Raw genomic sequence first — 42632 nt, 5'->3', positions numbered from 1 at the left:
CGCGGAAAACTGTCGAAGGCGGGGTGGGTCCGGTTGCGGGGGTGTCCGCGGCATGGATGCCGCGGCCAAGCCTCCATGGATGGATTCACGGCGTCCCCCGTAACCGGGCCCACCCCGCCATCCCAGCAGGAAGCCAGCTGTTGCTGTTGCGGTTGCCGGCCAGCGGCCGGCACTACCGCGGGCGCCGGGCGCAGCCCGGCCGTATCATCCCCTCATGCCGCGTGAAAACCTCAACGACCTGCAAGCCTTCGTCCACGTTGCCCGCGAAGGCAGCTTCACCAAAGCCGCTGCCCAGCTGGGCGTCTCCCAGTCCGCCCTCAGCCACGCCATGCGCGGGCTGGAAGAGCGACTGGGCGTGCGCCTGTTGACCCGCACCACCCGCAGCGTCGCCACCACCGAGGCCGGTGCCCGCCTGCTGGAAACCCTGGCCCCGCGCCTGGCAGAGATCGAAGACGAACTGGCCGCGCTGGCCGAGTACCGCGAGCGCCCCGCAGGCACCATCCGCATCAACGCCACCGGCCACGCCGCCGAATACCTGGCCTGGCCCAGGCTGGCGCCGCTGCTGCAGCAGTACCCGGACCTGAAGGTCGAGCTGACCACCGATTACGGCCTGGCCGACATCGTCGCCGAGCGCTACGACATCGGCATCCGTCTCGGTGAGCGCCTGGCACGCGACATGGTGGCGCTGCCGATCAGTCCGCCGCTGCGCATGCGCGTGGTGGGGGCACCGTCGTACTTCCGCCAGCACGTGGCGCCGGTGCATCCGCACGATCTGGCCGCGCACAACTGCATCACCCTGCGCCTGCCCACCCATGGCGGCCTGATGCCGTGGGATTTCGGTCAGGATGGCCACGAACTGAGCATCCGCGTCTCCGGCCAATGGACCTTCAACACCATGGGCATGACGCGGGCTGCGGCGCTGGCCGGCAGCGGACTGGCCTGGCTGCCCGAAGACCAGGTGCAGGCGGCCCTGCTGGAAGGCCGCCTGCAATCAACACTGGATGACTGGTGCCCGCACTTCGATGGCTACTACGCGTATTACCCGTCACGCCGGCACGTCACCGTGGCGATGCGTACGGTGCTTGATGCGCTGCGCGGACCGATGGTGGGGTGAGGCGTGCGGACCAACGGTCCGCACCCACCACAGGACGAGAGTCCGCACCCACCACAGATCGAAAGTCCGCGCCCACCAAAGATCGAAAGACCACACCCAGCACAGGACGAAAGTCCGCACACACTGCGATCAGCCCTTGGCCTGCGCTGCGCGCTGCGCGTTGTAGCGCTCGCCGACGATGGCGATCTCCTGCAGCGTCTGCGCGATGCGCTCCAGCTCGGCGGGAGACAGCTGCAGGTCGGCGGCGGCAAGGTTCTCTTCCAGGCGATGGATCCTGGTCGTCCCCGGAATCGGCACGATCCACGGTGCCCGCGCCAGCAGCCAGGCCAGCGCGACCTGTGCCGGGGTGGCGCCCCGCGCCGCCGCGATCGTGGTGATGCGGTCAACCAGCGCTTGATTGGCGCGACGCGCTTCCACTTCGAAGCGTGGCACGGTGTTGCGGAAATCGTTGTCGGCGAAGGTGGTGTCGGCGTTGATCGCGCCAGTCAGGAAGCCGCGACCGAGCGGGCTGAACGGCACGAAGCCGATGCCGAGTTCCTGCAGCGCCGGCAGCAGTTCGCGTTCCGGTTCGCGCCACCACAGCGAGTACTCACTCTGCACTGCGGCCACCGGTTGCACGGCATGCGCGCGACGCACCGTGGCGGCGCTGGCTTCGGACAAGCCGAAGTGGCGCACCTTGCCCTCGGCGATCAGGTCACGCACGGTGCCGGCCACATCCTCGATCGGCACGTTCGGATCCACGCGGTGCTGGTAGAACAGGTCGATGTAGTCGGTGCGCAGGCGCTTGAGGCTGGCTTCGGCCACCGCACGGATGTTCTGCGGACGACTGTCCAGGCCGGTGTCGACCTGTGCGTCCTTGAAGCCGAACTTGGTAGCGATCACCAGCTTGTCGCGGTGCGGTGCCAGCGCCCTGCCGAGCAGGTCTTCGTTGGTATACGGTCCGTAGACTTCGGCGGTGTCGAAGAAGGTCACGCCGCGCTCGACCGCGGCGTGCAGCAGGGCGATGCCCTGGCTCTGCTCGACGGCGGGACCGTAGCCGTGGCTCAGGCCCATGCAGCCCAGGCCCAGGGCGGAGACTTTCAGGCCGCTGCGGCCGAGTTCACGTGTCTGCATCGTCGTGCTCCAGTAGGGGAGCGATGACGATACGCCTGCAGGGGCAGCGGATTGAACGACCTGGATGGCAGTCGGTCATGACTGGATTTCATGAATGCCGTCCTGCCGCCCGCACCAATTCTGCATCCGGTGGACGAGTTACCTACGCTACCTTGGACGGCAGCTGATAACGTACTTTGCTGCCCTCCAGTGTGATCCATTTCTTCTGCTGCAGTTGCTGGATGAGCGCAGTGACATCCTTTGCGGGAAGTGCCTTCTGAAACAGGCTGTTGATCGCGCAGGTGAGCGACTTCATTGAAGCCGGCCGCGCCTTGCCCTGCTTCACCAACACTGCATGTACGCGTTGCAGGCGCGCGTCGACACTCAACGCTGGCGGCTTGGCCTTCGATACGACCGGCGTCGGTGGCTTGGCCGGAGCCTGCTGCGTGCCACGGAGCATTGGCAGATCGGCAACGGATGCGCACCGCAGGACGTTGAGACGCCGCGATTGCAGGTGCGCCACCAGTGGATCGAAGCCGGTGTCCCTCGAAACGATCTGGAAGAATGCGCTGGGATCGACCGCAGCCATCTCGCCGATGTAAAAGGCGATATGGAAATCCAGCGCGTTCGACCCGCTACCATTGCAACGCACATAGCGTCCGTTGCCACCCAATGCCTGGACTGCCTCGGCAACATCCATGCTGATCCGCGATTGCGATGCGCCAACGAAGATCAGCACGGTGAAACCAGGGGCAACCAACTCCTTGAGAGACGGAGGCTGCACATTCTCGTAATCGATGAGCACGACGTTGCGAGCACGCGGCATATCCATATGCACCCCATTTACGATAGTCAGCCAGCGGCGGGCGGCGCCCTCACCGGACCTCTGAAATCTCCACGCCATCCAACCCCTGCGACAGGGTGCGGGCATCGCCGCCCTGGCTGAGCTTGATGCGCAGGCGCACTTCGTTCTGCGAATCGGCGTAGCGCAGTGCGTCCTCGTAGCTGATCTCACCGGCCTGGTACAGCTCGAACAGGCTCTGGTCGAAGGTCTTCATGCCCAGCTGGACCGATTCCTTCATCAGCTCCTTCAGCTTGTGGATCTCACCGTCGCGGATGTAGTCCTGCACCAGCGGCGTGCCCAGCAGGATCTCCATCGCCACCTTGCGCGAGCGGCCATCCGGCGAAGGAATCAACTGCTGCGCGACCACGCCCTTCAGGTTCAGTGACAGATCCATCAACAGCTGGTTGCGGCGATCTTCCGGGAAGAAGTTGACGATGCGGTCCATCGCCTGRTTGGCGTTGTTGGCGTGCAGCGTGCACAGCACCAGGTGACCGGTTTCAGCGAAGGCGATGGCGTGGTCCATGCCCTCGCGGGTACGCACCTCGCCGATCATGATCACRTCSGGCGCCTGGCGCAGSGTGTTCTTCAGCGCGKYKTCCCAGCTGTCGGTATCGATGCCGAGATCGCGCTGSGTGATGATGCAGCCCTCGTGCTTGTGCACGCATTCGATCGGATCTTCGATGGTGATGATGTGCCCGGTCGAATTCTGGTTGCGGTAACCGATCATCGCTGCCAGCGAGGTTGATTTACCGGTACCGGTAGCGCCGACGAACAGGATGATGCCGCGCTTGGTCATCGCCAGCGTCTTGATGATCGGCGGCAGGCTCAGCTCTTCCACGGTGGGAATGCGCGTCTCGATGCGACGCAGCACCATGCCGACCTGGTTGCGCTGGTAGAAGCAGCTCACGCGGAAGCGGCCGACGCCGGACAGGCCGATGGCGAAGTTGCATTCGTGGGTCTTTTCGAATTCCTCGCGCTGCGCCGGCGTCATCACGTTCAGCACCAGGTCGCGGCTCTGCTGCGGCGTCAGTGGCGTCTGGGTGATCGGCGAAATCTTGCCGTTGACCTTGATCGCCGGCGGCATGCCGGCAGTGATGAACAGGTCCGAGGCGCGCTGGTGCGCCATCAGCTTGAGGAACGAGGTGAAATCGATGGTGGTCGCGGTGGTGTTCACGGCGGGCTCCCAATGGGGCATGTACCAGGAATCGGTCGGTGGAGGAAACAGCGCGGGGCCGGCGACGTATTCGCGCGCCCTGCCCCGCCATTGCCTCGCCTTACTCGAACAGACGCTTGTCCTTGGCGTATTCGCGGGCCTGGTTGCGGGTGATCAGGCTGCGCTTGACCAGGTCCTGCAGGTGCTGGTCCAGGGTCATCATGCCGTACTGCTGGCCGGTCTGGATGGCCGAATACATCTGCGCCACCTTGTCCTCGCGGATCAGGTTGCGGATGGCCGGGGTACCCACCATGATTTCCCACGCAGCGGTACGACCGCCACCGACCTTCTTCAGCAGCGCCTGCGAAATGACCGCGCGCAGCGATTCGGACAGCATCGAGCGCACCATCGGCTTCTCGCCGGCCGGGAACACGTCGATGATGCGGTCGATGGTCTTGGCCGCCGAACTGGTGTGCAGGGTGCCGAACACCAGGTGGCCGGTTTCCGCGGCGGTCAGCGCCAGGCGGATGGTTTCCAGGTCACGCAGTTCGCCGACCAGGATGATGTCCGGGTCCTCACGCAGTGCCGAACGCAGCGCTTCGTTGAAGCCGTGCGTATCGCGGTGCACTTCGCGCTGGTTGATCAGGCACTTCTGCGAGGTGTGCACGAATTCGATCGGATCCTCGACGGTGAGGATATGGCCGTATTCGTTCTTGTTGATGTAGTCGATCATCGCCGCCAGCGTGGTGGACTTGCCCGAGCCGGTCGGGCCGGTCACCAGAATCAGGCCCTGCGGCTGCTGGATCACCTCGCGGAACAGCGGCGGGCAGGCCAGGTCTTCCAGGGTCAGCACTTCGGACGGAATGGTACGGAACACCGCACCGGCGCCACGGTTCTGGTTGAACGCATTGACACGGAAGCGCGCCAGCRACGGGATCTCGAAGGAGAAATCGACTTCGAGGAATTCCTCGTAATCGCGGCGCTGCTTGTCGGACATGATGTCGTACACCAGCGCGTGGACCTGCTTGTGGTCCAGGGCTGGAATGTTGATCCGGCGAACATCACCGTCCACGCGGATCATCGGCGGCAGACCTGCGGACAGATGCAGGTCGGACGCTTTGTTCTTTACGGAAAACGCCAACAGCTCGGCGATATCCATGAGCGGCTACTCCCCAATAACGGCTTCGACTGGAAGGATCTTTCCCCGGGCGGCAGTATAGCYTCCTGATTGAACGGAACGCGTTACGTGGCCACTCCCCTGCCCCAGATCCTGAGCAACCTGCACAACGCCGCCGCTGCCGCCGGGCGGCCACCGCCGCGCCTGCTGGCGGTGTCCAAGACCCAGCCGGCCGAGGCCGTGGCTGCGCTTGCCGCGCAGGGCCAGACCGCGTTCGGCGAAAACTACGTGCAGGAAGCGCTGGCCAAGATGCAGGAACTGCAGCCGCTGGGCCTGGAATGGCACCTGATCGGCCACCTGCAGTCGAACAAGGCCGAACCGGTGGCCACGCACTTCGACTGGGTGCAGAGCGTGGACCGGCCCAAGCTGGTCGCCGCGCTGGCCCGCTACCGCCCCGCTGAACGCGGCCCGCTGAACGTACTCATCCAGGTCAACATCGATGACGAGTCGAGCAAGCACGGCTGCGCGCCGGACGACGTGGACGCGCTGGCGGCAACCATCGCCGCCGAGCCGAACCTGCGCCTGCGCGGCCTGATGGCGATTCCTGCGCCGTGGCCCGACGCCGAGCGCCGGCGCGACGCGTTCGTGCGCATGCGCACACTTTTCGAGGCGCTGGCTGCCGCTCATGCCCAGGTGGACACCCTGTCGATGGGCATGAGCAGCGACTACGCTGAAGCGATCGCCGAAGGTGCCACCCTGGTGCGCATCGGTACCGCCCTGTTCGGCGCGCGTCCGCGCCCGGCCTGATTCCAAGGAGATTCCCATGGCAGCTGATTCCATCACCTTCATCGGCGGCGGCAACATGGCCCGCAGCCTGATTGCCGGCCTGATCCGGCAGGGCGTGCCGGCCGCGCACATCCACGTGGCCGAACCGGTGGCCGAACTGCGCGAAAAGCTGGCTGCCGATTTTGGCGTGCAGACCCACGACAACGCGGCCGCTGCGGCGGCGCAGGGCAACACGTGGCTGCTGGCGGTGAAACCGCAGGTGCTGCGCGAGGTCTGCCAGTCACTGCAGGTGTTGGCGCAGACACAGGAGCCGTTGGTGATCTCGATCGCCGCCGGCATCACCAGCCCGCAGCTGCAGCGCTGGTTGGGTGGCACGCTGCCGGTGGTGCGCGCGATGCCCAACACCCCGGCCCTGCTCGGCGCCGGGGTCACCGGCCTGTATGCCACGCCAGCGGTGGATGCGCAGCAGCATGCGCAGGCCGAACGCGTGCTGGCCAGCGCGGGACGCACGGTGTGGATCGACGACGAAGCGCAGATGGATTCGGTCACCCCCGTATCCGGCAGTGGCCCGGCCTATGTGTTCCTGCTGGCCGAAGCAATGGAAGCGGCCGGCATCGCACAAGGCCTGCCTGCAGAAGCGGCGCGCACGCTGGTGGTGCAGACACTGCTGGGCGCCTCGCGCATGCTGGACGAAGCCGGTGAAAGCCCAGCCGAACTGCGGCGCCGGGTGACCTCACCCAACGGCACAACCCAGGCGGCGATCGAAAGCTTCCAGGCAGGTGGGTTTGAAGCGTTGGTGGAAAAGGCACTGCGTGCCGCGCAGGTGCGTGGGCAGGAACTGTCTGCCGCCAATGATTGAAACAAGTGTGCCGACCAACGGTCGGCACCCACCGCCATCCACGCATGCGTGGATCTACGTGCCCAGCCTGGCCATGACGAAATCAACGAAACACTRCAGCCGCGGTCGGGGGCGACGGTCGGGCAGGTAGATCAGGTGCATCGGCCGTGGCTCGGGCAGATAGTCGCGCAGCAGTGGCTTCAATCGTCCCGCTGCGATTTCACCGGCAAGCAGCGCGGTCGGCTGCAGCACCAGGCCTGCGCCCGCCACGGCTGCTTCGCGGAGCGCGTAACCGTCATTGCTGGTCAACCGCGCTTCCCAATCGACCTGTTCGCCATTGGCCAGCTGCCAACCGTGACCGCCGCGCCAGGCCAGGTGGCTCAGGCAATCATGTCCTTCAAGATCGGCGGGCGTGCGCGGCGTACCACGGCGGCGCAGGTACGACGGTGATGCACACAGACTCATCGCATACGGCGGCAGCGGCCGCGCCACCAGTTCCTGCGACGGCAGCGGACCGACGCGGATGGCTGCATCGAAGCCATCCTCGATCAGGTCGATGCGGCGATTGCTCAGGTCCAGCTCGATGTTCAGCAGCGGCTGTGCCCGCAGCAGATCGCTCAACACGGGAGCCAGCACGCAGCTGCCCCAGGTGGTCGGCGCACTGACCCGCAACAGCCCGCGTGGCTGCACCTGCAGCCCGGCCACGTCCGCCTCGGCCTGCTGCACCTGTTCCAGCACCTGCCGGCAACCGGCCAGGTAGGCAGTGCCGGCTTCGGTCAGGCGTTGGCGACGGGTGTTCCGCTGCAGCAGCGCGGTGCCCAGGTGCGCTTCCAGCTGCTGGATGTACTTGCCGACCATCACCGCCGACACCTGCAGGTGGCTGGCGGCAGCGGAAAAACTACCGTGCTCGGCCACGGCGACGAAGGCCTGCATGCAGCGCAAGGTATCCATTGCAAATCCATGGTTAGGAATATGYGAATCATAAGCCACTTACCAAACCAACCGGTGACAGCGCAGACTGCATCCATCCCCTCTCGCAAGGAGCTGTCATGAAGATTCTTCTCGTCGGTGCCAGCGGCACCCTCGGCCAGGCGGTCGCCCGCCACCTGGGCCAGCAGCACGACATCCTCGCTGCCGGCCGCCACAGCGGTAGCCTGCGCGTGGACCTCACCGACGACGCCAGCGTGCGCGAACTGTTCGCGCAGACCGGCCCGGTCGATGCGGTGATATCCACCACCGGCAAGCTGCATTTCGGCCCGTTGCAGCAGATGACACCCGAACAGTTCAACGTCGGCCTGCAGGACAAGCTGCTCGGCCAGGTACGCCTTGCACTGGCCGCGCAGCACCATCTCAACGCTGGCGGCTCGATCACCCTGACCAGCGGCATCGTCAGCGCGCAGCCGATCCGCGATGGCGCCAACGCCACCGCCGTCAACCATGCGCTGGAAGGTTTCGTGCGGGCGGCGGCGCTGGAACTGCTGCCGCGCGGGCTGCGCATCAACGTGGTCAGCCCGAACGTGCTGGTGGAATCGATGGAAGCCTACGGCCCCTACTTCCCCGGCTTCGAAGCGGTGACCGCACAGCGCGCGGCGCTCGCCTTCCAGCGCGCGGTGGAAGGCATCCAGAGCGGCGAAACCATCACCGTCTGGTAACGAGCGTGCCGACCAGGGTCGGCACCCACCAGCACGGTCAGCCCCAGCGCATCGGGCCGTCGCCGCGCTCGCCGAGCACGTCATCCGGGTTGGCCAGGCGGCAACGCTTCAGTGACAGGCAACCGCAGCCGATGCAGCCGGTCAGCTCGTCGCGGAGCAGCTGCAGCATGTGGATGCGTTCCTCCAGTTCCACCTGCCAGCGTGCCGACAGCTTGGCCCAGTCGGCCTTGGTCGGCGCCCGCCCCTGCGGCAGGCTCTCGAACGCACGTGCCACCGCTTCCAGCGGCATGCCCACGCGTTGCGCCACGCGGATCACCGCCAGCCGGCGCAGCACGTCGCGGGCGTAGCGGCGCTGGTTACCCGACGTGCGCAGGCTGCTGATCAATCCCTTGCGCTCGTAAAAATGCAGCGCAGAGACGGCCACGCCGCTGCGACGGGCGACATCGCCGACGCTCATGTCCTGTGCCAGCATCGATTGACCTCAACTTTGGTTGAGGTGGCATGCTGCTACCATCGCCGCCAGATGACAAGCGCGGCCCGTCCGCCTCCGCAGGAACCCGATGCCCTCCCCCGCTGCCACGGCCGATCCGGTCGATTCCTCCATCCTGTCCGCGCGCTACCGCGCCACCACCCTGGGCATGGTCGCCCTGGTCTCCCTGCATGCCTTCGAGGCACTGGCGGTGGCCGCAGCAATGCCGACCGTGGCCGAGGCCCTGGACGGCCTGCGCCTGTATGCGTTGGCCTTCGGCGGCACCTTGGCCACCAGCGTGATCGGCATGACCCTGGCCGGCCGCTGGGCCGACCGCCACGGCCCCGCACGCCCGCTATGGTGGGGCCTGGCCTGCTTCGTGCTCGGCCTGCTGCTGGCGGGCTTCGCCCTGCGCATGGGCATGCTGGTGGCCGGACGCCTGCTGCAGGGCCTGGGCGCAGGCGCCATTTCGGTGTCGCTGTATGTGATGGTCGGCCGGACCTATCCCGAGCATCTGCGGCCGAAGGTCTTCGCCGCGTTCTCTGCCGGTTGGGTGGTTCCGTCGATGATCGGCCCGGCGCTGAGCGGTGTGATCGTGCAGCATCTTGGCTGGCGCTGGGTGTTCCTGGCGGTGCCGTTGCTGGCGATACCGGCCGGCCTGCTGCTGCGACCGGCGCTGGCGCGCATGCAGGCTGCAGCCACGGATGTTGCCGATGATGGCCGCGGCAACATCGTGCGCTGGGCCAGCGGCGCCTCCCTGGCTGCCCTGCTGCTGTATCTGGGCGGGCAACAACAGGGCGTACCGGCACTGCTGTGCATCGGCGTGGCGATGCTGGCGCTGCTGTTCTGCGTGCATCGCCTGTTGCCCGCCGGCACCCTGCGCCTGCGCCGTGGCCTGCCCAGTGTGATCGCATTGCGTGGTGTGGCCGCTGCCGCGTTCTTCGCCTGCGAGGCCTACCTGCCCCTGCTGCTGCAGCGCGAGCGTGGGCTGTCACCCAGCTGGGCCGGTGCCGTGCTGAGCCTGGGCGCGCTGGGCTGGTTCACCGGCTCGTGGCTGCAGGGTCACCAGCAGCGCGGCTGGTCGCGGCAGCAACTGCTGCGCGTGGGCACACCGCTGATGACCGTGGGCATCGCCGCGACGCTGGCGGTGCTGTTCACTGCGGTGCCACTGCCGGTCGCCCTGGTCGGCTGGACACTGACCGGCTTCGGCATGGGCATGATCTACGCCAGCCTTTCGGTGCTGACGCTGTCACTGTCACCACCACACGAACAGGGTGCGAACACCTCGGCCCTGCAGTTGAGCGAAGCACTGTCGGTGACCACCGCACTGGCGGTATCCGGCGCGCTGTTCGCACTGTTCGTGGAAAGCGCCCCGCATACCGGTTACATCCTGTGCCTGGCCATCACCCTGGGCCTGGCGGTGTTCGCCACGGTGATCGCACGTCGCGTGTAGACGCCCCGGAGAGCGTCCCGTTACGGCCTCGCCACCGTACCCACTTCATCGATGTCCTGGTGCAGGATGCGGCGCACTTCCAGCACTGCCTGCGGCGTCTCCTGCACGCTGTGGCCGGAGATGATCACCTTCTCCGACAACGCGCCCGGCAGGTGCGAGCTCCAGTAAGGCACCAGCCCATCGTCGGATTTCTCCACCGGCAGTTCCGGTTTGCGCTGGGCGATGATGGAGTGGTACTTCAGGCCCGGCGTGATCGGCAGCTGCGCAGCGGCTTTCACGAATGGGTCGCTGGCCTTGAGGTTGTCGATGCTGTTGGGAATCTTCGGCTTGGCCGTGCCATCCGCCTGCTGCTCGGCCTGTGCCAGTGCCAGGAACACATCCTCGAACTTGCCGAGGATGGTCAGCGGCAGGCGCACCAGGCGGCCGATCAGGCGGCCGACCTTGTTGCCGGCGATGTCCGTGCCCTGGTGCGGGGCGGCGATGAAGATCGCACGCTCCACGTTCGGTTCGGCCTTGAAGTGCAGCAACGGACCCAGCTTGGACTGCACCCGCTTCAGGCGTTCGCCCTTCAGGTTGTAGTTGGCCAGCAGATCATTCCACAGCACATCGCCGGAATCRCTGACCAGCAGGCGCGCCAGCACGCCACCCATGCTGTGGCCGATGTAGACCATGTCCTTCGAGGCGCGCGTGCTGCCGTTGGGGTCGAAGTGCTGCAACGTGTCGTTGAATGCGTTGGCGATCTCGTAGCGGTTCAGCGCGATCGGCGCATTGGTCGGGTAGTACACCTGCCACACCTGGAACTGCTGGCGCAGTTCGGGGTCACCCATGATCTCGTTGGCCAGGTTCACCCACGCTTCCGGGCTGCTGCCCAGGCCATGCAGCATGAAGATGATGCGGCGGTTCGGATCCCATGGCTGCATCAGGTAGATGTGCGGCTCGCCGATGCCCTCGCTCATGCCGAACAGGGTACGCAGCGACTGCGTGGCGAATCCGCTCTGCGCCAGCCACAGACCGTAGGCGGCGGTGAAGTTGCCCGCCAGCGGCACCTCTTCGCCATGCAGGGTGATGCGCTCGGTGGCCTCGGGCGAATAGCCATCCAGCAGCACCTGGCGGGTGCGCATCACGTCTTCCAGCGTGTTGCCTTCAAAACGCAGCAATGCCGTAACGTTGATCGAGGACATCTCGCTGTACTCGGGCACCGAATCATCGTGCTGGTGGCGGCGTCCGCGGCGGACGCCCTCCTCCTGCTCGTCCTTGGTGGCCTGCGCCTGTGCCGTTTCGGCCTTGGCCCCTTCCGCGGCGACGGCAGGCACCACCAGCTTCGGCGGGTCCATCACCATCACCAGCTCGGCGCCGAAACCATCGCGGCGATAGGTGCTGCGCATGCCGACGAAGCTGACGGTACCGGCCGGCACCAGCTGCTTGGGGATGCTCTTCAATGAAAGGCGCTGGAAATCGGAAGCCAGCGTCCAGCTGCCCGCCGACACCGGCTTGGTGTAGTCCTCGCCGGCCAATGCTGCGGCACGGGCACGCGCGAACAACACCACGGCGGCCTTCTCGGCAGCATAGTTGTAGTAATCGCGTACCTGCGTCTGCCGATCCTCGAACGCGCGATCGGAGGGCGAGCGCCCGCTGTAGAACAGATAGGCATAGCCATAGCGCGCCGCCTCCAGCCATGCATCCAGCGCTGCATCGCTCATCGGCGGTTCGTTGGCCGCCTGCTTCTTCGACGTCAATGCCAGAGCGGCCTTCACCCACAGCTCGGACAGCGTCGACAACCGCTGCTCGACGTTGAGGTCATCGGTCATCAACAGCGTGCTGCGGCAGACCAGGAAGTCCTTCTCGCACTGTGATTCGTCCAGCCCGGCCGCACTCAGTGTCTCGCGCGAGGCGGGGCTGAGCTTGCCGGTGTTGAGCACATCGGCGCGCTTGTTGACCAGGTAATCGCTGGACGCCACCTGCTTGACGGTGACCATCGCGCAGCCGCTGCCGCCCAGCAGCAGGAAAGCAGCCAACAACGCCGGCAGCGCGCGCTGCCAGCGGAACAGGATCATCGGGGTCATTGCTGCGGGTCCTGCTCGGTGCCAGGGATGCCCTGGCGGATCACGGTGGAGAAGTCATCGTCGGGTGCCATCTTCAGCGCGCGCTCGGTGATGCGGCCCTTGGCATGCAGTTCGGCGTACGGCACGCCAGGCGTGAGCGCGCCCACCTCCTGCGCGTACTCGGCCAGGTAGCCCGAGGCCAGCAACCGGTAGTCCAGCGGCAGGCGCGGGGCGATATGCCGCGCCAGGTCGAAGACAATCGTGGTGCAGTTGCTGGTCAGCGTGTTGTAGAAGCCGGGCGTGGCATCAAGCTGGCGTGCTTGGTCGATGTAGGCAGCAAACAGGGTCTTGAGCTGGTTGCGGTCCATGCCGTGCAGGCGGTACAGGTAGACATCCTCGCCGCGCGCGTTGGTGCGCGTGCGGATGATGTCGGTTTCTTCGGACGCGACCAGCGTCATCTCGAACTTGYGGAAGAAGCCGCCCAGTGCCGAGAACGATTCACCACGCTCCTTGCGGATTTCCAGCGAGAACACCAGGTGGCGCCCGTCCTCGAATCCGAACGAGACCAGGGTGTGGGCGATCGCCGGGCCCATCCAGTACGACAGCACCAGGTCGGCCGAACGCAGCTGGTCCAGGTCGTAGCTGCGGCGCACCCAGCGCGCGTCGTAGTCGGTCTCGGTGCGCCAGGTGAAATCGCGCACGTTATCCAGCACCACGTGGCGGCCATCGAAGGATTCCACGTGCAGGCGCTGCGCCACGTCATCGGCCCAGTCGCGGTCCTGGCGTGGGGTCAGCAGCAGCCACCACAGCCCCGCCAGCGCCAGAGCGCCGGCAAAGGCCGCCCACAACCGGCGCGTGCCACGGCCGCGCGCCACCTGCCAGGCCGCCCAGGCGGCGGCCAGCAGCCACAGCATCGCCGCGGTCACGCCCAGCCAGCCTGGCCCGGGCATCTGGTAGGTCAGCAGACCGGCCACCCACAGCGCCAGCAGCACCATCACACATCCTGTCATCCATCGTCCTGCGGCTTTCACTGGCATCCTGTCGGGGTCCCGGGGCGGCATAGTTAGCCACAAGCCGCCTCACGGCGACATCTACGACGGTTCAGGCTGGCGCCTGCGGGCGCATACTGGCGTCCACCAAGGTGTACAGGGAGCGAGGATGGGCATTACCACCGTGGCCGGCGTCGCCGTGCAGGCGCAGCACCGGGCCAGCTGTCATTGCGGCACCGTCGAGCTGCTGCTGGACCTGCCCGAGGGCATCGTCGACCCGCGCCGCTGCGACTGTTCGATGTGCCGGCGCCGCGGCGCCATCGCCGCCAGCGTGGCCGAAGACGGGCTGCATATCGTGCGTGGCCAGGCCCATCTGCGCCTGTACCAGTTCAATACGCACGTGGCCGAGCACTACTTCTGCGACGTCTGTGGCATCTACACGCACCACCGCCGCCGCTCCAACCCGGACCAGTACGGCTACAACGTGGCCTGCCTGGAAGGCATCGATCCGTTCGCGCTGGGAACGATTCCGGTCAATGACGGGGTGAACCACCCCGCCGACCGCACCGGTTAGTGGCGGCTGCGCCTGGGCGGCGGCGCGACCTTCTGCCACGGGGCCATGCTGGCCCGGCCGACGCGCAACGGACGCTTCAACGGCGTTCGACGCGTGGGCAGGTCCGCTGCAGGCGGCAGCGTCGCGGCGGGCAGCGCAGGGCGTGAGGGCCAGAGTCGGTCAAGCAACCACATGGCAGGTCTCCGTGGGGGACGGGGACGATCACCCTACCGATGCCCGGGCCAAGACCGGGTGATGGCGTTGCGGCAGGCCGATGACAACCGACGGCCCTGGCCTCCTCAGTGCACCGGCCGCGCCCTGCCCATCCGCCGTACCAGCACGAAGAACAGCGGCACCAGCACCACCGCCAGCACCGTTCCGGAGAGCATGCCGCCGATCACGCTCATGCCGATTTCACGCCGGCTGACCGCGCCGGCGCCGGTGGCCAACGCCAGCGGGATGACGCCTGCCACGAAGGCCAGCGAGGTCATCACGATCGGCCGCAGGCGCAGGCGCGCGCCCTGCAGTGCCGCTTCCACCGCTGAACTGCCGGCGCGGTAGCGTGCTTCGGCGAACTCCACGATCAGGATCGCGTTCTTTGCCGACAATCCAATCGTGGTCAGCAATCCCACCTGGAAGTAGATGTCATTGACGAAGCCCGCAGCCGTGGTCGCCAGCACCGTACCGATCACGCCCAGCGGAATCACCAGCACCACCGCTACCGGCACCGTCCAGCTCTCGTAGAGCGCGGCCAGGCACAGGAAGATGAAGGCAATCGAAGCGGCGTACAGGTACAGCGTCTGGTTGCTGGCCAGTTGCTCCTGATAGGACAGCCCGCTCCATTGCAGATCGAACCCGGGTTGATCGGCCACCAGTGCCTGCATGCGCTGCATCGCTTCACCCGAGCTGCGCCCCTCGGCCGCGCTGCCCTGGATCTGCATCGCCGGCAGGCCGTTGAAACGCTGCTGCAGCTGCGGCCCACGCGCCCAGTGGCTGCTGGCAAAGCTGGCGAACGAGGCCATCTGACCGTTGCCACCGCGCACGTACCACTGGCCGATGTCGTCGGGCACGCTGCGGTAAGGCTGGTCGCCCTGCATGTAGACACGCTTGACCCGGCCGCGATCCAGGAAATCATTGATGTAGCTGCCACCCCAGGCGGCAGACAGCGTGGAATTGATGTCGGCCTGTGCCAGGCCCAGCGCGCTGGCCTGGGCGTGGTCGATGTCCAGCCGCAGCTCGGCCTTGTCGCCCAGCCCGTTCAATCGCACCGAGGTCAGTCCGTCGTCTTCGCCGGCCGCGCGCACCACCTGCTCCTGCGCGGCCTGCAACGCCACGCGTCCGGCCGCGCTGGTGTCCTGCAGCCACAGCTCGAAACCGCTGGACTGCCCCAGGCCGCGCACTGCCGGCGGCGCCAGCACGTTGACCTTGGCATCGGGCAGCTTGCGGAAATAGGCATTGGCGCGCGCGATGATCGCCGCTGCGGTGTTGTCGCCCTTGCGCTCGTCCCAGGGCTTGAGTGCCAGGAAGCCCTGCCCCGCATTCTGGCCGGTACCGGCGTTGTTGCGACCGACCACCACGAACACCACGTCCAGGTTCTGCTTCTCGTGCTCCATGAAGTAACGGCTGATCTGCTCGCCCAGCGCCTCGGTGCGCGCCATCGGCGTGCCTTCAGGCGTGGAGAACTGGAAGGTCACCTGGCCCTGGTCCTCCACCGGCAGGAAGCCGGTGGGCATGCGCGCGTACAAGGCGATCATGGCGATCACCAGCAACAGGTAGAACGCCATCCAGCGCCGCGGACGTGACACCACGCCACCGAGCTTGCCCTGGTAGGCCGACTGGMTGCGTTCGACGCCACGGTTGAACGCGGCGAAGAAACGCCCCGGGGGGTTCTGCGCCGASGASGGCTTGAGCAGAGTGGCGCACAGCGCCGGKGTCAGGGTCAGCGCGACCAGCGCCGACAACGCCATGGCCGATGCAATCGTGATCGAGAACTGCCGGTAGATGATGCCCGTGGAACCGCCGAACAGCGCCATCGGCAGGAACACCGCACCGAGCACCACGGTGATGCCGATCAGCGCACCGGTGATCTCGCCCATCGACTTCTCGGTTGCCTCGCGTGGCGGCAGATGCTCTTCGTGGATGATGCGTTCCACGTTCTCCACCACCACGATCGCATCATCGACCAGCAGGCCGATGGCCAGCACCATCGCAAACAGCGTCAGGGTGTTGATGGTGAAACCGGCCAACGCGAGGACGCCGAAGGTACCCAGCAGCACCACCGGCACCGTGATCGCAGGAATCAGGGTGGCGCGCAGGTTCTGCAGGAACAGGAACATCACCACCACGACCAGTACGATCGCCTCGATCAGGGTGTGGATGACCCCTTCGATGGAGACCCGTACGAACGGCGTGCTGTCGCGTGGATAGGCCACCTGCAGCCCGGGCGGGAACGTAGGCCGCAGCCGTTCAAGCTCGGCGCGTACTGCATCGGCAGTGGCCAGCGCGTTGGCGCCGGAGGCCAGGGTCACCGAGAAACCCGCAGCCGGATAGCCGTTGAGGAAGCTGCTGGTCTGGTAATTCTCCGCGCCGATCTCGACCCGCGCCACGTCGCCCAGGTGCACCGCCGCGCCGCTGGGCAGCGTGCGCAGGATGATCGCGCGGAACTGTTCCGGAGTCTGCAGGCGCGACTGCGCGGTGACGGTGGCATTGAGGCTCTGCGTCGCACTGGACGGCAACGCCCCCAGCTCGCCGGCAGTGACCTGGGTGTTCTGTGCCTGGATCGCGCTGCGCACATCCGACGGCATCAGGTCGTAGGCACGCAGCTTGTGCGGATCCAGCCACACCCGCATCGCATAGGCCGAACCGAACACATTGATCTCGCCGACGCCAGCAATGCGGCTGATCGGATCCTGCACGTTGCTGACCAGGAAATCGGAAACGTCCACTCGCTCCATGCGCCGGCTGGTGTCGTACAGCGAAACCACCATCAGCGAGTCGCCCTGCGACTTGGCCACGGTCACGCCCTGCTGCTGCACTTCCTGCGGCAGGCGGTTGATGGCCTGGTTGACGCTGTTCTGCACCTGTACCTGGGCGATATCGGGGTTGGCGCTCTGGTCGAAGGTGACCGTGATCCGCGCCTGTCCCGAAGACGAACTGGTGGAGGAAAAATACAGCAGGTGGTCGATGCCCTTGATCTGCTGCTCGATCACCTGGGTGACGCTGTCTTCCACCGTCTGTGCAGACGCGCCGGTGTAGTTGGCGGTGATGTTGACCTGCGGCGGTGCGATGTCCGGGTACTGCTCGACCGGCAGCTGGGTCACCGCAATCGTGCCGAACGCCATGATGCAGATCGCCAGTACCCAGGCGAATACGGGGCGGTGGATGAAGAAGCGCGGCAGCATGCGCTCAGTCCTTTCCGGCCGGCGCAGCCACGGGCGCCGTCTTCATCCGCACCAGCATGCCGTCGGCAAGGCCCTGCGCCCCCGCCACCACCACCTGCTCGCCAGCACTGATGCCATCAAGCACCAGCCACTGGTTGCCGACCGCGCGGGCGGTGCGGAAGGTGCGCAGCCGCGCCTTGCCCTCCTTGTCGACCAGCCACGCCTGCGCCTCGCCCTTGGCACTGCGGTCCACCGCCGACTGCGGTACCAGCAACGCCTGCTGCTGCGTGCCCTGGCCTACCTGCGCGCGCACGTACATGCCCGGCAACAGCTGTCCCTCGGGGTTGGGGAACTGCGCGCGCAGGGTGATGCTGCCGGTCTCCTGCTGCACATCGATGTCGGCAAATTCCAGCGTGCCCGGCAGCGGGTAGTCGGTGCCATCTGACAGGCGCAGCCGCACCGGCGCGCTGTTGGCCTGCACGCCCCCCTCGGCAATGGCGCGACGCAGCGCCAGGTACTCGTTGCTGGACTGGGTGATGTCCACGTTCATCGGGTCGACCTGCTGGATCCGCGCCAGCGGATCGGCCTGGGCGGATGTCACCAGCGCCCCCGGGGTGAACAGCGCGCGCCCGATGCGACCGGCAATCGGTGCGGTGACCGTGGCAAAACCGAGCCGCGTACTGGCGGTATCGCGCGCTGCCTGCGCAGCCTGCACGGCCGCAGCCGCCTGCTGGCCACTGGCGATGGCATCGTCCACGTCCTGGCGCGCGGCCAGCTGGTCCTTGCCCAGCGCCTGCATCCGCTGCGCCCGCAGGCGAGCGGTCACGGCGGCCGCTTCGGCGGTCTTCAGATTGGCCTGCGCCTCGTTCAGGGCGGCCTGGTACAGCGCCGGCTCGATCTGGAACAGGGGCTGCCCGGCCTTCACCAGCTGCCCCTGCTCGAACAGGCGCTTCACCAGCACCCCGTCCACCTGCGGGCGTACATCCGATTCCTGCGAGGCAATGGTGCGTCCCGGCAGTTCCTGCTGCAGCGCCAGCGTCTGGTTCTGCAGCGTCAGCACGGTCACTTCCGGCGTCGCCTTGCCTGGTTTGGGTGCGTCCTTGCCGCAGCCGGCCAGCAGGGTAGCCAAGGCAAGCACCAGCAGCGGCCGGCGCCAGCCCGCGGCAGGCAGGGAGAAGTACGGAAGGGTCATCGGCAGCAGGTTCCACGCGCGGGGGGAGCGTTCGGCGCCGAATATAGAAGACAGCGCGCTGCRATCCAGCGAAAAACGCATGAAACATTTTTCATTTGCAGTGCACACCCGTGGTTGCGAGGATGCGCAGGTCCCAATCTGCAAAGTGGCCCATGCCGCGCGTACTCACCATCGAGGACGACCTTGTCACCGCGGAGGAAATCGCCACCGAGCTGCGCAGCCACGGCTTCGAGGTGGATCTGGCCAGCGACGGCAGCAGTGGCCTGGCGCTGGCACGTTCAGGCGACTACGCGGTGATCACCCTGGACCGCATGCTGCCCTGCATCGACGGGCTGGCCCTGGTCACCACGCTGCGCCATGAAGGCATCGCCACGCCGGTGTTGATGATCAGTGCGCTGTCGGACGTGGATGAACGCGTGCGTGGCCTGCGTGCAGGTGGCGACGACTACCTGACCAAGCCGTTCGCCTCCGATGAAATGGCCGCCCGCGTGGAAGTGCTGATCCGGCGCCAGGGCCAGGCCGCTGCCAGCGACAAGGTGCTGCGCGCCGGCGACCTGGAACTGGACCTGATGAGCCGCTCGGTACGCCGTGGCGGCCAGGAGATCAACCTGCTGCCGACCGAGTTCAAGCTGCTGGAATTCCTGGTCCGCAATGCCGGCCAGGTGGTCACCCGCACCATGTTGTTCCAGGAAGTCTGGGGCTACCACTTCGATCCGGGCACCAACCTGATCGACGTGCATATCGGCCGGGTGCGCAAACGCATCGAACAACCCGGCCGGCCGCAGCCGATCTTGACCGTACGTGGAACCGGTTATGTCTTCGACGCGCAGTCCTGACCATTGGCGCTCATCCAGCAGCCGCCTGCTGGGCCTGTACTGCATCCTGTTCGTGGCCTGGTCCAGCCTGCTGCTGGGCGTGATGTACTGGCGCATCTCGGACTACCTGAACGACCTGACCGAATCGGGCCTGCAGCAGCGCGCCCATCTGTTCATGAGTTTCGACGGCCCGGCGCTGGATGACGCGCTGCGCGACAGCCAGCGCTTCGACCTGCACCAGGTGTATACGTACGGGCTGTTCGACAAGGCCGGCGTGGCGATGGCGGGCCCGCTGACGGCCATCCCCGAAGGACTGCCGCTGGATGGCAACTCGCATCAGGTAGCGGGTTGGACGCTGGTCGATGGCCGCCACGAGAGCGGTGGCAGCGCGCTCGGCGTGGTGACCCGGGATGGCCGGACACTGGTGTTCGTGCGCCAGAACGGCAAGCTGATGGCGGTCAACAGCATCATCCTCGATGCACTGCTGTGGGGTGTGTCACTGACCGTCATCCCCGGGCTGGTGGGCTGGCATCTGCTGCGCCGGCGCCCATTGAAGCGGATCCAGCAGATCGAAGCGGCCACCAACCGCATCATTGCCGGCGACCTCGGGCAACGCCTGCCGGTATCCAACCGACGCGATGAGATCGATCGGCTGTCGAGCATCGTCAATGCCATGCTGGAACGCATCGAACAGCTGATGACCGAGGTCAAAGGCGTGTGCGACAGCATCGCGCATGACCTGCGCACACCGCTCACGCGCCTGCGTGCACACCTCTACCGCATGCGGGTTGGCCTGGGCGAGCACGACCCGCATGCGGACCCGCTGGACAAGGCGCTGGCGGAGACCGACATGCTGATGGCGCGCTTCRCCGCCCTGCTGCGCGTGTCCGAGCTGGAAAGCCACCAGCGCCGTTCGGCCTTCGACGAGGTCGACATCGCCGACCTGCTGCAGGAACTGCACCAGTTCTACCTGCCGTTGGCCGAAGAGAAGCAACAGGATCTGCAGCTGCAGGTGGCGCCGCAGATCGGCATGCTGCGCGGCGACCGCGAACTGCTGTTCGAAGCGGTGGCCAACCTGCTGTCCAACGCGCTGCAGTTCACGCCTGCGCACGGACGCATCCTGCTGCGCGCGATGGACGACCACGGCGCGCCCCGGATCGATGTGATCGACAACGGGCCGGGCATCCCGCCGCAGGACCGCACCTTGATCTACCAGCGCTTCTTCCGCGGCAGCAGCAGTGCCGGGCAAGGGCCCGGCTTTGGCTTGGGGCTGTCGATCGTGGCCGCCATTGCCGGGCTGCACGGCTTCCGTGTCCGCGCCGGCAGCGCGCCCGGCGGCGGCGCCTGGATGAGCATCCGCGGCGCCGCAGACGGCCTGCCCTGAAGCCGGGCTCATCACCGGCAAGTGCATTTGGGAATCATTTGTATTTGGAAGCGGGCATCCGGATAATCCGCCGTCACCGCCCTTCCCGGATTCCCCACGATGCCTGCCCTGCCGTCGCGCCGCCCGCTGCTGTACACGCTGTTCCTGCCCACCCTGCTGGCGTCGGCCATCGCCCAAGCCCAGGACGGCACTGCGGCCCGGACCCTGGACAAGGTGACCGTGGTGGCCGAGCGCGCCAGCACCGCGACCAAGACCGACACCGCCCTGACCGAGACGCCGCAGGCGATCAGCGTGGTCACCCAGCAGCTGTTCACCGATCGCGGCGCACACAACCTGCAGGAAGTGCTGCGCTACAGCGCCGGTGTCACCGCCGACGCCTGGGGCCTGGACACCCGCAATGACGCCAGTTCGGTACGTGGCCTGGACCCGGTGCAGTACCAGGATGGCCTGCGCCGCAGCTACGGCTTCAGCCCGCTGGCACGCCCGGAGGTATACGGCCTGGAACGGGTGGAAGTGCTGCGCGGCCCGTCATCGGTGCTGTACGGAGCGGGCGCCACCGGCGGCATCATCAACGCCATGAGCAAGCGCCCGAGCTTCGGCGCCGCCAGCGGTGAGGTCGGCCTGCAGCTGGGCAGCTTCGATCGTCGGCAGCTGCAGGGCGACATCGGTGGTGCGCTGAATGACGACGGCACGGTTGCCGGGCGTTTGGTCGGTCTGGTCCGCGAATCGAACATGCAGACCGATGTCCTCAAGGACGACCGCGTGTATCTGGCACCCTCGATCAGCTGGCGCGGTGAACGCAGTACGCTGACCCTGCTGGCCAGCTACCAGCACGACAAGACCGGCTCCAGCCAGCAGTTCCTGCCGCTGGCCGCCACCCTGCACGCAGCGCCCGGTCGCCGTCTGGATCCGACCACCTTCATCGGCGATGCCGGTTTCGACCGCATCGATTCGCGCGTATACAGCCTGACCGCCCTGTTCGATCATCGCTTCAACGATGCGGTCAGCCTGCGCTCGGCGGTGCGCTACATCGACGGCAAGACCACCCTGCAGCAGTTGTATGTGGACAGCTACAGCAACCCGGAAAACCCCTTCATCGATGCCGACCGGCGCGTGGTCAACCGCACCGCCTACGGCACGCAGCCGGACATCCAGGTGATCAGCGCCGACAACGCGGTGCAGTTCGACTTCGCCACGGGCGCCTTCCAGCACCTGCTGCTGGCCGGCGTGGACTACAGCCAGTACAAGGAGCAGCTGCAGCGGCTGGATGCCACCGGCACGCCCATCGACGTCTACGCACCGGTATCGACCGCCCCGACGGTACGTGGCTGGGAGCGCCAGCCGGACCAGGAGTCTTCCCAGCTGGGCGTATATGTGCAGGACCAGATCCGCTGGGCTGATCGCGTGTCGCTGGTGCTGGGTGCGCGTCGCGACCATGCTCGTTCGAAGACCGAAGGCCAGCCCAGCCAGACCGACGATGCCACTACCTACCGTGCCGGACTGATCGGCGACGTCGGCGGCGGCGTATCGCCTTACCTGAGCTACAGCGAATCGTTCCTGCCGGTGTCCGGCCAGGATCTGTTCGGCAATGCTTTCAAGCCGATGCGCGGACGCCAGGCCGAAGGTGGCATCAAGTGGCAACCGGCCCGCAACATGCTGTTGACCCTGGCCGCCTACCGCATCACCGAGACCAACCGCCAGACCAACGATCCGAACAACGTTCTGAACGTCGTCCAGACCGGCCAGATCCGTTCCAAGGGCGTGGAGCTGGAGGGCCAGTTCCAGTTCGCCAACGACCTTACGGTCACTGCGGCTTACGCGCGCAACGAAGCCGAAGTCAGCCGCAGCAACTTCGCACTGGAAGTGGGCGAACGCCTGAACGACACCCCGCAGGACCTGGCCTCGGCCTGGGTGTCCAAGGGCTTCCAGCTGGATGACGCCGCACGGATGAAACTCGGCCTGGGTGTCCGCCATGTCGGCAACACGGTGTCGCTGGGCAACGGCGGCCGCGTCATCACCCCCAGCTACACCCTGGCCGATGCGCTGGTGGAAGTGCAGGTGACCAACTGGACCTGGGCCTTGAACATCACCAACCTCACCGACAAGCGTTACTACGCGCCGTGCCGCACCTTCGGCGATTGTTTCGCCGGCTACCCGCGTGTGGTCACCGGCACCATCAGCTATCGGTTCTGAGCACGGCAACGGACGGCGACCGCCGCAGCAGCACATGCAGCAGCAGGGAGCTGCCGGCGGTCAGCGCCGACAACACGTGCAGCAGCTGCGCCAGCGCTTCGCCGCTGGCGCGCTGCAACTGCAGCGACGTTGACCCAGGCAGCAGCGGCTGGGCCGAATGCAGCGCACCGGTAGCCAGATAAACCGCGGCCTTGCCCACTGCCGGAGCGGATGCGCCCGGCAGGCGTTGACCGATGAGCGTCGCCAGCAATGCAGTCACCGCAGCAAGTGCGATGCCCTCGCCCGCTACCCGCACCGTGCCGAAGATTCCCGCCGCCATGCCCGCGCGTTGCACCGGCACTACGCTGACCGACAACCCGTCCATCAAGCCCCATGGCAATGCGGTGCCTGTACCGATCAGCACCAGCAGCGGGATCCATTGCGCCGGCAATGGATGTGCCGCCTGCCGCGACAGCAGATACAGCCCCAGCGCGCAGAGCAGCAACCCAGCCACACACAGGCGCGTGCTTCCCAGCCGGACGGCCCAGCGCGCAGCCAGCAGTGGCAGCACCAGCATCGGCGCGGACAGCGCCAGCATCTGCACGCCAACGGTGGCGACGCTCTGGCCATGCACGCCCAGCAACTGCAACGGCAGGACCACCAGCAGCACCACGTAGCCGAAGCAGGTTGCCACCGGCAGCAGCTGCACACCGACGAATGCCCGCTGTGCGAACAGCGAAAGATCGAGCAACGGCGCCGGATGCCTGCGCTCGATCAGCACGAACGATGCCGCCAGCAACACGGTCGCCAGCAATGCCCATCGCACCCGCGCTGCGTACAGGCCGAATTCGCCCAGCCACAACAGCGCCAATGTCAGCATGCTCAGTGTCAGGCTGAAAGCCAGCATGCCCGATACGTCCAGCTGCGCAGCCTGCCCGCGGCTCTCCGGCAGCACGCGGGCTGCCAGCGTGCACGCCAGCAGAGCCAGTACACCTCCGGCGGCAAACACGCTTCGCCAGCCCAGCGCCTCAAGCAGTACGCCTGCAAGTAGTGGCCCCAGCGCCAGGCCGGCACCGAAGGTCGTGCCCAGCAGGGCAAACACGCGCGTGCGGGCCTGGCCGTGCCACGCCTGCGCCAACGCGGCGCTGCCCGACGCCAATGCCGCCGCAGCGCCCACTCCTTGCAACCCGCGCGCCAGGTCCAGCCAGAACAGATCCGGCGCAAGGCAGACGAACATCGTCGCCAATGCGAAGCCGCCGCTGCCCAGCAGGAACAGGCGGCGCCGCCCATAGCGGTCCGCCAGCCCACCTGCCGCCAACAGCAGGCTGCCGAATCCGAGCATGAAGGCGTTGGTCACCCAAGCCAGCGAAGCGGGCGAACTGGCCAACTGGATGGCCAACACCGGCACCGCGACAGCGCCGGCCGAGAACGACAATGGCAACGCGAGTGCGGCCAGACACACCGACAACAGGGCCCAGCGCCGTTGCGCGGAGTGGGAATCGGTCAGAAAACGGGCCATCGCGGCCTCCTGCAAACGGGGCCATTGATGATGAACACGCCGCGATCCGGGAAAAACAGGCCCGCAGGCGTTTGATTACAGCCAGATGTTCCGCAATCATTCCGCCATGGACTCCATTTCCGCACTGCTGGCCTTCGTCCGCACCGCCGAGGCCGGCAGCATTGTCGGTGCCGCCCGGGTGCTGGGCCTGTCCGCTTCCGCAGTGGGCAAGCGGATCGCCCGCCTGGAGCAGGACCTGGGTACGCGACTGTTCCACCGCACCACGCGCCGCATGCACCTCACCGACGAAGGCGACCTGCTGCTGCAGCGCTGCCGCCGGGCATTGGATGAACTATCCGAGGCCCAGGCTGATCTTGCGCAACGCCAATTCGCTCCGCGCGGCCTGCTGCGGATTGGCCTGCCCACCATCGGCTACCGTTTTCTGCTGCCGGTGCTACCCGGCTTCCAGCAGCGCTACCCGCAGGTGCAGTTGGAACTTGATTTCAATGACCGCCTCGTGGATGTAGTCAGCGAAGGGCTGGATGCGGTGATACGCAGCGGTGAACTGGCCGATTCCAGCCTGATGTCGCGTCGCCTCGGCAGCTTCCACTTCGTGCTGTGCGCAGCGCCGGTGTACCTGCGAACACAYGGCTGGCCACAGTCGCTGCCGGAACTGCGTTCACTGCAGGCGGTGCGTTTCCGCTTCCCGACCACCGGCACGCTGCAGCCCTGGAGCCTGCCCGGCGTGAATGGCGATGCCGGCGCTGCTCTGGCTACGGCAATGACCTGCAACAACATGGAAGCGCTGCTGGCCGCGGCGATCGGTGCCATGGGCGTGGCCTGGATGCCTGATTTCCTGGCGGCCGAAGCACTGGCCGATGGCCGGCTGCAGCAGGTGCTGCCGATGCTGGAACGGCAGCACGGACAATTCTCACTGCTGTGGCCGGGCAATCGCCACCCCAGCGCGCGCTTGCGGGTGTTCATCGATTACACGGCCGAACATCTGTTCGCCCGTCCCCGCTGAGCAGACAGATGCACCGCCCGCCGCCGCTCCCGCGCACGACGCGCATTGCCACCCCCGAGGCAAGCGCCATCAGCGCACTCGTGGCTGACCACGAACAGGCGGCGGGCGATGCGGGTTGGCGTACCGGACAACTCTGGGACTGACCGGCGGATCATTGTGATCCCCACACATCGCCCACCACGGACAGCGGGTCACGAGATCCGCAGGCGCCATCCGTGCGCCTGCCGATCACGTGCCAGAGTTGATTGTGGGACGCCAATCCCAGCCGGCCGATGATGGCCGACGGGGGCATGCTGATTGCTGTCGCCGAGGCGGTATGTAGGGGTTGTCCGCGCCCGCGCCTCAGGCTTGCCGCAGGTGCGATTTCCAAGGGCAGAACTGCAGGCAAAGTCACACTCCGCAGGCATACTCACTGCGGATCAGCGTGCCGCCACTGCACGCAGCACAGATGCTCAGCTGGCAATCACGACACTACGGGTTGCGCTGCCATCGCCAGGAAATTCTGCAGCACCGGCGCAGGCGATTCCGGGCGCATGCAGAACTGCAACTCGAACGCAGCGTTGCCGCCATCCAGTGGTCGATAGACGATTTCTTCGGGACGGAACCCGGCCATGCTGGCCGGCACGATCGCCACGCCCGCTTCCACGGCCACCAGCGACAGCACTGCGTGCATACCCTGCGCTTCCTGCACGACCCGCGGCGTGAAGCCGGCAGCGGTACACAGGCCCAGCACCTGCGCGTGGAAGCCGATGCCTTCGGCCGACGGCCATGAAACGAACGGCTCGTCCACCAGCGCGGCGACATCCAGCCGTGGCCGTGCGGCCAGCCGATGCGCGCGCGGCAGGGCAATGGCCAGTCGATCATGGTCGAACGCCTGCAGATGCAGTTCTGCGGAAATGATCGGCGGAATCAGGATGCCCAGGTCGATGCGTCCCTCGCGCAGCCACTGTTGCTGCTGCCGCGAGGTGGCTTCGTGCAGATGCAGCTGCACCTGCGCAAACGCATGGCGGAACTGGCGGATCAGTGCCGGCAGGCGCCCATAGAGTGCGCTGCCGACGTAGCCGACACGCAGGCTGCCGGTCTGCCCTGCCGCCGCTTCCCGCGTGCGCTGCAGCGCCTGTTCGGCGTGCTGCAGGGTTGCACGCGCCTCCACCAGCAGCGTCTGCCCCGCTGCGGTCAGGCCCAGCGTGCGGTTGCCGCGTACGATCAGCCCGGTACCCACCTCGTCTTCCAGGCGCCGCATCGCCGCCGTCAATGGCGGCTGCGACATGTGCAGGCGTGCAGCAGCGCGATGGAAGTGCAGTTCTTCGGCCACCGCCACGAACTGGCGGAGCAGGCGCAGATCGATCATTTCATCGCAGGCAGGTGGAGACCTGCCTAGGGTACGCGTTCAACCGCGCGCGTCGACACTCGGCCGTGCAATGACCGGCCACTGCAGGGCCACCGATTCGATGCTGTCCGCTGCCACCGCACGCAGGTCGCGCGGATAGGCCACATGTTCGGCTTCCTGCAATCGCAATGCATGGAACTGGCCGTTGCTGGCCCGCAGGGTCCAGCCACCCTGCCGGCACCGCGTAGAGGCAAGGAAGGCAACCCCGGGCGCCACCGCCTCTGGATGCAGTTCATCCGGTTCCCCGTCGATGCCCCACATGCGGGTCTTGGCCACCGGCGACACCGCGTTGACGACGATGCCGTGCTCGGCGCCTTCCAGGGCCAGCACATTGACCAGCCCCTGCGCAGCCAGCTTGGCCATCGCGTAGCCGCACAGGCCGCGCTGCGCATACTGCGGGTACAGCGCGCGATCGGAGGTGGTCAGCACGATGCGGCCGCCGCCGGCAGCACGCATCGCAGGCCATGCCGCCTGTGCCAGCCACAGCGGTGTCTTCGCCGCCAGGCACAGCATCTGCTCCAGCGCATCGTCTTCCACCACTTCAATACCGGCGTAGGCCACCCAGCCGGCGTTGTGGATGATGAAGTCCAGGCGACCATGCCGCTGCAGGATGTCCTGCACGAGCGCGTGGCAGCCACTGCGCTGGTTGATGGGGCCGCTGGCGGCTTCGACCGGCAGGCCCTGGGCATGCAGTGCTGCCACCGCGTGGGCGATGCGCTGCGGATCGGTACCCGTGCCGTCCGTCGCGGCGCCCACGTCATGCATCACCACGTGCGCGCCACGCTGGGCCAGCAGGCGGCTGTAGGCCAGGCCGAGACCACCGGCGGCACCGGTCACCAGGCCCACTTGGCCTTCGAACGAGATACTGGAATTGGGTTTCATCGGCACAGCTTCAACCAGGCGCGCCGGCCCCGGCCAATACTGTTGGCGGCACGCCACGATACGCCGACGCTATCGCGCGTCATCGGCTGAAGCGGCGGGCGCCGGCCACGCAGATCACCGCTGCCACGGTCACCAGCAACATGCCGGCGCTGACGGTCTCGTGCAGCAGCAGCGCCGCCAGCGCCAGGCCGAAGAACGGCTGCAGCAGCTGCAGCTGGCCGACCGCAGCGATACCGCCCTGGGCCAGGCCGCGATACCAGAACAGGAAACCGACCAGCATGCTGAACACCGCCACGTACCCCAGCGCCCACCAGGCCGACGCGGCCACCGCCGTGAACGAGGCCGGGCGCATCGCCACCATCAGCGGCAGCATCACCGGCAATGCCAGCAGCAATGCCCAGCTGATTACCTGCCAGCCACCCAGATGCCGGGCCAGGCGGCCGCCCTCGGCATAGCCAAGTCCGCACACCACGATCGCTGCCAGCATCAACAGGTCGGCCTGCAGTGAGGCTTCGATGCCGTTGCGCGCGGCGTAGCCGACCACACAGGCGCTGCCCAGCAGCGAGAACACCCAGAATGCCGGGCGTGGCCGGTCACCGCCGCGCAGGACGCCGAATACCGCCGTGCTCAGCGGCAACAGGCCCAGGAACACGATGGTATGTGCCGAGGAGGCGTGACGCAGGGCAAGCGCGGTCAGCAACGGGAAGCCCACCACCACGCCCAGGCTGACCAGCACCAGACCGGGCAGATCGCTTCTGACCGGGCGCGGCTGGCGCAATGCCAGCAGCAGCACCAGCCCCAGCAACGCGGCGATGCTGGCGCGTGCGGCGGTGACGAAGCTGGCGTCCAGCTCCATCACTGCCAGACGGGTGGCCGGCAAAGAGCCGGCGAAGATCACCACACCGATGARGCCATTGATCCACCCGCTTGCCGACCGTTCCACACCCTGCTCCAGAAATGCCGGGCAATGGCCGGCCGTGCCCTTCATTGGGCCACCGGGCACGGGCGATACACAGCTACAATCCAGTACAGTCACAAGTAACTGTACTGACCACAATCCCCTTACAGTCACGCGCATGTCCCGACCGCCCAGCCGCATCGACAGCGTCATCCACGCCGTCCGCTCCCGCATCAGTTCGCGTCTGGATGGCCCGGGCAGCCGCCTGCCCTCGGTGCGCGCGCAGGCCACGGCGATGGGCGTTTCCGTGTCCACCGTGGTCGAGGCCTACGAACGCTTGGCCGCCGAAGGCGTGATCGCCGCGCGCGCCGGCTCCGGCTTCTACGTGGCTGGCCCGGCGGCACCACTGGCGCTGGCGGAAATGGAACCGCGGCTGGATCGCGCGGTGGACCCGCTGTGGGTATCACGGCAATCGCTGGAAACCCCGCCGGGACACCTCAAGCCTGGCTGCGGCTGGATGCCCAGCGACTGGCTGTACCACGATGGCCTGCGCCGCGGCCTGCGCCGCATGGCCCGCGCCGACTCCGCGCAGCTGGTGGACTATGCAGGACCGCTGGGCCTGCCGGCATTGCGGCAGACACTGCAGCGACGCGCGGCCACGCTGGGCATCGACGCGTCGATGGAGCAGTTGCTGCTGGCCGAATCGGGGACGCACGCGGTCGACCTGATCTGCCGCTTCCTGCTGAAGCCCGGTGACTGCGTGCTGGTCGACGACCCGAGCTATTTCAATTACCACGCGATGTTGAAGGCCCATCAGGTGCAGGCCATCGGCATACCGTACACGCACACTGGGCCGGACCTGCAGGTGTTTGCCAGCGCGCTGCAGGAACACGCACCACGCCTGTACATCACCAACGCCGGGCTGCACAACCCGACCGGCGCGGTGCTGTCGGCGACCACGGCACACCGCCTGCTGGGCCTGGCCGAACACAGCGAACTGATCATCATCGAAGATGACATCTTCGCCGACTTCGAGCTGCGCCCGGCGCCGCGGCTGGCGGCGCTGGATGGATTGTCGCGGGTGATCCATGTCGGCAGTTTCTCAAAGACCATTTCCGCGGCATCGCGCTGCGGCTACATCGCCGCGCGCCCGGACTGGATCGAGGCACTGACCGATCTGAAGCTGGCCACCAGCTTCGGCGGTGGGCACCTGGCTGCGCACCTGATGCAGATCGCACTGACCGACAGTGGCTACCGCCGCCACATGCAGGCGGTGCGCACGCGCCTGGCCGATGCGCGCAAGCACACGCTGCGGCAGGTGCAGAAGCTGGGCATCACGCCATGGCTGCAACCCGATGCAGGGCTGTTCCTGTGGTGCCAGCTGCCCGATGGCCGCGATGCATCGGCGGTGGCCAGGCAGTGCCTGCGCGAAGGCGTGGTGGTGGCGCCGGGCAATGCCTTCAGCCAGTCGCAGCGGGCTGCCGACTACGTGCGCTTCAATGTGTCGCAGTGCCAGGACCCGAAGATCTGGCAGGTGCTTGGGAAGGCGTTGCAGCAGCACAGCTGAAGCATCCGAGTGCGTTATCCTGCCAGCCATCCAGGCAAGGAGCGCCCGCATGCGTCGATGGATCGGCATCACCTTGGTCTGCGGGCTGGCCAGTGGTTGCGTCACCTTCGGGCCACCCGACGGCTCGCTGCAGATCGCTGGCTATGCGCCCACGGATGGCAACTGCCAACTGCAGATCACCGCGCCGGGGGCGTCCAACACGGATGCCGAGCCGGTACAGGGCTATTTTCAACGGCACTTGATGGTTCATTCCAGCAAGCCCGGTCGCGTCGCACTGCTTTGCAATGGCAGGCCGCAGGCCGAACGCAGCTTCCGCTATGGCCGCGACGTGGGGTTCGGCGAGGTTCTGCCGCTTCTTGTTTTCGAACGCAGCGCGCTGGATCTGGGCGGCAGCACGCCGGTCGTACGCATGCGCGCCTTCCAGTCCGACTTCCTGGAATGGAACAAGGCCTCGCTTGCACGGCTGGCAGAGCATGGCCCATCGCGCGGCCAGGCATTGGCCGATGCGTCGTACGCGAAGCTGGTGGAGCACTATGCCCTGCCGGGCACCTCTCGCACTGTCATGCGCCGGCCCAGCGTCGAGTCAGCGCATGATCCGGAAATGGAACAGGTCCTGGCCGTGCAGATCCTCGGCGACGCAGCGTCCATACGTACCGCGCAACAGCGCCGCTCAAGCGTCCGCATCCATGAGTACCGGCTGCAGCGTGTACACGATGACTGGCGATTGACCGGCCTGTATCGCCTGGAAGCAGACGGGATGAAGCCCGCGCTCTGAAAACCCCGGGCTCAATGGGCGAGGTAGGTCTCTGCCGGGATGTCCAGAAGCTCCGGACCCGAAAGCGCGGCGCCCCGCAGATCGGCGCCGGTATTCAAGGCGTTGTCGATCGCATTGAGCGACGAACTGCGCTGGCAGATCGCCCGGAACGCGGCGCGTGGACCTTCGTGGTACATGGCCAGGGCGCGCTGGAGACCGGCAGCGAATACAGGCTCACGGTCGAGCGGCAGTTCATGCAGCTCGCCCTGTGCGTCGGAGGCGGTGAAGGTACCGGGCAGCTGCACGCCCAGCTCCATATGACCGATCAGGGCCATGGCGAAGGCTTCAGGCAACCACACCAGCAGGCGGCGCATCTGCCAGTGTTCGCTGCCGAGCGCGAGCAGCGCCCGCTCGGCCTGCTCCTCATCCACGCCCTCCCGTCCCAGCATTGTCAGCGCCAGTTCGAAGGCTTCCGCCGATGGCATCGCGGGGCTGCGAGGGTCCATTCCCGATCTCTTCAATGCATGCAGGCGCAGACCTTAAGCAAAGGCGGGCCACTGTGCAATCGACACTTGCCGAGCACGGTAAAGTGGATGTTCGCCATTGCCGCAGGAATCCTTCCGATGTCCTTCTCCGATCCCCACGCCGTGGCCCGCTACGCGGAGGGCCCGCTGCGGCAGGTACCAGGTTTCCTCGGACTGCAGCAGATGAGCCACCTGCTGCTGGCCGAACACGTACCCGATGATGGCCAGGTGCTGGTGCTCGGCGCAGGCGGCGGCCTGGAACTCAAGGCCTTCGCAGAAGCGCACCCGCAATGGCGGATGCTCGGCGTCGATCCTGCCGCGCCAATGCTCGCGCTGGCCGAACAGACCCTGGGGCCGTTGATGGCCCAGGTGACGCTGCTGGAAGGCTACATCGACGATGCCCCGCGCACCGTCTTCGACGGCGCCACCTGCCTGCTGACCCTGCACTTCCTCACCGTTGAACAGCGCCTGCACACCCTGCGCGAACTGCGGCAACGGCTGCGCGCAGGTGCGCCGTTGGTGGTGGCGCACCACAGCGTGCCGCAGGACGCGGCCGGCAAGCATCGCTGGCTGCAGCGCTACGCCGCGTTCGCCGAGGCTTCCGGCATTCCACGTGCCGATACACAGCGCGCGGCCGAGGCGATCGCCGAACGCCTGCCGCTGCTCTCACCCGAACAGGAAGTGGCGCTGCTGCAGGAGGCCGGCTTCGAGAACGTGGAACTGTTCTACGCCGGCTTCAGCTTCAAGGGCTGGGTGGCACATGCGCCGGCCACACCGGTATAGCGCCGCGACGCACGCTCATGGCACCACGGTGATGCCGATCCGCTGCATCAGCAGCGCGACCTGCTGCACATCGAGCGTGGCGCCACGCAGGTTGGTGCTGCGCAGGTCCAGTTCGCCCAGTTCGGAGTTGGTCAGGTCGCAATCGGTGAAGTTGGCGGAATTCCAGTCGACGCCATCGAACTGGCCGCCGGACAGGTCCGACCCTGCAAAACTGGCGCCGCTCACGTTGGCACCGTCCCAGCGGTTCTCCCACAGCTCGCACTTCTCCAGCGTCACCCGCGAGAAGTTGGCATAGCGCAGGTTGCTCTTCTTGATGAAGGCACTGCAGAACCAGCTGCGCGTGGTGATCTGGTTCATGAAACTGGCGTTGCTGAAATCGGCACCCTGTGCGCGGCATTCGCTGATTTCCAGCCCCAGCGCCTTGATGAAGTTGAAGTTGCACATGCTGATGTCGCACTGGCGGAAGCTGGCTTCCTTCAACGTGGCACCACTGAAACGGCACCCGGTGCGCGTGTCGGCATCGTAGAAAACGCAGTTCACGAACTCGGTGGCGGTGAGGTCAGCGCCGGAGAAATCGCATTCCAGGAACTGCTGGTCGACCACCTTCTGGCCGGTGAACTGATCGGCGCCGATGCGCAGCTTGTGGTGAACAGTGGAGGACATGCAGGGTTCCGTGCCGGGTGCCTTGCCATGATGCCGCGCTGGAAAGGCGATGGGCAGGACGCGCTCGGGTGGGATTCACCAGCGCTGCAGCCGAAGTGTGTACATCCCACCCTTACGCGCCACCGCCAATACCCGATCTTGCACGTTGATGCATGATTGTGCACACTTCAGGCATGACCTCCGACCCGACACTACCCGCCGAACGTACCCAGTTGATCCTGCAGGAGTTGCGCCAGCAGGGACGCGTGGTCGCCGCCGAACTGGCCCGCCGTTACGCGGTTTCCGAAGATTCGATCCGCCGGGATCTGCGTGAACTGGCTGCCCAGGGCCTGTGCCAGCGCGTCTATGGGGGTGCGGTGCTGCCAGCCCCGAAAGCCGTGCCACTGCGCGAACGGATGACCCAGGACCGCACCGGCAAGGACGAGCTGGCCGCCCGTGTCTGTACGCTGCTGCAGCCCGGCCAGGTCCTGCTGATCGATGCCGGCTCGACCAACCTGGCCATTGCCCAGCAATTGCCGGGCGCGCTGGGGCTGACGGTGATCACCAACGCGCCGCAGATCGCCACCGCCGCAGCGTGGCGGGAGGGCACCACCGTACAGCTGATCGGTGGGCGACTGGCGGCCGGCGGCGGCGCGGTTGGCGCCGAGGCGCTGGCCCAGGTGCAGCGCGTGCGCGCGGATGTCTATCTGCCCGGCCCCTGCGCCGTGGACGTGGACACCGGCGTGTGGGCGATGGATGCCGAGGAGGCCACGCTCAAGCGCGCGATGGTCGCCTGCAGCAGCCGCATCATCGTCGCTGCCACCAGCGAAAAACTGGGCGCGCGGGGCAACTGGCAGATCGCCAGCCTGGATGACATCGACGACCTGGTACTGACCACGTCTGCACCGCCTGCCCTGGCCGCCCGCTTCCGCGCCGCCGGCATCACCGTGCATCCAACACCTCCCTGACCGGATCGCCCATGTCCCTCGTCAACCGACCGCGTGCCCAACAGCACGCGACCCGCGCTGCATTCTTCATTCCCGGCTTCGCTACCGCGCTGTGGGCCACGCTGGTGCCCTTCGCCAAGACGCGTACCGACATCAACGATGCAACACTCGGGCTGGTGCTGCTGTGCCTGGGCGCGGGCTCGCTGCTGGCCATGCCGCTGTCGGGCGTGCTGGCCGCACGGCTGGGCTGCCGCCGGGTAATGCTGGCTACCACGCTGATCATCTGCGCGACGGTGCCCGGCCTGGCACTGGCCGACTCGGCGTGGTTGCTGGGCCTGGTGCTGTTCGTCTTCGGTGCCGGCGTAGGCGCGATGGATTGCACGATGAACGTACAGGCCGTGGTGGTGGAACGCGAAGCGCAGCGGGTGATGATGTCCGGCTTCCACGCGTTCTTCAGCATCGGGGGATTCCTCGGCGCGGCGACCATGACCCTGTTGCTGAGCGCACGCATGGCGCCGGTTGCCGCGGTGCTGCCGGGCGTGTTGATGATGGCGGTGGTCGCGCTGCTGTCGGTACGCCACTGGCGCAGCGAGCGCATCGCGCACGACACGCCGTTGCTGGCCTGGCCACGTGGCATCGTCATGTTCATCGGCGTGCTGGCCTTCATCGCGTTCCTGGCCGAGGGCGCGATGCTGGACTGGAGCGCGGTGTTCCTCACCGACATCCGCCAGGTCGATGCCAGCCATGCCGGCATCGGCTACGTGACCTTCACCCTGACCATGACCGTGGCGCGCCTGTTCGGTGACAGCCTGGTAGAGCGCATCGGCCGGCAGAAGGCGATCGTGGCCGGTGCGCTGCTGGCCTGCGCCGGCGTGCTGGTGCTCACCTTGGTCACGCCATGGCAGGTGTCGTTGGTCGGCTATGTGCTGGTCGGCCTGGGCTGCGCCAACATCGCACCGGCGCTGTTCTCGCTGGCTGGCAGCCAGAACCGGATGCCGCAGGCGATCGCCATCACCGCCGTGTCCACCCTCGGCTTTGCCGGCATTCTTGCCGGCCCGGCGCTGATCGGTTTCGCCGCCAATCACTTCGGCCTCATCGCCGCCTTTGTCGGTGTGGCGATGGCACTGTTGCTGGTGGCAGTGTCGACACGCTGGCTGCGGATGTAGATCTGCATGGCAGGCCGTTGACCTGTCCCTGCAAAGAACCGTGCGCCCGAAGGCGCACGGTTCCACAACACTGCATCGGGCCGAAAACTCAGTAGGAGGAGAATTCCCAGCGCTGGTTCTCTGTGCCCTGGCACATCCACATGTGCACCTTCGAGCCATTGGCATTACCCATGCCAGGGTCATCCAGGCACATGTTGGTCTGCGGGTTGCGGATCTCGCCTACCAGCCGCCAGGACTGGTGCGCGCCACCATTGCAGGACCACATGCGGATCGGATTCCCATCGTGGCTCGCACCGTCAGCCGCTTCCAGGCATTTGCCGCCCAGCCCACGGATGGACCCGTCCGCGCCCAGTTCGAAGCGCTGCTGCGGCACGCCCGTGCAGTCCCACAACTGGACGCGGGTGCCATCCGCAGAATTGGCCCCTTCAACATCCAGGCACTTGCCACCGACACCGACAATCGAGCCGTTGGCGGGATTGAACTCCCACTTCTGGTTGCTGGTCTGCGCATTGCTGTACAGCTGGATCTTGGTGCCGTTGGCGCTGGACGCACCAATGGCATCCAGCACCTTGTTGGCCACGCCGACGATGGATGTGTTGGTGAACTTCCACGACTGATTCCAGTCACCATGGGCGTCGTAGAGCTGGATCCGGCTTCCGTTGCTTGTGCCATAGCCCACGATGTCAAGCACGCGATTGCTGGGCACGCCCGTGATGGTCGACGTATTGGGCTTCACGGTCCAAAGCTGCTGCGCGGTGCCCGGTGTGCAATCCCACACCTGGATGGCCGTGCCTGGCGCGGTGTTGGCGCCCTCGGCATCCAGGCACTTGTTGCCCATGCCGCGGATCTCACCAAAGGTCGGAATGTTGCGCAGGTTGACGGGCGCCGACACCGACCCTTGCGTGAACTGACCATCGCCACTGAACGTCGCCGTGATCGACGCGGTAGTGAAGCCTGCCGGAACGGTGTAGTTGATCGCAACCCTGGCCGGACGGCCGTAGGCGTACTTGTGCGTACAGGCCTGGACGTCACGGATGGCAGCCCAGCACCCCTTGTCCAGGTCGGAAACCGTACCGAGGAACGGCGTGTTGACGGTACTGACCTGCACCTTGCCCACCGCTTGGCCATTGACCTTGAATTCGACGAAGCCACCGATCTGCTCATTGCCTGGAATGTGATACAGCCCGAGTGCTTGGCCATCGACCTGCGCAGACAACTGGATCACCTGCCCCGGTGCCGGCAGCGCATTGGAAACAGACGCTGTCGTTGTGGTTGGAAAGCTGTACAGGCGCGGCAACGATTTGGYCTGAACGCTTGAAGACGCCGCTGCAATTCCAATTGCGAGAACACCCATCGAAACGTAATTCATCCTTGCTCCATTTACGTTGTGTGGAAATCCTATCCAGGGACTACCGTTGCACCCTTGCAAGCATTGAGCCCCTGCACTTCCCTGGCCATCGACATCGGGCCGCAGCCTTCATGGCCAGGAACTCCCGATAGTCTCATACGCGCCAGGCCAACGTCAGGGTGCTACGGCCGCCGACGCCGCACCTTCATCCGCAGACGCCGGTAACCGATCACCGCAGCGGTGGTACACAGTGCCGTGCCAGCCACGCTCAGCAACAGCAGCACGCCCAGCCGCGTGTTCTGCTGACGCAGCGCGGCAGGCAGGTCCCAGCTGTGCAGGAAAGAGAACAGCCAGCGCCCGGCCCGCTCGCGATGCCCCATCGTCAACAGCGGATCGCCGGTCGCCAGATCGATGTAAACGCGCGTGGCCTCGGCATCGCCGAACCACGCCACCGCCACCGGGAAGCGCCGCACCGCCGCACCGTTCATGGCCTCCGGCGCGCGCGCATAGAAGTACGCATCCGGCGCCTGCCGGATCGTGAAACCCTGAATCGGCGCAGCGGACATCGCCTGCACCTTCTGCTTCAGCCATGCCTCCGGCAGCAGCCGTGCGACACGCAGGCGCCCTTCGACGGCCGACACGATGCGGGTATCGCCCTGCCCGTCCAGCAGCACGGCGAACAGTTCGCCACCGATACGTCGCCACTGGATCTCCACCGGCACGAAGCCAACGTCCGTCGATGCAGCCAGCAGCCGGCCGGGCTCGGCCAGTGCGCCCTCCACCGTCACCACGCCACCTCGATAGTGCGCGGTGTCGATCACCACGCCCGTGCTGCTGAACACCCCAAGCGGGTTCATCGACATCAATCCACTGAAGATCCAAGTGAACACGAATGCACTCGCCATCAAGCCGATCAGGTGATGCCAGTGCATCCACGGCTCCTGGTACGGCGTCTTCGACCCTGACCGGTACTGTCCGCGAAACCGCCAGCGCCAGATGCCGACCACGACCCCGCTGATCGCGGCCACGGTGCACAGCGCCGACAGCACGATCACCGTCCAGGTCCATACCGGGTCCACCGACTGCATGCGCAGGAAGTACAGCCAGTGCAACCACGCACCCACATAGTTCCAGCGCTGCTGCAGGCGCGGCGCATCCAGCACGACTTCGCCGGTACGCGAGGACACGTAGACATCTCCGGGCTGTGCACCACCGACGCCGACGCGGTACAACGGTCGATGCGGATCCAGCGCGCGCGAATGCGTCCAGCGATCTTCGTCCAGCGGCATGGCGCCAACGAAGGCAGGGCCGCCGGCGAACTGCGCGGCGGAAACCTCGGCCAACTGCGTCGATACCGGCGGCAATGCCTGTCCGGTATGCGCCGACCACGCGCCCACGTTCGCGCCGGAGCGCACCACGTAGGCGGGCTCGCCACGCAGCGTCGTCAACACGACCCGCTCAGGCGCCTGTCGAACGGCTTCCGGCAACACGGAAAGTGCCTGCCAGCCGCGCGCGTCGACCAATGCGGGCAGCGGGGCCAACCGCTCCGCTGGCGTCAGCTTCGGGTAGCCGACGAACAGCATCACCATGCCGCTGACGAACCACAGCAACATCAGCAGGCACCCGCCGATGCCCAGCCAGCGATGCGTCAGGTAGGTCCAGCGTTTGGCGGTGGATCGCAACGACATGACGTGCGTCCTCAGAAGCGATGGTCGAGGCTGAACTCGACGCGCCGGTCTGCGCCCAGCAGCCACTGCGTGCTGGTGTAGTACGCCGTGGCGTAGTACGCCTTGTCGAACACGTTGAACACGCGTGCGGTCAGCCGTGTGCGCGGCGCGGCCTGCCAGGTCAGGGCCAGGTCGGTGGTGGCGTAACCCGGAAGCTGCAGCGTGTTGGCGTTGTCGGCATAGCGCTTGCCCACGTAACGCACGCCACTGGCCACGCTCCAGTCGGGCTGGAACTGCCAGCTCAACCAGACGTTGGCCAGGCGCTCGGCCACGTTCGGCGGCACGTTGCCATCACGCGAGACGATCACCGCCGGCGTGCCGGTGGCTTCCAGGAAATCCTCGAACCCAGCCCTGAGCACGGTCGCGTTGGCATCCAGCGACCACTGTGGAGCGAAGTTCCAGTTCAACGAAGCTTCGATTCCCTTTGAGGTCTGTGCCCCCACCTGCACCCGCCGGTCGGGCTGCAACGGGTCACGGCTGAGCAGGCCGGTCTTGCGGATGCGATAGGCCGCCAGCGTCCACTCGCCTCCGTCAAAGGCCTGCTTCATGCCAACCTCGACCTGCTTGCCCTTGGCCAGATCAAACACGCCATTGGCCGGGCTGATCATCAACAGGCCACTGACCGGGTCGGCCGCCTGCGAGTACTGCGCATAGAAGGTCAACGAGGGCTGCACCGCGAAGACCGTGCCCGCGCGCCAGCCGGTGCTGTTGTAGGTCCTGGAGAACGCACGCTGGCCGCTGACCAGGTCATTGCGGTCGATCGTGGCGCGATCGTGGCGCAAGCCCGCGAGCACCGACCAGCGCTCGCTCAGTTCCAGCCGGTCTTCCACGAACAACGCGACCTGTTCGGCGCTGTTGCGGTAGCGCGGCAGGTTGGGAGCATCGCTGCTGAACCCACCGGGTACTGGGTTGAAAGGATCCACCGGCCCCGAGCTGCCCGCATAAGTGTTGTTGGTGTGCTTGAAATGCGCACGATTGGCATCGAAGCCGACAGCGAAGCTGTTCGGCAGCCCACCTGCATTGCCCAGCAGGCGCAGCGTGGAGGTCAGTCCGGTCTGGTCCTGGTTGTGGGTGATCTGGGTGTTGCCGGAGCGGTCGATCAGGCCCGTGCGCCCGTTGTAGACATAGGCCTCGGCATTGCGCCAGTCGCGCTGGCTGTCGATCTGGTAGACGCGCGTGCGCCATTCCACGTTGTCGTTCGGCGTCCAGGCCGCATCGAGCTGGGTCCAGCGGTCGCGGAAACGGATCACGCTGTCGGCCACGTTGTAGTTCTCGTGGCGCAGCGCGTCCAGCTGCCGCCCGTCGATCAATGGCGTACCGAAGTAGCGCATCGGCTTCTGGTAGCCCTGCGCATGGGTCAGCGTGAACTGCATGTCCGTCCGTGGCTGCCATAGCAGCGCAGCAGAGAACGTAGCGTCGCCGTTCTGGCCGCGATCGACCCACTCGCTGCTGTAGTTGCCGCTGACATCCACGCGGTAGGCCAACACGGGCGTAAGTGCGCCACCGCTGCCGAAGCCCAGGCGCGCAGTATCTTCGCTGCCCACGGTCACGCTGACCTCATTCTCGATGGCGCCGCGCGAAGGCTTCTTCGGCACGATGTTGACCACGCCGCCGATGGCGCCATCGCCGTGGATGACCGAGGCCGGCCCGCGCAGCACCTCGATGCGCTCGATCGACCAGGTATCGAACGGAAAGGTGATGCCCACACCACCGTACTGGCGCAGGCCGTCGTACAGGCGCATCACCGAGGCGCCATCGGTGAAGCCACGGCTGGACAGCGCACTCAGGCCGTTGCCCGGATGGGGCATGGCACTGATCGCGCCAGCGCGGGTGATCGCGTCGTTGAGATTGGAATCGCCGCGCTGTTCCAGCTGCTCGCGCGAGATCACGGTCAGGCTGGCCGGGGTCTGCAGCACACTCAGGCCCAATGCCGAACCGGCGCTGGCAGAGGTGGACAATTCACCACGGCGGGTGTCGACCACGCGCACGGTATCCAGCGTGGTGGGATCCGGCACGTCGGCGCGGGCGGGCGCGGCATGCAGAGCGAAGGCGCACAGCGTCGGCAGCGCCGCCCAGCGCAGGGCGGCGACATTCGGGTTGGTTTTCATTTTTTCACGGCATGCAAGGCCGCCCGGTCAGCCGGGCAGCAAAAAGAAAAGCGCACGCGGTAGCGCCGGGCCATGCCCGGCGACGTCAATCAGCTCGATAACGCCGGGCCATGCCCGGCGGCTTTCGCGTGCGCGGCTCAGACAGCCGCAGCCACCGGTGGCCCACGCGCGCCCAACGTGCCGCATATCCGCTGCGGCAACGCCTGTACCGCACCACGCAATGCGCGGCACACCGGCGCCCTCGGTGCCAACAACAGCAGCACTGCCAACAGCAGCGTGATCAAGCGCGCCGCGATCAGGCAGTAATCGCAGTCCACGCCCATCTCATGATCGGCGTGGGGATCGGCAGCCGGCTTTGGTGCCACTTCGCCGTCCTGCATCGCCATCGCGTGGTGGTCGTGGTGCCCTTCCATCGCGTGCTGTGCATGCATGCTGTGGTCCATGGCCACCACCGGTGTGGCGGCGGCCAGGTGCCCATGCGCCAGCCAGCGGCTCACCAGCGGGGCAAGCAGCACCAGCAGCATGGCAAGCCATGCCAGAGCCTGGAACCGGCGGTGGAGAGCAGAACGGCGCACGCCACCATTCTACGGGGCCACGGCCAACCTTGGGCCCTAGTCGCGGTCTCAACGCAAGCTCTGCGACATCATGACGCAGAGCCAGCTCTCAAAATGTGTACCGAGGAAGAATGCAGGTAAGTTCCCAAGGCAGCGATATCTATATCTCGTCATCACCGACCGGCTGCTTAGCACGGTAGAACATTCTAATCGAACGCTGACGGACTTTTTCTGCCTCGCACTTGGACTGTGCAGTAGCGGGCGCCGCGTATGACTGGGGTCGCGATCCTAGAAAAATCATCATGGAACTTTTCCGGCTATCCATGTTGCTAGCCTCTTCGCGTCTTCCATGACAAGGGGGTCGTCCAACCAATGCGAAACCATGCAATGGCGCATATCCGCCACCCGAACATTAACCAAGCCAAGCGATGAAATGAATGAGCTAATGAAATCATGATGATCACAATGCACGGTGTTCATCAACGCAGCTTCCACTCTTTCCGAATCGTACCCCAACCGCGCAGAGAACCGTTGAACATCTGCACCTATTGAAATTCGAATGGAGTGAACGGGATCAAAATTTGTCGGAAGGTACGCCTCCCCCACCAAATAATCAGAATCATTGGCATTCACTGCCTTGACAACCCTTTTATCGCCATCCAAAACAGAAACCACCTTGCAAATCCTATTATCCGGAAAGGAAGAGCAAAAAGCCCTAACAGCGCCCTCCCCTCCCTTGACAACTGCAACATCAACAAAACCAGAAACGCCAGCCGCCCATTTGTTAATTATCCCCGACACCACTGCCAGCGCGTCAACGTCCTCTACTACTATAAGCAACGTTCTCTCAGTTCTGAGATTTAGTCGAAGCCGCGCCTCCCTCATATTACTTATCAGATCCAAGGTTGGCATACCAGGGACACGACTCTCCGACACCAAGAAGCTATCTTCGCGCCGCAACTGCTCCAACATCTCAACAGAGTGAGTCGTCAATAAAACAACTAAACTTCGCTCATTGGCGATAAATCCTATCGCATCAATAAGTGCAGCCCTGCTTCTCGGAGATAAATGTGAGTCAGGCTCATCCAACAGAACAACACTATTCTTTTGGGCGCGCATAAGCCGCCAAATTACATAGAACGCACAAAGCTCCCCCAAGCCCATTTCGCGAGAGTCATAGGCGACCCCCCTCGCCTTCACTTTGAAATAGGGAATTACGTCGTCTTCCTCGTGACCATCCGCAAGTGCACTTCTTTCCAGCTCAGTCACACCGACAGATTCATAACCAACGCCAGCTACATTCCTAAATAGCCCCAAAGGATCATTCGGCATCAAACGCTCCTCATACTGAGCTACAACATCTTCCAGATCATTAGTCCTTCTAAAAACCCTCAATATATCGGCAACGTCTGACGATGACTGAAGGAGCTCAACAGGTATATTAGCCGGCGCCTCATTCGAAGCAAAGAATTCCTTACCTCTATAAACCCCTCTAATTTCTTTAACAGAAGCTCGAGAAATTACATCTTCTCCTGCGAGACAGGAAAAAATCTTCCGCATCAAACCCGTTTTACCTGCCCCATTTACGCCAACGAAGGCAGCAACTCGGGAAACCAGCCTCACCGAGGTCACCCCTCCTGCATCGACGATCAACTCATCTAGGAAAAGAGAGGTGCTTCGCTTTCTGCAGCCATCCCAAGCGACGTCAAAGTCAGCGCGACGCATACAAATCATCCCCCCACTCATTATGATCACAAAAATCCATAACAAATGTG

36 protein-coding genes are annotated in these 42632 nt (G+C 65.8%); 15 read left to right on the top strand and 21 right to left on the bottom strand.

The window, feature by feature from the left end:
• Positions 1-214 precede the first annotated feature (214 nt).
• Positions 215-1114, top strand: coding sequence for a LysR family transcriptional regulator (locus AC1DJN_RS02615; protein ID WP_025874037.1), 900 nt, complete (start codon positions 215-217; stop codon positions 1112-1114).
• A gap of 129 nt (positions 1115-1243) precedes the next feature.
• Here the strand turns inward: AC1DJN_RS02615 and AC1DJN_RS02610 are convergent, their stop codons facing one another.
• The 4 genes from AC1DJN_RS02610 to AC1DJN_RS02595 form a co-directional block, all read right to left on the bottom strand.
• Positions 1244-2227 carry an aldo/keto reductase gene (locus AC1DJN_RS02610; protein WP_263929774.1) on the bottom strand — a complete coding sequence of 328 codons (984 nt, stop codon included), beginning with the start codon at positions 2225-2227 and terminating at the stop codon, positions 1244-1246.
• A gap of 142 nt (positions 2228-2369) precedes the next feature.
• Positions 2370-3038 (bottom strand): PIN domain-containing protein, encoded by a 669-nt coding sequence (locus AC1DJN_RS02605; RefSeq protein WP_152543319.1) that lies wholly within the window; start codon positions 3036-3038, stop codon positions 2370-2372.
• Between the two features lie 43 nt (positions 3039-3081).
• Positions 3082-4245 carry a PilT/PilU family type 4a pilus ATPase gene (locus AC1DJN_RS02600; protein WP_478038763.1) on the bottom strand — a complete coding sequence of 388 codons (1164 nt, stop codon included), beginning with the start codon at positions 4243-4245 and terminating at the stop codon, positions 3082-3084.
• A 79-nt stretch (positions 4246-4324) separates the two neighbouring features.
• Positions 4325-5362 (bottom strand): type IV pilus twitching motility protein PilT, encoded by a 1038-nt coding sequence (locus AC1DJN_RS02595; RefSeq protein WP_478038761.1) that lies wholly within the window; start codon positions 5360-5362, stop codon positions 4325-4327.
• An 87-nt stretch (positions 5363-5449) separates the two neighbouring features.
• Here AC1DJN_RS02595 and AC1DJN_RS02590 point away from each other — a divergent pair, with 87 nt between their 5' ends.
• Together AC1DJN_RS02590 and proC are read left to right on the top strand one after the other, a co-directional pair.
• Positions 5450-6127, top strand: a complete 678-nt coding sequence (locus AC1DJN_RS02590; RefSeq protein ID WP_032977304.1) for a YggS family pyridoxal phosphate-dependent enzyme — start codon at positions 5450-5452, stop codon at positions 6125-6127.
• Between the two features lie 16 nt (positions 6128-6143).
• The gene (gene proC / locus AC1DJN_RS02585; RefSeq protein WP_478038757.1) at positions 6144-6965 is read left to right on the top strand and encodes a pyrroline-5-carboxylate reductase; all 822 of its coding nucleotides are present in this window, start codon (positions 6144-6146) and stop codon (positions 6963-6965) included.
• A gap of 54 nt (positions 6966-7019) precedes the next feature.
• On the opposite strand, the gene AC1DJN_RS02580 is transcribed toward proC, so the two are convergent.
• Positions 7020-7895, bottom strand: coding sequence for a LysR family transcriptional regulator (locus tag AC1DJN_RS02580; RefSeq protein WP_478038755.1), 876 nt, complete (start codon positions 7893-7895; stop codon positions 7020-7022).
• A gap of 98 nt (positions 7896-7993) precedes the next feature.
• Between AC1DJN_RS02580 and AC1DJN_RS02575 the strand changes: the two genes are divergently transcribed.
• Positions 7994-8596 (top strand): short chain dehydrogenase, encoded by a 603-nt coding sequence (locus AC1DJN_RS02575; protein WP_025874043.1) that lies wholly within the window; start codon positions 7994-7996, stop codon positions 8594-8596.
• A gap of 37 nt (positions 8597-8633) precedes the next feature.
• On the opposite strand, the gene soxR is transcribed toward AC1DJN_RS02575, so the two are convergent.
• The gene (gene soxR / locus AC1DJN_RS02570; protein ID WP_032951587.1) at positions 8634-9068 is read right to left on the bottom strand and encodes a redox-sensitive transcriptional activator SoxR; all 435 of its coding nucleotides are present in this window, start codon (positions 9066-9068) and stop codon (positions 8634-8636) included.
• Between the two features lie 88 nt (positions 9069-9156).
• Between soxR and AC1DJN_RS02565 the strand changes: the two genes are divergently transcribed.
• A complete protein-coding gene (locus AC1DJN_RS02565) occupies positions 9157-10518 on the top strand; it encodes an MFS transporter (RefSeq protein WP_099783070.1) in 1362 nt (453 codons plus the stop codon).
• Positions 10519-10538: 20 nt separating this feature from the next.
• Here the strand turns inward: AC1DJN_RS02565 and AC1DJN_RS02560 are convergent, their stop codons facing one another.
• Together AC1DJN_RS02560 and AC1DJN_RS02555 are read right to left on the bottom strand one after the other, a co-directional pair.
• The gene (locus tag AC1DJN_RS02560) at positions 10539-12581 is read right to left on the bottom strand and encodes an esterase/lipase family protein (protein ID WP_032977310.1); all 2043 of its coding nucleotides are present in this window, start codon (positions 12579-12581) and stop codon (positions 10539-10541) included.
• Positions 12578-13555 carry an Lnb N-terminal periplasmic domain-containing protein gene (locus tag AC1DJN_RS02555; RefSeq protein ID WP_478038765.1) on the bottom strand — a complete coding sequence of 326 codons (978 nt, stop codon included), beginning with the start codon at positions 13553-13555 and terminating at the stop codon, positions 12578-12580. The genes AC1DJN_RS02560 and AC1DJN_RS02555 overlap by 4 nt, the downstream gene beginning before the upstream one ends.
• Before the next feature lie 163 nt (positions 13556-13718).
• Here AC1DJN_RS02555 and AC1DJN_RS02550 point away from each other — a divergent pair, with 163 nt between their 5' ends.
• Complete coding sequence (locus tag AC1DJN_RS02550) at positions 13719-14123, top strand: GFA family protein (protein ID WP_032977314.1); 405 nt, start codon at positions 13719-13721, stop codon at positions 14121-14123.
• Between the two features lie 278 nt (positions 14124-14401).
• Here AC1DJN_RS02550 and AC1DJN_RS02545 read toward each other — a convergent pair whose 3' ends face one another.
• Positions 14402-17503: an efflux RND transporter permease subunit gene (locus AC1DJN_RS02545; RefSeq protein WP_478038752.1), complete on the bottom strand. Its 3102-nt coding sequence runs from the start codon at positions 17501-17503 to the stop codon at positions 14402-14404.
• Between the two features lie 4 nt (positions 17504-17507).
• On the bottom strand, positions 17508-18674 hold the full coding sequence (locus tag AC1DJN_RS02540) for an efflux RND transporter periplasmic adaptor subunit (RefSeq protein WP_080150846.1): 1167 nt from the start codon (positions 18672-18674) through the stop codon (positions 17508-17510).
• 152 nt (positions 18675-18826) lie between these two features.
• On the opposite strand from AC1DJN_RS02540, the gene AC1DJN_RS02535 reads away from it, so the two are divergent.
• The 3 genes from AC1DJN_RS02535 to AC1DJN_RS02525 all read left to right on the top strand — a co-directional run bounded on the left by AC1DJN_RS02535 (position 18827) and on the right by AC1DJN_RS02525 (position 23066).
• On the top strand, positions 18827-19510 hold the full coding sequence (locus AC1DJN_RS02535; RefSeq protein ID WP_442251284.1) for a response regulator transcription factor: 684 nt from the start codon (positions 18827-18829) through the stop codon (positions 19508-19510).
• On the top strand, positions 19488-20873 hold the full coding sequence (locus tag AC1DJN_RS02530) for a sensor histidine kinase (RefSeq protein ID WP_478038748.1): 1386 nt from the start codon (positions 19488-19490) through the stop codon (positions 20871-20873). The genes AC1DJN_RS02535 and AC1DJN_RS02530 overlap by 23 nt, the downstream gene beginning before the upstream one ends.
• 99 nt (positions 20874-20972) lie before the next feature.
• Positions 20973-23066 carry a TonB-dependent siderophore receptor gene (locus tag AC1DJN_RS02525; protein ID WP_442251286.1) on the top strand — a complete coding sequence of 698 codons (2094 nt, stop codon included), beginning with the start codon at positions 20973-20975 and terminating at the stop codon, positions 23064-23066.
• Here AC1DJN_RS02525 and AC1DJN_RS02520 read toward each other — a convergent pair.
• The gene (locus AC1DJN_RS02520) at positions 23050-24564 is read right to left on the bottom strand and encodes an MFS transporter (protein WP_442251287.1); all 1515 of its coding nucleotides are present in this window, start codon (positions 24562-24564) and stop codon (positions 23050-23052) included. The two genes, AC1DJN_RS02525 and AC1DJN_RS02520, sit on opposite strands and share 17 nt — an antisense overlap.
• 106 nt (positions 24565-24670) lie before the next feature.
• Here AC1DJN_RS02520 and AC1DJN_RS02515 point away from each other — a divergent pair, with 106 nt between their 5' ends.
• Positions 24671-25567 (top strand): LysR substrate-binding domain-containing protein, encoded by an 897-nt coding sequence (locus AC1DJN_RS02515; RefSeq protein WP_059063312.1) that lies wholly within the window; start codon positions 24671-24673, stop codon positions 25565-25567.
• 463 nt (positions 25568-26030) lie between these two features.
• Here the strand turns inward: AC1DJN_RS02515 and AC1DJN_RS02510 are convergent, their stop codons facing one another.
• From AC1DJN_RS02510 to AC1DJN_RS02500, 3 genes are all read right to left on the bottom strand, one after another.
• Positions 26031-26918, bottom strand: a complete 888-nt coding sequence (locus AC1DJN_RS02510) for a LysR family transcriptional regulator (protein WP_032977321.1) — start codon at positions 26916-26918, stop codon at positions 26031-26033.
• 39 nt (positions 26919-26957) lie between these two features.
• Entirely contained in the window at positions 26958-27839 is an 882-nt protein-coding gene (locus AC1DJN_RS02505; RefSeq protein WP_263929785.1) for an SDR family NAD(P)-dependent oxidoreductase, read from the bottom strand.
• 79 nt (positions 27840-27918) lie between these two features.
• Positions 27919-28782 (bottom strand): DMT family transporter, encoded by an 864-nt coding sequence (locus AC1DJN_RS02500; protein WP_478038746.1) that lies wholly within the window; start codon positions 28780-28782, stop codon positions 27919-27921.
• Between the two features lie 133 nt (positions 28783-28915).
• Between AC1DJN_RS02500 and AC1DJN_RS02495 the strand changes: the two genes are divergently transcribed.
• Both AC1DJN_RS02495 and AC1DJN_RS02490 read left to right on the top strand, forming a co-directional pair.
• Positions 28916-30304 carry an aminotransferase-like domain-containing protein gene (locus tag AC1DJN_RS02495; protein ID WP_428703448.1) on the top strand — a complete coding sequence of 463 codons (1389 nt, stop codon included), beginning with the start codon at positions 28916-28918 and terminating at the stop codon, positions 30302-30304.
• 49 nt (positions 30305-30353) lie between these two features.
• Positions 30354-31079, top strand: coding sequence for a hypothetical protein (locus AC1DJN_RS02490; protein ID WP_282279647.1), 726 nt, complete (start codon positions 30354-30356; stop codon positions 31077-31079).
• An 11-nt stretch (positions 31080-31090) separates the two neighbouring features.
• Here AC1DJN_RS02490 and AC1DJN_RS02485 read toward each other — a convergent pair whose 3' ends face one another.
• Positions 31091-31564, bottom strand: a complete 474-nt coding sequence (locus AC1DJN_RS02485) for a hypothetical protein (RefSeq protein ID WP_144435712.1) — start codon at positions 31562-31564, stop codon at positions 31091-31093.
• Between the two features lie 117 nt (positions 31565-31681).
• Between AC1DJN_RS02485 and AC1DJN_RS02480 the strand changes: the two genes are divergently transcribed.
• A complete protein-coding gene (locus AC1DJN_RS02480; RefSeq protein ID WP_100435895.1) occupies positions 31682-32365 on the top strand; it encodes a class I SAM-dependent methyltransferase in 684 nt (227 codons plus the stop codon).
• A gap of 15 nt (positions 32366-32380) precedes the next feature.
• On the opposite strand, the gene smqnr is transcribed toward AC1DJN_RS02480, so the two are convergent.
• Positions 32381-33028, bottom strand: coding sequence for a SmQnr family pentapeptide repeat protein (gene smqnr / locus AC1DJN_RS02475; RefSeq protein ID WP_033830499.1), 648 nt, complete (start codon positions 33026-33028; stop codon positions 32381-32383).
• A gap of 173 nt (positions 33029-33201) precedes the next feature.
• Here smqnr and AC1DJN_RS02470 point away from each other — a divergent pair, with 173 nt between their 5' ends.
• The gene (locus AC1DJN_RS02470) at positions 33202-33975 is read left to right on the top strand and encodes a DeoR/GlpR family DNA-binding transcription regulator (protein WP_312964050.1); all 774 of its coding nucleotides are present in this window, start codon (positions 33202-33204) and stop codon (positions 33973-33975) included.
• Positions 33976-33986: 11 nt separating this feature from the next.
• Positions 33987-35120, top strand: coding sequence for an MFS transporter (locus tag AC1DJN_RS02465; protein WP_313115435.1), 1134 nt, complete (start codon positions 33987-33989; stop codon positions 35118-35120).
• A gap of 88 nt (positions 35121-35208) precedes the next feature.
• Here the strand turns inward: AC1DJN_RS02465 and AC1DJN_RS02460 are convergent, their stop codons facing one another.
• From AC1DJN_RS02460 to AC1DJN_RS02440, 5 genes are all read right to left on the bottom strand, one after another.
• Complete coding sequence (locus AC1DJN_RS02460; protein ID WP_478014162.1) at positions 35209-36345, bottom strand: RICIN domain-containing protein; 1137 nt, start codon at positions 36343-36345, stop codon at positions 35209-35211.
• A gap of 305 nt (positions 36346-36650) precedes the next feature.
• Complete coding sequence (locus tag AC1DJN_RS02455; RefSeq protein ID WP_442251291.1) at positions 36651-38156, bottom strand: PepSY domain-containing protein; 1506 nt, start codon at positions 38154-38156, stop codon at positions 36651-36653.
• A gap of 11 nt (positions 38157-38167) precedes the next feature.
• Positions 38168-40303 (bottom strand): TonB-dependent receptor, encoded by a 2136-nt coding sequence (locus AC1DJN_RS02450; RefSeq protein ID WP_478013571.1) that lies wholly within the window; start codon positions 40301-40303, stop codon positions 38168-38170.
• A gap of 137 nt (positions 40304-40440) precedes the next feature.
• On the bottom strand, positions 40441-40827 hold the full coding sequence (locus AC1DJN_RS02445) for a DUF2946 family protein (protein WP_442251308.1): 387 nt from the start codon (positions 40825-40827) through the stop codon (positions 40441-40443).
• Between the two features lie 330 nt (positions 40828-41157).
• Positions 41158-42632 (bottom strand): AAA family ATPase (locus AC1DJN_RS02440; RefSeq protein ID WP_478038742.1); only part of this gene is annotated, 1475 nt, incomplete at its 5' end.

Source organism: Stenotrophomonas sp. 05L414_2 (assembly GCF_056397905.1).
Note: the sequence above shows the minus strand (reverse complement) of the source record. Positions and strands in the feature narration are given on the sequence as shown.

Bases quoted from the DNA above. Each gene is read 5' to 3' on its own strand.
- smqnr (WP_033830499.1), bottom strand. From the start codon at position 33,028: ATGTCCTCCACTGTTCACCACAAGCTGCGCATCGGCGCCGATCAGTTC.
- soxR (WP_032951587.1), bottom strand. From the start codon at position 9,068: ATGCTGGCACAGGACATGAGCGTCGGCGATGTCGCCCGTCGCAGCGGC.
- AC1DJN_RS02480 (WP_100435895.1), top strand. From the start codon at position 31,682: ATGTCCTTCTCCGATCCCCACGCCGTGGCCCGCTACGCGGAGGGCCCG.
- AC1DJN_RS02550 (WP_032977314.1), top strand. From the start codon at position 13,719: ATGGGCATTACCACCGTGGCCGGCGTCGCCGTGCAGGCGCAGCACCGG.
- AC1DJN_RS02455 (WP_442251291.1), bottom strand. From the start codon at position 38,156: ATGTCGTTGCGATCCACCGCCAAACGCTGGACCTACCTGACGCATCGC.
- AC1DJN_RS02605 (WP_152543319.1), bottom strand. From the start codon at position 3,038: ATGGATATGCCGCGTGCTCGCAACGTCGTGCTCATCGATTACGAGAAT.
- proC (WP_478038757.1), top strand. From the start codon at position 6,144: ATGGCAGCTGATTCCATCACCTTCATCGGCGGCGGCAACATGGCCCGC.
- AC1DJN_RS02535 (WP_442251284.1), top strand. From the start codon at position 18,827: ATGCCGCGCGTACTCACCATCGAGGACGACCTTGTCACCGCGGAGGAA.
- AC1DJN_RS02450 (WP_478013571.1), bottom strand. From the start codon at position 40,303: ATGAAAACCAACCCGAATGTCGCCGCCCTGCGCTGGGCGGCGCTGCCG.
- AC1DJN_RS02615 (WP_025874037.1), top strand. From the start codon at position 215: ATGCCGCGTGAAAACCTCAACGACCTGCAAGCCTTCGTCCACGTTGCC.
- AC1DJN_RS02485 (WP_144435712.1), bottom strand. From the start codon at position 31,564: ATGGACCCTCGCAGCCCCGCGATGCCATCGGCGGAAGCCTTCGAACTG.
- AC1DJN_RS02495 (WP_428703448.1), top strand. From the start codon at position 28,916: ATGTCCCGACCGCCCAGCCGCATCGACAGCGTCATCCACGCCGTCCGC.
- AC1DJN_RS02575 (WP_025874043.1), top strand. From the start codon at position 7,994: ATGAAGATTCTTCTCGTCGGTGCCAGCGGCACCCTCGGCCAGGCGGTC.
- AC1DJN_RS02510 (WP_032977321.1), bottom strand. From the start codon at position 26,918: ATGATCGATCTGCGCCTGCTCCGCCAGTTCGTGGCGGTGGCCGAAGAA.
- AC1DJN_RS02505 (WP_263929785.1), bottom strand. From the start codon at position 27,839: ATGAAACCCAATTCCAGTATCTCGTTCGAAGGCCAAGTGGGCCTGGTG.
- AC1DJN_RS02490 (WP_282279647.1), top strand. From the start codon at position 30,354: ATGCGTCGATGGATCGGCATCACCTTGGTCTGCGGGCTGGCCAGTGGT.
- AC1DJN_RS02520 (WP_442251287.1), bottom strand. From the start codon at position 24,564: ATGGCCCGTTTTCTGACCGATTCCCACTCCGCGCAACGGCGCTGGGCC.
- AC1DJN_RS02610 (WP_263929774.1), bottom strand. From the start codon at position 2,227: ATGCAGACACGTGAACTCGGCCGCAGCGGCCTGAAAGTCTCCGCCCTG.
- AC1DJN_RS02465 (WP_313115435.1), top strand. From the start codon at position 33,987: ATGTCCCTCGTCAACCGACCGCGTGCCCAACAGCACGCGACCCGCGCT.
- AC1DJN_RS02445 (WP_442251308.1), bottom strand. From the start codon at position 40,827: ATGCTGCTGGTGCTGCTTGCCCCGCTGGTGAGCCGCTGGCTGGCGCAT.
- AC1DJN_RS02470 (WP_312964050.1), top strand. From the start codon at position 33,202: ATGACCTCCGACCCGACACTACCCGCCGAACGTACCCAGTTGATCCTG.
- AC1DJN_RS02540 (WP_080150846.1), bottom strand. From the start codon at position 18,674: ATGACCCTTCCGTACTTCTCCCTGCCTGCCGCGGGCTGGCGCCGGCCG.
- AC1DJN_RS02565 (WP_099783070.1), top strand. From the start codon at position 9,157: ATGCCCTCCCCCGCTGCCACGGCCGATCCGGTCGATTCCTCCATCCTG.
- AC1DJN_RS02525 (WP_442251286.1), top strand. From the start codon at position 20,973: ATGCCTGCCCTGCCGTCGCGCCGCCCGCTGCTGTACACGCTGTTCCTG.